Here is a 57150-nt window from a genome sequence, read left to right as displayed (position 1 = left end):
AGATGACAATAACAAGCGCTTGACCACCAGCGATAAGCAGTTACTCGGCCTGCTGTTTAGCGGCAGTCGCAAAAATATCAACCTCGGCCTGGCCTATCAGCGACCAATGCAAAATGCTCGTAAATGGTTGGAAAAACGCAGTGAGGACCAGCGTGAGACATTATTCAACAAATGGGGTAAACCGGTGCGCCGCGCGGTCTATATCATGCTGCTGATCCCGGTGATCTGCGGGGCGTTGTTTAATCTCGGCGCGGCAGTAATCACCATTCCTGCCCTGATTTTCCTGCTGTTCGGGATCTTGCTGCTCTCTTTACCGTTGAGATTTTTATTGAGCCCGAGAAAAACCTGGAATACTTTTGGGTTCATCCCCTTGGTTATTGCTTTTCTATTTGGCCCGTTAACCACCTTTGGCGGTGGCGCTTTCTTATTTGGCATGTTGCCCCTGACGCAGTTTCCAGCCGGGTATATTGGCGCGCTGCTGGCCGCCATTCTGCTATGCATAGCTTTTGGCTGGATGATCCCGCGATACACCCAACGGGGGCTGAATGATTTGGCCACTGCGCAAGGGCTGAAACTGTATCTGGGTACGGCCGAGAGAAATCGCTATCAGGCACTTTACCCACCCGATCAATTGGTTGCCCATTTTGAAAGCCTGTTACCGGCGGCGCTAGCGCTCGGCGTGGGCAAGACCTGGGCCAATACCTTTGCCGAATATCTCAGTAAATCCGGGGCTATGTCGGAAGCCTTTGTCGATGCAGACTGGCAGCGCGTGAATCGCTTTAGTCGTTCCTGTACCGCATCGTCTATGGCGACACCCAGCAGCAGTTCAAGCTCCGGTTCAAGTTCATCAGGCTCCAGCTCCAGCGGTTCTGGATCGTCCGGCGGTGGCTCATCGGGTGGGGGTTCCGGCGGCGGCGGCGGTGGAGGCTGGTAAATAGTAACGCAGCGCCGGGCAAACCGGCGCAATAATGCGTTAACAGCCCCTGCCTAACTGCCGGTGGGTAAGGAGCAGCAGGACCAAAGCAACCAGCATCGCCAACAGGTTATAGCCCATAGCACCAGCAAAGGCTCTGGCATAGTGCTGTGGCTCTGCCCCCCCGGCCAGCAGCGGAACAAAGAACATGCCGCTGGCCGCTATCCCCAGAGCACCGCCTACCTGCTGCACTGTAGACACCAAGCCTGCTGCCATACCTGCCTGATGCTCCTTCGCCAGGCCAAGCACCCAATTAAGCAATGGCGTCATACTCAATGCCTGACCAAAACCCAAAATCATCAGGCCGGGTAACAGTTGTAACGGATGGCTGAACGCACGTCCCCATAGCACCTGCACCACCAGCAATATCATGCCACTGGCGTAGACCACCACCCCACCAGCCAACACAATATTCCCCCAGCGTTGCACCCAGCCCGGAGCCAAAAAGGAGGCCAGCATAAAGGCGGCGCTGGCCGGAGCGAACAGGCAACCCGCCTGGAACGGCGTCAGCCCTATTCCGGCCTGTAACAGTAGGGCAAAACAGAGGAAGAATGAGGATGCGGTGGAGTAAATCGCCAGCACAATTACCGTGCCACGGGCAAAGTGACCTTGGCGAAATAGGGCCAGATCGAGAACCGCATCACCGGAGTGACGGGCAAGTTGCCGTTCCCAACGCACAAACCAAGCTAACAGCCCCACTGCCAGCACCATCGTCGGCGCAATCCACCAAGGCCAGTGACGCGATGGGCCTTCCAGTAACGGGAACAGTAACAGCAGCAAACCGCCAGCGGCCAGCAGCAGACCTTTAGCATCGAGTCGCTGGGCCTGCGCCAGTCTGGACTCAGGAATGCGTCGCGCCGCCAACGCCGCCAGCACGCCAATCGGCAGGTTGATCAGAAAGATCATGCGCCAACTGCTGCCCAGAATATTGGCCTCGATAATCAAACCGCCCAACACCTGGCCACAAATCGCCGCCAACCCAAGCGTCATCCCCAAACGAGCAAAGGCTCGCCGCCGCTGCTCTTCGCCATATAGCACACGCAATAAGGCATAAATTTGCGGAAACAGCAGCGCTGCCGCTGCACCTTGCAAAAACCGGGCAACAATCAGGACCCACAGCGACCCCGCCAGACCGCAAAGCATCGAGGTCAACGCAAAAGCCAACATACCGTAGCTAAACATACGCCGCCGACCGAAACGATCCCCCAATCGCCCACCGGCAATCAGTAAAATACCAAAAGCCAGTTCATAACCGGCGATAATCAACCCAACCCCGGCAAAGCTGGCGTTGAACTGCTGCTGGATCACCGGCACCGCCACGTTAACCACAAACAAATCGAACATGGTGACGAACCCACCAAGTAGCAACACCGGCAGCCCTGGTAATCCAGCCTTACTGTCAGACAAACTCTGTTCCATAACGCCCCCTGATATCATGATGGCGGCAGTATGGAACATGCTTTAAAGTGTTACTATATAGCCAGTTATACTATTACTGAAAGTAACAGGACCCACGATGCCACCACGTACCCTTAACCGAACCCGCCAAGAGTTGGCAGACTTTCTGCGTATGAAGCGTGAAAAACTCTCCCCCCAGGCCGTTGGACTTCCGAGCGGTACGCGGCGGCGCACGCCAGGGTTAAGGCGTGAAGAAGTTGCCGCATTAGCTGGCGTAGGCCTGACTTGGTACACCTGGCTGGAACAGGGGCGGGAAATCAACGCTTCGGTAGAGTTTCTTGAGGATCTGGCGCGGGTTCTGAAGCTGGATGTGACCGAACGCTATCATCTGTTTTTACTGGCGCATCAGCGGCCACCGGTGGTAGCAGGCCATCAATGGTGCCAGGTTACTCCCTTGGTACGCCGCTTGCTGGACGATCTCACCCTACGCCCGGCCTATGTAATGAACCTGAGTTGGGATATTATCGCTTGGAACTCGGCGGCAGACCGCCTGTTTACTATCGCTGAGCGTCAGCCAGAACAGCGCAATATGCTGTGGATGTTGTTTGCCGATCCCGAACTCAATCAGCGGCTGATGGGATGGCTGGAGCAGGCCCCACAAATTCTGGCCAGCTTTCGCCGTGATTACGCCCGCGCCCCGCAAGATGCCGCCATGTTGCAACGCATTCAGGCTCTGAGCGATGTGTCCCCCCAATTTCGCCAGCTGTGGCAACGGCACGATATTCATGGCCGCTGCCAGGGGCAACGCACTTTCCTGGTTGCAGGAGCAGGCGAAGTGACGTTTGAACACGCCTCGTTTATTGTCGATGAAGACAACCACCTGCGGTTGGTCATGTACAGTGCACAGCCTGATTGCCCAGCCAGTGCCGCCTTTGAGGCAATGCTCTGAAGCTTATTTCCGACTGTCGAAAATAAGCTTGCAAGCCAACCCGGCAAATACCCCTGCCAACAAATAATTCGGCCAACGAGCGCTGAATTGGCGGCCAGTAAAGCGGCTTTTTAAACGGTTTACCACCAGGATCACGGCACCGTTAATCACCAGACCAATAGCATTCAAGATAGTGGCCAGAATCAGCATCTGAGCCACCACGGAACCACTCTGCGGATTGATAAACTGCGGGAATAGCGCCAACACAAACAGCGCCATTTTCGGATTGAGAATATTGGTCAACAAGCCCGGCTGAAAAATTCGCCTTACTGAAACGGCCTGTAACCCGGCGGAGGCCTGCAAACTACTGCCTGAACGCAGCGTTTTCCATGCCAGATACAGTAAATAAGCCGCCCCTAACAAACGTACTGCATCATAGGCCAGCGGCAGCGCGACAAACAGCTGTGAAAGGCCCAGCGCCGCCGCCAAGGCGTGGCAATAGGTTCCCAGCTGTATCCCGGCCAACGAAGCGAAGCCAGCACTTTTCCCCTGGCTTAGGCTTCGGGAAGCTATCAACAACATGTCCGGGCCAGGAGTCACCGTCAGTGCCAGACAGGCACCAGCGAATAACAACAACGTAGATATTTCCACCATAATTCACCTGAGCAACGGGGTTGAAGAGCAAGCCTCAATAGTAGTTAGAAAGTTGTTTTTTGCCAGAATACATTTGTTAGCGGGTACGGCGGCGAGCAAACGGATTCTTGCGCTTTTTCTCTTTCTTGGTGGCCTCTGCCGCAGATTTTAACGCCGCCTTATGGGCTTTGTCCGCTTCCGGCACCTCGCGCTGTTCGATCGGGAACACCGGTAGCGCTGCCAACAGGCGTGAACCATAGCTCTTGGTCAACAGGCGGCGGTCATAAATCACAATTTCACCGTGACACTCGTTGCTACGGATCAGACGACCTACCTGTTGGATCAGGTTAAACGACGCGCTTGGCAAACTCTGCACCTCAAACGGGTAACGATTGAGGGATTTAAGCCATTCGCCCTCGGTGAGGATCACCGGGCTGTCGATCGGCGGGAAGGCAATCTTGTGGATATGCACCTGGGTCAGCAGTTCACCTTTCAGATCCAAGCCTTCGGCAAATGACTGTAACCCAACCAACACGCTGGCAGTGCCCTTCTCTACCCGCTTACGGTGCTCTTCCACCAGCCGGTAACGCGGCTGATCGCCTTGCACCAGCAACATCAGACGCAGATCGGTGACATAGCTGAGGAAGGTCTGCATCGCACGGTGGCTGCTGAACAGGATCAGCATCCCTTTATGCTGACCGCTAGCCTGCTCGCCACGGAAAAAGCGCGCCATCTCTTCCAGATGCTCGGCCTCGTTGGCCATCGCCGGTTCAAAACGCATCTTGGGAATGACTATTTTACCTTGTTCGACGTGATTAAACGGCGAAGACAGCGTTTCGAAGCGATCGCCCGCCTTTTCGCTCAGCCCGCTCATCTCTTGCAGCCGTGAAAAGCTATTCAATGAACGTAACGTTGCCGAGGTGATCACCACGTGCGGCACCTTGCGCCACAGCAGTTTTTCCAACTGATCGCTGACGCGGATGCCCACGCAATGCAGGTAAAGATGGGTAACGTTATCGCGTAGCTCACGCGCAATCCATTTGGAGATCGGCGCATTGGAGGATTTGTCCATCGCCGCCAGCCGCCACAGCTTGCTCATCGCCTCCAGATAGCCCAGCGTGCGGCTCATCTGGATGATGGAACGATGCAGCCGTACAATATCGTGCTTGCCGGTCTGCTCTGTGAGATCGTTAAGAATAAATTCGGCCAGGCCGCGCAGGCCGTCCGTCAGTTTGAACAGACGCGCGCAGATCTCGACCATCTCCGCAGGCAGTTCGCCCATTTCGAAGCGATATTCGGCGTTGCCGCTGTCTGGCGGCAGATAGGCGTTAGCCTGGTGCTCAAAAATCTGGATCAGCTCACGCAATTCTTCACAGTGGTTTTTTAGCCGTTCGCTATTGGCCAACCCCGGCGGGTTCTTTGGCCGGTACTGCGTCATGCACTGTTCTACCTGGCGCACGATCATATCGAGCTGGAGGTTGGTTGACAGCGCGGTGATCTCACCGTCAATCTCCAGCGCATCTCGTGCCACTTCAGGTAGATGATGGCCTTCGTCCAGCACCAGCAACAGCTCTTTCGGGTTCGGCAATACCGACTCGGTTTCCAGCGCCGCCATCACCAACGCATGGTTGGCTACCACCACATCGGCGGTTTCAATTTCTTTGCGGGCGATATAGAACGGGCATTCACGAATATAGTGGCAGTTGCGCCCCAGGCAGTTGGCCTTGTCGGTACTCAGCTTGCCCCATAAGGGGTCATCAATCGATAGCTGGTAGTGATCGCGCAGGCCATCCCATTCATGGCGCGCCAGGGCTTTCGCCAGCTTTTGGCACAGCGCCTGCTCTTCACCGCTGGACGGCGCTAGCTCGTCTTCGTCCAGGTACAGCATCAGATCGCCCTGCTCGACCACGTCGGTGCTCATCGCCGCCAGATTGCGCGGACAAACATAGCGCCCACGGCCAAACGCACCGGTGAATTTCAGATCGGGAATGATCTTTTTCAACAGCGGTAAATCTTTGCTGTAGATCTGATCCTGCAGCGCCACGTTGGCGGTACTGACCACCAGCGGTTTGCTTTCGGCACGGCCAACGGCAATACCCGGTATCAGGTACGAGAGCGTTTTACCCACGCCGGTGGGCGCTTCGATCGCCAGATGGCGAGGGTAATCTCCGGCCAGGGTCTTCGCCACTTCGGCAATCATCTGCCGCTGAGGGGCACGCGAAATAAAATCCGGTATTTGCTGCTGCAGGGCTTTGTACCACTGGCCGATCTGATCTTTAACTGCGGGGGAAAGCGCCATTCAACTCTTATCTAAACGAAATGATGGCGCTATTGTCCCACAGACCGCCCGCGGCGTCAGCCCGAGTTACGGTTGGCTTGCCAACATTGCGAAACACACCGCAATGCAAGCCCGCTCTTGCTTGCTACGGTGTCATCATAGCGATCGGCATCGCATCCTTCAGGCTGGTTAACCCATTTTGGCTTGTGCATTACCGTTGCCCCATAACACCAAAATAAACACGATTAATGTGTGTCTCTATTTTTCATAGAAAAAGACCGGAGCCAGAATGATACTCCCCTGCTCTTCCTCTATTTTCATGCCTAAAGTTATTATCGTGATCGACTATTCATACGTCTCATTGCACTTGTGCTATTGTCCTATCATCGCATGAGGAGTGAATAATGGATCTGACTAATCTTTTTCGTGACGTGCAGTTAAGCAAAACAGAAGTTACCGTACTCCAATACATTCAAACCAATCCGGAGTTATGTCTTAGTCAGGGCATCCGCAACGTGGCTGAACAATGTTACAGCAATCCGTCATCACTGGTACGGCTGGCGAAAAAATTGAAATTCAGCGGTTGGCTAGAGTTGGTTTACTTTATTAAATTTAATATTACCCTGCCTAAGCTGGATGTTACCAATGACATCGACTTTATGAATATTCAACCACCAGAACGACTTGAGCCTTTATTACACCGCTTGCAAAATGAGCGAATACTGATCCATGGCAGTGGTTTTTCACAGCTGATTGCGCAATATATTTATAATAAATTCCTGGTGATTGGCATCAATGCCAGCCTGGCTTTGTGGCCAGACTATGAAATTCTTGAACAAAAAAATGCTGCCAAGTTTGATTCGATCTGGATCATCTCCAAATCTGGCCGTAGCTCCTCTGCACTGAGTTGGTTAAATGCGCTGAAAGACAAGGATACCGAACTTATCTGCTTCACCGGAGATTACCAAAGTCCATTGGCCCAAGCAGCCAATACTGCTTTCATCATTCATGATCCACAAAAATATGACGATGATATTTACTGGTCTAATCCTTTTTTCGGTTACTGTATTCTTGGCTTTGAGCACCTGCTTAAACTCTGGTTCCACCAAAAACAAATCCCGTAATAAGATTGATGACGACACTGCTGAATGGGTACCCTCTACACTACGGGCCGGTTGTGATGTCTCGGCGATCTGAATAGTCAAGGCGGGCAGTTTTCACCCGCCATAACCAGAGTTATTGCCAGGAAGTAAACTGCGGTCCGCTGAGATAAGCGGTGACCAGCTTATCGGCCAGTGACCATGAACCAACCAATGGATGCGCCATTAATGCCCGTACGGCAAGGGATCTGTCCTGCTTCAGAATGGCCTCAACGGCAAGGCGCTCATACTCTTTCACACAGGAAATCATATTCTTTTGCGCGGTGGGAACATGGATTGGTGTCACCGGCTTCATCCCCTCTTTGCTCAAGTCACAGCTGATTTCAATCACGTCGTCGTCACGTAAAAAATCAAGCGTGCCATTATTGGTCAGCGATACGACGATCCGCTTGGTGGCATCGCTATTAACTGCCTCAAGAATATCCAGTGCCACACCGGCATAGCCACCACTGTCTGGTTGTTCAATAAACTGCTGGAGGGTTAATGGTTCCCTGGTGTTGAATTTTTCCTGCTGTGACTCATTTTGCATATAGCTGTTTTCACGGCGCAAATAGTGCTTCATCCAGATATCAAACGCCTGAACCGGCCTGGCTTTAACATCAATAGACTGGAGTTCCTCGCGCATTTCCCAGTTGATATGGGCAATTTGCTCACCACGTGTCTCGCCCGACGCCTGAATAGCTTGCAGAGCCTCTTCTTTATAGTAGTAATAATAGAGATATTCGTTCAGCAATTGCTTATCGCACAGGCGCACCAACTCCGGTGAGAAATACTGCATTGCCGTTTTGCTGTACAGTTCCGGCTTGTTGATCAGGATATCGGTGACGTCTTTGCCCTGCACGGTAAAGTGAGTGAACCATGAAAAATGGTTTAACCCATAACATTCCACCTGCAAATCGCTCTCTGCGCACCCCAGAATTGCCGGTAGCTCGCGGATCAACTCCGAGGGTGCATCGCAAATACCATACACGCGGCGTTTAAACCCAGATTTGATTATCGCTTCGGTCACCAGCCCTGACGGATTGGTAAAGTTGAAGAGGATCGCGTCGCTGGCAGCGTGCTCTTCAATTAACCGACAATAGTCAAGAATGGCGGGTATGGAACGCATCGCCATGGCAAACCCGCCTGCACCGGTGGTTTCCTGGCCCAGCGTATTATGGTCTAGCGCGATACGCTCATCACGAATACGGCTCCCATCACCGCCAACGCGTAGCGTGGTGATCACATAGTTAGCCCCCTGCAAAGCGGTTTTTGGTTCGGTCGATAGGCTAAAATCGATATCCGGACGGATGGTTTTAAAAATATAGCTGGCGATCTGGCCAAATAACGCCAAGTTTTCTTCTGAATTATCTAAAAAAACCACCTCTTTTAGTCCGATACGATGCGCATTATACGCCAATGATTTAGCAAGAAATGCCGAACGAACGCCACCACCACCCAAAACTGTCAATTTCATATAAACTCCCAATTAATTATCAGCCAGCCAGGTATCTACTTTTGATCGTACCTGCCCAACCTTGACACCATAAATAACCTGTATTTCATTTCGATTTCGTACCACCGCATTGGCTCCGGTGGATTTCAAGACATTATCATCAACCAGAGTGATGTCATGAATAACCACCCGAAGCCGGGTAAAACAGTTATCTACTGAAACAATATTATCCTTGCCACCCAACCCGTTAATAATATCGCCAGTTTGCTGTTCAGACGACGGTTTGTTTTTCTGTATTTTTTCCTGGTAGTCTTTTTTGCTGTATAGCTTTACGTCATCATCATCTTCACGCCCTGGGGTTTTAAGATTTAATTTCACCACGATGGTACGGAAAACTACGTAATAAACAAAGAACTGACCAATGCCAATCAAGATATATATCGGCCAACGGGTTAACGATGCCGGTAAAGGCAGGTTATAAATAACGAATTCGATTAAACCAGAAGCCCCCCAGGGGCGTACGCTAAACATATCGCACAGTGCCTGTGAGGCGGCCGTCAACGTTGCATGGACCACCCATAATAATGGGGAGATAAACAGAAAGGTGAACTCAATGGGTTCAGTGATCCCGGTGAGAATAGAGGTGATAATCGCTGGCAACAGGATGGCTTTCGCCATTAATTTTTTCTCCGGCTTGGCGGTATGATAAAAGGCCAGCGCCGCACCGGACAAACCGAAGATCGTTGTCATACCTTGCTGCGAGAAGCGCAACCCCTCGTTCATCATCGGGGTTAGATCAGGGTGACGCATGTAAGCTAAAAAGATGGCTTGGGTACCGGATACCGTTTGCCCATCGACGGTTATCGTGCCGCCAATTTGCGTGAGCTGGAATGGCGACCAGACGAAATGGTGCAGACCGGTAGGGATCAGGAATTTTTCAAAGAATCCGTAAACAAATACCCCGGCAACCCCGGCATTTTTCATAAAACCGGTCAGGGTAGTAATGCCATGCGTCATAAATGGCCAGATCCAGGTAAAAGCGATGGCATAGACGATAACGACCGGAGTCATAACGATCAACGTCAGTTTTGCACCACCGTACATCGATAATGCACCGGGTAATTCGATTTGCGTAACCTTGTTATGAACCCATGCAATGGTACAACCCAAAATAATACCGAGGAATACCCCCATATCGACCACAATAAAGCCCAGCAGCTGCGTTTGCCCGGTGCCGTAATACTCGCCATTGATTTTTTCTGCTACGCCGTGGGTGAACTCCAGCCAAGAGTGGTTAGCACCGAGAAACATGATAAAACACATGACGGAAACCAATGCGACTTCGGTTTTTTTATCTTTTGCCAAGCCATAGCTTATACCGACACAGAATAGTAACCCTAAATTACCAAATAATGGCCAGAAGGTATCCCCCAGTAACACACCAAGGTGATGAAGAAAGCTGGTATCAGAAAAAATATTGGGATTGGTAAGCACTGAGCTTAATGCCAGAATTAAACCTATTACTGGCAAAAATAATACAGCGCCAATCATGGCTCTAGAGAACTTTTGCATATTCTCCAGAGTACGTTGCCGTAGTCCAGACATAGTCGTTCCTTTAGTGATAGGGTGTTTTATAATTATATCGAACTGACTTCCAGTACATTCGTTATAACAAGTGCGTCTGACAATTGGAACCTGTTGCAGCAAATAGGTACAGATAGCCACAAAATGAACACCTGTTTCATCGGGGCCGGGAGTCCGACGGGGTATACCAGGGAGAGGTGCGTGCCGTTAGAGAACCCATGCCAGTGGCCTGTACTACAGATGAAGACCATGCGACATGCCGCATACCCGGCTATGGTAGCGAGGAGACAGAAAACAGAAAAACGCCTATCTTGCGTTAATTTTCGTCATTCGATACAGATTTGAATGTTCTGTCATAAATACATCACACAACTGCGGTAAAAAATCTGCGCTGCGCTAACTCTGGCAGCAAAGTAAAACAGTGATACAACTGATGATAAGCGTCTTTCAATCGAATCGTATACCCGTCATCTTTCAAACTGCCGCGTCGTTACCGGCACTATCTCACCCCGGTTACTTACTATAAGTAAGCTCCTGGAGATGAAGATAGTTTGGCGCCTAGCCGCAGCTTGAAATCTATAGGGTATATTTAATAAGGGAACACCATGAAACCTAATCTTCTTGCCGTTATTGCGGCACTTTTCATTGCCCAGACCGCACAGGCAGCAGAGATCTACAATAAAGACGGCAACAAGCTTGATTTCTATGGTCGGGTAAAAGCACTGCACTATTTCTCTGACGATAGTAGCAATGATGGCGATAAAACCTACGTGCGTATCGGCTTTAAAGGGGCTACCCAGATTAACGATATGCTGACCGGCTACGGCCAGTGGGAATATCAGATCGCCGCCAACCACAGCGAAGCGGATGGCACTAAAGACACCAAAACGCGTCTGGGTTTTGCTGGCCTGAAAGTGAAAAACTTTGGTTCATTCGACTATGGCCGTAACTACGGCGTTATCTACGACGTTGGCGCCTGGACGGATATGCTGCCGGAATTCGGCGATGATACCTATATCAAAACCGACAACTTTATGACCGGGCGTGCCAACGGCGTGGCTACCTACCGTAACAACGACTTCTTTGGCTTGGTCGACGGCCTGAAGTTTGCGTTGCAGTACCAGGGCAAGAACGAAAACGATGGCCGTGCTGGCAGCAAAGCTAACGGCGACGGCTTCGGCCTGTCTTCCAGCTACGAAATCATCGATGGCGTCAGCGTTACGGCCGCCTATGCCTCTTCTAACCGGACTACCGGCCAAAAACAGAGCAGCTATGGCAAGGGCGATAAAGCCGACGTGTGGGCAACCGGCCTGAAATACGACGCCAACAGCGTGTATCTGGCAGCCACCTATGCCGAAACCCATAACCTGACACCAATTTCCGGCACCGCGACCATTAATAATGCCTCTACCTCCGTAAGCGGGTTTGCCAATAAAACTCAGAACGTGGAAGTGGTTGCGCAATATCAGTTCGACTTTGGCCTACGCCCGTCACTGGCTTATGTCCAGTCTAAGGCTAAAGACATTGAAAATATTGGTGACACCGACCTGGTGAAATATATTGACGTGGGCACCTACTATTACTTCAACAAAAACATGTCCACCTATGTGGATTATAAAATCAACCAGCTCGACGACAACAACAAACTGGGTCTGAAAACCGACAACGTGGTTGCCGTAGCCCTGACCTACCAATTCTGATTTACGCTGTGACACATAACCACTACTGCAATTTATAGCTACGGCTATTTCTGAAGTGACTTCACCGGGCGAATTCGCCCGGTTTTTTCATCACGATCCTTGCGCTCGAACAACTCAAAAAACCCGGTAAAAACAGCTTAATACTTGCCTGATTGACCGATCGCAGCTAAATATAAAGGCCCCATCGCTGCCTTTGGAACCGTCATGCTTATCGATAGCCAGTTCGAGTTTCACACCGCCTTGCCCTACAGCAGCATGCAGTTGGCGCAAATACTCAGCCACTGCTTTGAGAACTATATTGTTCCCTTTGTGATCGACGGTGAAACCTTTAGCAGCCGCTTTGCCGCCGAAGACCTCAGCCTGAATCACAGCATTATCGTCACTCACCAGCAGCACCCGGTGGCGCTGGCCCTGATCGCACGCCGGGGCCAACATAGCCGTGTAGCGGCCTTATCTATCCGCCCGGAAATGCGTGGCAGAGGGCTAGGCAGGACGTTAATGCAGCGCATTATTGCGGATACCCATACGCGAGGCGATCGCCAGCTTTCGCTGGAGGTGATCGCCGGTAATCAAGCAGCCCTGGCGCTGTATCAACAGGCGGGCTTAGCCATCACCCGCACGCTATTGGGATTTCACGCCCCGTTGGCAACCCCGGAACCCTCGGCAGCCTTGCAACAGATCGACCCGTTGGCACTTGCCCAGCGGATGACCGCCGACGGCCAATATGGCTTGCCGTGGTTGATCGCTCCAGAATCGCTGTACAAGCTGCCCGGCACCCCGTGCGCCTTCACTCTGGACCAGCAGGCTTTTGCTTTGGTGATACCGGGCGCACAGCAGTGTCATCTGCGCATGATTTATGTGCCGCCAGCGCTTCGCGGCCAAGGCCAGGCGCGCCGTCTGTTGCAAGCGCTGCAAGCACAGTTTGCCCCACTGGCGCTGTCGGCCAACGTGTTTGTTCCAGACGATGTCGCGCCCTTCTTCCAGCACCTTGGTTGGCGTGAAGATCCGTTGCGTCAGTTTGAAATGACAATGGCGATGTGACGCTCTCCCCCTGAATAATTCAGGGGGAATATTGTGGGTCGCGGGTTACAGCAGTGTGCGTAGCAGAATAAACATCAGCATACTCAACACCACGACCGCCAGCGTATTGCGCAGGAAAACGGCCAGAACAATAGCGAACACGGCTCCCCATAGATAAGGGTTTTCGGGCAGTGCGCGCCACTCATCCCCGTTAAAGGCGATGATTGGTCCGCAGATGGCGGTCAGTACTGCAGGTACCGAGAAGCTCAACAAGGTCCTCATCCGTTGCGATAAGCGCACCGGCAGGCCCGGTGCCAGGAAACAGTAGCGGTTGAAGAAGACGATCACGCCCATCAACACAATGGTCAGCCAGATCATTCTTTCCCCCTGCTGCACAGCAGTCCAACCAGCATCGCCACCAGGGTGGTAATAATCAAAGCGCCCGGCACCTGATAATGGTGCAAACCAATCGACAGCACCAATGATGTCAACACGCATGCCAGCACCGGCAGGTTGCGTACCAACGGCACAATGATGGCGATAAAAGTCGCCGCGATCGAGAAATCAAGCCCGTAGCTATCCAGATCAATGCTGCTGGCCGCCACTACGCCGAGCAAGGTGGCAAAGAACCAGCTCAAATAAAACGCCAGCCCTGCTCCCAGTGCATACCAACGGTTAAAGCGCGCCGGACCATGATCCCCCGTCAGGGCAAACAGCTCATCGGTCAGCAAAAACGCCAGCGCGACACGCCACCTCAGCGGTAGCGGAGCAATACATTCCCGCAGGCGCAGGCCGTAGAGGAAGTGCTGGGCGGTGACAAAAAAGGTGGAGATCAGGATCGCCAGCATACCCGCACCGGTCTTGATCATCCCCATCGCCACCAGTTGGGAGGCCCCGGCAAAAACAATCGCCGACATCCCCAGCCCCTCTGCCGCCGTCAGGCCACTCTGGATCGCCATTGACCCTGCCAGGATCCCCCAGGGCAATACCGCCAGGCACAGCGGCAGGATCGCCACCGCACCTTGCAGGGCCGGGCGAAGGCGCAACGTTGGCGGCTCCGTGAGTGTTGATTGGTAAGTCATTATTTTCTCCTTCGAACGAAGGAGTAGAATAGCGCAGGAAAGAGGGCGAGTATTGTATCCGCTTGCGTATTTATCTCAACGATTTGACGTAGTCACCGGGCGTCACTCCGATGGACTTGCGGAAATGACGGTGGAAATGGCTCTGATCGTGAAAACCGCAGGCCAGTGCCGTCTCCAACACGCCATTGCCCGCCTTTAACAGCTGACGCCCTTTCCTGCTCACGCTCTCTGCCATACCTACCTTCCACGCGGATCGAAACTCATTCTAGCACTCGGTGAGATCGGGCGTTTGTACAAAATTGCCCATATCCCCCTCAGCTAAATAGCTTTACGTAATGGTGTGACAGGTAGGAAGCATGTAGAACACCGACACGCCGTGGAACCGTTCATACGCATCCATGCGCTCAACGGTCCTCTAACCTGCCCGCTCCCCACCTGTTGCACACTTGAATGAGTATTAAACGGCTAAATGATAAAATTAAAATATTTATTTTAGGCCATTCAGTTAAATTTACGATTAATATTAACAACCTTATCGGTAGCCTAATAGCCGCTGAGATTACCCACGGGAATTAAAAACATATTACATTTTGAACTTACGATAATCATTACAAATAAAAAATACCACGCTTATTTTTTAAAAAAACCATTGATATACGATTACGAATGAGTTAATAATAAATTGCATTTAAAGCAACACACTTTAAAAAACCTCATAAAAGGAGTTTCCTATGGAACTTATTGACTTATCGTTATTAGGTTATGTGTCTGGTGGCCGTGGTAATAATGGGGGCGATCGCACAGATAACGGCGGCAGAAACAACAAAGGCAAAGGGAATAATAGTTCCGGGAATAACTCTGGCGGTTTCTATGACAAGTATGGCAATGCCGACTGTATCAATGGCATGTTGGCCAACACGGGGAAAGGCGTTATTGGCGGGCCTGCGGGTATGGCTGCTGGCCTGGCTTATGGCGCTGCGACCGGCGGCTGTTTCAAAGATAGTGGACGAGGAGGTGGGAATGTCGGCACGGGCCCTGGCGGAAATAAAAGCTCAGGCAGCTGCAGTGGTAAAAATGGCAGCGGCGGTTGTAGCTGGTAAGAAAAAAGCATGAATAAACTCTATTGGATCGTCTCTGTCGTCATCGGGCTGATTTTATCCTCAATTTTTTTGTCCGGCGCCGGAATTGAAGCTAATCATTTCTACTCGGCCCCAGAGAGAATATCCAAATTTGTCGTCTCAATGGTTTTTTCAATTTACTTTATCATGGTACTCCATAAAGTTATTTGTGCCATCTTTAAAAAAACCAAATCCTAAAACCCTCCATCCATCGGCAACCGTATGGATGGAGATTAAACCCAATAGCGGCGATGCATACTGTACCACTTAAGCCAGAAGCCGTTGCCAAGGAAAACATGAAAAAACCCTATTGGACGCTTTCCGTCATCATCGGCTTGGTTTTGTCTTCATTTTTTACGGCCGGTGCCGGGATCGGCGCTAACTCTCTCTACTCTGCACCCGCGGGAATATCCAAGCTTATCGTCTCGGTATTTTTTTCAATTGCCGTGATCATCGTTATACATAAGTTTCTTTGCGCCATCTTGAAAAAACCGCCATCCATGGATGGCGGCTGATTTATTTAGTTCGCTCACCGCTTCGTTATCAGGAAGTCGATGTGCTCGGAGAATGGCCAGACTCCTCGGCTGGCTGGCTAATGGCCGCACTGCGCCAGGCACTGTAGATCGCCAATAGCGGGGCCAAGGCGAACAGCAGGAACAGCCAATGGGCAGCGGAGGCCGCGCCCTCGATGCCACCCGGCGTGGTAAATCCGGCCAGGTTGGTGACCATCCCCGCCAACGCTGCGCCAACGCTGCGCCAAACGCCGTGGCGAACAGTTGCACCGTGGTAATGGAAGCCCCGGCGATATCTTTATCGGCCTGAGGAGCCACCTGCAAAATGCGCGTCAGCAAGTGCGGCCAACCAAAACCGATCCCGAAACCGACCAGCGTCAAAGCCAGCACGATCGGCGCCAGTGCCTGCCAGTGGCCATTAGAGGGAATAGGCATCAGCACCGCCAACCCCAGCAAACCAAGCAGCACCAAAATCGGCCCGCTGATGATCGCCAAACGGATCCCTACCCCACGCCAACCGGAGCTGAGGATTTCCGACAGGGTCCAACCGGCCGCCATAGTGGCCGCAATATAGCCGGAAATCAGCGGTGACTGACCATGCAGAGTTTGCAGGAAGTAAGGCACAAAGATCTCGCTGGTCATGCCGATCACCAACAGGGTTACCGTAGCGTACAGCGAAGCCAGCGCCGAACCACGACGCAGTGCCTGATGTGGCAGCAGGCGGGCGCGTGAATGTCCCTCGCGCCGGATTAACCCAATCAACAACAGCAACGCCAGCACGATGCCGCCCACGTTTAGCCAACCGCTATCTGCCAGGCTGCCAGCCGACACCACCAATACTGCTCCAGCCAGCAGCAGCAACTGCATCAGCGGTAACGGTGTTGGCCGCTGCTGTGGTTTACCTTTGGGCAGGATACGGAACGTAAAGGCGGCGTACAGCACCATGATCGGCAACAGAATACCGAACGCCCAGCGCCAGGCGTTCAACTCGGCAAAAATCCCGCCGACGGCAGGCCCCACCAACGTAGCAATCCCCCACATTGCTGAGATCAACGCCATGGCGCGTGGCCAAAGTTTCTGTTCAAACACCAGGTTAATCATCGCGTACGACAGTGCAAAGATCAGGCCACCACCAAACCCCTGTACCGTACGACCAATCAGCATCACCGGCATGGAAGGGGCCAGCGCACACAGCATCGCGCCCACGATGAAGAACAGCGACGCCACCAGATAGGCGCTACGTGCCCCGTAGCCACTCAGCAAACGTGCCGACAACGCCGAGCCTAATATCGAGGCCACCACAAACAGGGTGGTGTTCCAGGCATAGAGATCCAACCCACCGATGTCCTGCACCACCGAAGGCAAAATGGTGGTCGCTACCAGAATATTGATCGCATGCAAAGCGACGCCGAGCGACAGTGCGATGGCACTGGCGGCATTTTTGCCGGAAAAGAGATCGCTCCAACGGCTGTTATCATCGGTTATCACGGTTATCGTCCTGTTTTCAGAGGAATGGCATTGAGTTGATCTTGCTATTAGGCTAAATTTAACAAGCAATATCTTGGAATAATTAAGGGCGAGGCGCTGTAATATGTCAAGAATTAACTTGGAAAATGGCGAATGCACCGCACATTCGGTCAGTGACCGCTTGCTGAAGCTGTTGAAAACCCACGGTCCGCAGCAAGCCTCAGAAGCAGGAAAAGTACTCGGCACCACCGGTGAAGCGGCTCGTCAGCAATTCGTCAAGCTGGCAAAAGAAGGTCTGGTAGAAGCCAAAGCTGAAACACGCGGCGTTGGCCGCCCGGTACAGCTCTGGCAGTTGACCGCCGCAGGTAACGCCCATTTCCCCGACGCCCATGCCGAATTAACTGCCCAACTGTTGCGCACGGTACGTGACAAACTGGGGGAGCAGGCGATGGACCTGCTGATCGACAGCCGAGAGCAGGAGACCCGAATTAATTACCAAAAGGCGATGATCGGTGCAACCGATCTGCGTGAACGCGTCGCTCGTCTGGCGGCCATCCGTTGCCGTGAAGGGTATATGGCCGAGTGGAGCGAAGGGAAAGACGGCAAGTTTCTGCTGGTGGAAAATCACTGTCCCATTTGCAGCGCAGCGACGGTTTGCCAAGGATTTTGCCGCGCCGAGCTGAACGTATTTACCGAGGTGCTGCAAGCCAAGGTTGAGCGCAGCGAACATATTCTTACCGGTGCCCGCCGCTGCGCCTACGAGATCTCCCAATCATAATCTCTTGATTTAGGCCAGGTACTGGCGGCCTCCCCCAGTACCACGACACCACTCAACGGGCAAAAAAGCATTGCTTATCGGCCATGCCTTAAGGTTTACTGAGTGTCCTAACGATTTTTCACCCTACCGAATAATAACCCATGCTGAGCCAACAAAATCGTCATCTCCTGCCGTTAATCGGGGCGCTGTTTACGTTATATATTGTCTGGGGATCGACCTACTTCGCCATCCGAGTGGGGGTGGCAAGCTGGCCTCCCTTGATGATGGCGGGCATTCGTTTTCTGATTGCCGGTATCATCCTGTTCGTTTTCCTGTTGCTGCGGGGCCATGCCCTGCCCACCTTGAAACAGTGGGTCGCCGCTGGCACCATTGGCATTCTGTTGCTGGCCGTGGGTAACGGTCTGGTCACGGTAGCCGAGCATCAGGATGTGCCTTCCGGCATTGCCGCGGTGATGGTCGCTACGGTTCCGCTGTTCACCCTATGCTTCAGTATGTTTTGGGGGATCCGCAATACCAAACTGGAATGGACAGGCATCGCCCTTGGCCTGGTGGGCATTGTGTTGCTCAATACTGGCAATAACCTGGTGGGTAACCCGACCGGCGCGCTATTGATCCTGTTGGCCTCCGCCAGTTGGGCCTTTGGTTCGGTACTCGGCTCACGTATTTCGCTCCCTGCCGGGCCGATGGCCGGTGCCGCAGAAATGCTGGTGGCCGGCGTGGTGCTGACCATCGCCAGCCAACTGAGCGGTGAGCATTTGGATAAAATGCCCACCTTCAGCGGCTTTATGGCGCTCGGTTATCTGATTGTTTTTGGTTCAATGCTGGCGATCAGCGCCTATATGTTCCTGCTGAAAAACGTACGCCCGGCGGTAGCGACCAGCTATGCCTACGTCAATCCGGTGGTGGCAGTGCTGCTCGGTGTCGGTTTTGCTGGTGAATCCCTGGGCCCGCGCGAGTGGCTGGCGTTGGTGATTATCGTCTCGGCGGTGGTGCTGGTGACGCTAGGTAAATATCTGTTTGCCCGCCCGGCCAAGGTGCAACCGGCCGTGAAGTAAGGCATTTGTACCACACAAGGAAAGGGAAGCAGGCATTTGTACCACACAAGGAAAGGGAAGCAGGCATTTGTACCACACAAGGAAAGGGAAGCAGGCATTCTTCCCTTAGCCTGTCTGCTGGGGAATAAAAAACTGGTGTCACTATGTCACCAGCCCGGCCGTCAATGTGAGTGGTGAATTTGTGCCAAATCGTTTTCCGAAAGACCGGTCAACTTCATCACCATGGCACGTTCAAAGCCTTCAGCCAGCATAGAACTCGCTATTTCCAACACGGTTTCCCGCCCTTTTTCCATGCCTTGCTTTATCCCTTTCTCGAAACCTTTTTGCTCAAGATATTCTGCAATAGTCATCAATTCCTCCTCATGCCGCGGCGCGCGCCTGGCCAACTCACGGAGCAACGTCTCCGGTTCGGTTGCCTTCCCCACCAACAGCATATAGTTCACCAATGATATGAGTTGCTCTTTGGTAGTGTATCCGGCCAACAACAATGTGATCAGTTGTTCTAACAGCTCAACCAGGTCACGCTGGCGTACATGCTTTTGCAACAACTCAAGAATGGCCATGCGGCGATGCTGCATGATTTCATCGTTCGGAATGACGGTAACGTCAACCAACGGGAAATGCCCCGCATAGAGCTGCCTGGCTAGTTCAGGCTCACTGAATTCCTCTACCCAACTCATTGAGTAGGGATAATTTAGCGTGTTCAGATCGCAATACTGCAGTAGGGCAGGCGGCACATGTAATTCCAGGAAATCACGGGCCGTGTCTGGATGGGTGAGGAACTGCTTAAATACCGCATCATGCGGGGTGGAGGTGGCTTTTTTCATGTCGGTCATCCTTGGACTTAACATAAAAAAACCTACCATAGGCTGTCATCGGCGCACATTATGAACGAATGGGTTCTGAATCCGCCTCGCAAAACCTTTGAACATCAGTTGCGAACCCGATCCCGCCCAAAAAGACGAGAGGATCGGTGCAGCCCGCATACCCCCAATTAAACGAGTGTTGTTTCACCCGGTGAAGGGGCTATAATTCCCGCTGTTCTGGACAACCTGCGAAATCATCATTATGCGGAAAAAAGCGTTCCTCATCGTCATCGCCTTATGCGCCTTCGGCTCTCTGAGCGGCGTCTTTCTGGCCGGGCTGAATATGTACACCCGTTCCACCACGCCACAGGAAGAGACCACAACCACCAACGATGCCGCAGCCGATAGCGCCCCAACGGCCACTATCCAAGCGAAATAACCTGCTTTATAACGCCGTAACGCCAGCGTTGGCCGCCAGCCTTTCAAGCTCGGCCACCCGCTGATAAGCGGCACGCGGCACCAGACTAAAATCGCCGATCAGCAGGCTTTCACTGGCCGTATGGTTGACCATTGCACTGGCCGCAGTGCGCAGGATTGCCAATTGTGAGTCTGGGGTTCCGGCCGCCGTGATCAACGGCAAGCCCGGTACCGCTGCGGTACGGCCAATAATCTTCAGCCCAGCAACGGCTTGTGGCTGTGCCCGTTTCAATAGGGCAAAACTGATACAGTCAATGGCCGCAATATCCGCCTGCCCCTCCAGGATCATCTCCAGTGATTGATAGTGGCTGCCAGAGGCGATCGCCTGGCGGAAAAAACGTCCTTCTCGCGCCAACGGGGCAATCAAGGCTCGCAGGCTGTTATACCCCGACTGTGAATCCCGGCTGTTATACGCCACCACGCGATCGCGAAAATCTTCCAGACGCTCAGCCGATTCATCCTCACGCACTACCAGCCAACTGCTGTAGTTCGCTCCGCTGCAACCTTCCACGCGGTAATGGTAAGTGCCCACCAGCTGTACCTGTGGTAGCACCGTCACCAATGGATAACCGCAGGTTTGGCTTAGTAGCAGATCCGGCCGCTGCCAGTGTTGCGGCAAATCCTGCGGCCAACTCAGCGTCTGGGGAACCTCCGCCATACCCAGTTGCCGCAGCTTATCGCGTAGCGCCTGCCAGAACGGTTCCACCTGTTGGTGGCTAACGCCGTACATCGGTAAAGAGACTATCGCCATGGAAGTTACCCCGCAGAAGATGAGACAGTCAGCCGTTGCTGACGCCAGGCGGTGAGGTAGCTTACCCAGCGTTCGAACAGCATGTCGGTAATGATCGCCAACAACGCCACTACCACCGCTCCCTGGATCACATACGCAGTATTGAAGCCGCTCAGGCCAATAATGATCGGCGTTCCCAGCGTTTTGGTGCCCACCGTCGAGGCTATCGCCGCCGTGCCGATATTGATAATCACCGAAGTACGGATCCCCGCGACGATCACCGGGGCCGCCAGCGGCAACTCAACGCGCCACAAAACTTGCCAGCGGTTCATCCCAACCCCTTGAGCTACTTCACGTGTCACCGCCGGAACCGACTCTATCCCGGTCAAGGTGCCTTGCAGGATCGGTAATAACCCATACAGCACCAGCGCAATAATCGCTGGCTGCTCACTAAAGCCCATTACCGGTACCGCCACCGCCAATACCGCGACCGGTGGAAAAGTCTGCCCAACGGCAACCACGGTCTCCACCAATGAGCGAAACTCCCGCCCGGCACCGCGCGTCACCGCAATGCCAGCGGTTACGCCAATCATTACCGCAATCAGGCTCGATACGGCTACTAGCGATAAATGCGCAACAACCAGCGAGAAGAAGCTGTCCTGCTGATACACCGGCCTATCCAACTGTGGGAACCAAGCAGCAAACAGGCCGTGCAGATGGTTCATGCCGAAGACCAACGCCACTAGCAGAGTAAATGTCCACGGCAGCGGATCGCGCCACCAGCGCGTGATATTCATGATAGCGCCTTGTGTGTAATCAAATCGCTGAAATGCAAAACGCCAAGCGCTTGCCCCTGTTCGTCAACCACCGGCAAACGTTCGCTGCCTCGGGCAACAAACACCGACAGCGCCTCACGCAGACTCATCATGGCCTGAATGGGTTCCCCTTCCGCCTCGCCTGGCCGCACCCTTTCGGCTACCGTGCCCAACGCCAACAGTTTGATCCCCCGATCGCTGCGGCCAAAGAAGTCACGCACAAAATCATTCACCGGGTTGGTCAACAGCTCCAGCGGAGTACCCTGCTGCACCACTCGCCCCTGATCGAGCAGCACGATCCGATCGGCCAGCCCCAGCGCCTCATCGATATCGTGTGTCACCAGAACGATGGTGCGGCCAGAAAGTTGATGAATGCGGGCAATCTCAGCCTGCAACGAGGCCCGGGTCACCGGATCGAGCGCACCAAAGGGTTCGTCCATCAGCAACACCTCAGGATCGGCGGCCAGCGCCCGTGCCACCCCAACCCGCTGTTGCTGTCCACCGGAAAGCTGATGCGGATAGCGGCGGCGGAACTGTTCCGGCTCCAGTTGCAGCAGCTCCATCAACTCAGTCACCCGATCGCGGATCCGTGCCCGTGGCCACTTCAGCAACTGCGGCACCGTGGCGATATTCTCTTCTACCGTCCAATGGGGAAACAGGCCGATCGACTGGATGGCGTAGCCCATTCGGCGGCGCAAATCCTGCGGCTTGAACTTATGGATCTCCTCACCGGCAAACCTGATCTTGCCTTTATCATGCTCGATCAGGCGGTTGATCATCTTCAACGTGGTGGACTTACCAGAACCGGAAGTGCCGATCAGCACGGTAAACTCCCCTTCCGCCATGCTCAACGAGAGATCGTCCACCGCCGGTTTCCCCTGAAAAATCTTGCTTACCCGGTCAAAGTTAATCATCTGGCAGTCACTTCCAACATTGAAATTATGAATTTAAACAGCGAATCGACGATCACTGCCATGGCGATCACCGGGATCACTCCGAGCAACACCAGATCCAGCGCACTGCTGAGTAATCCTTGAAACACGATTGCGCCAAAACCCCCGGCACCGATCAGCGCGGCCACCACCGCCATTCCCACGGTTTGCACCGCCAGGATCCGCATGCCGGTCAGGAACAGTGGCAATGCCAGTGGCAGCTGTACGCCAAGGAATATCTGCCCGCGCGTCATTCCCATGCCGCTGGCGGACTCAATCACGCTGGCAGGCACGCTTTGCAAACCGGCGACCACGCTGCGCACCAATGGCAACAGAGCATAGAGCACCAATGCCACAATCGCCGGGGCCATGCCGATACCGCTGATGCCCAGGTTCGCCAGCCAAGGTAGCGCCGCCGCCAGCCCGGCCAACGGGGCAATCAACAGACCAAACAGCGCAATGGAAGGGATGGTCTGGATGATATTCAGCGTAGAGAAGATCGGGGCCTGCCAGCGGGTTGAACGAAAACACAGCACGCCCAACGGCACGCCAATCAGCAGAGCCGGTATCATGGTAGCCAGCAAGAGGGTCAAGTGCTGTAGTAACGCAGCATCAAATACCTCTTGCCGGTTGTGGTACTCCTTCAGCAGGGAAAGCTGGTCCAGCTGATGGGTAAACAACAGCAGCACGGCAGGTAGCAGCACCAAGACGTTACCCAGAATGCGCCACAGGTGCGAGGGGGTGATCCGCGTCATGGCATCTGCGGCGATCAGGCCGCTCAATGCTGCCATTAGCGCACAGCCGCTGCTCCAGGAAGTGCGTGCCAACGGCGAGCCCTGCAATGCCAGTTGCTGCGCGGTATAGCCGCTTAACCAAAAGGTCATCGCCAATAGAACAGCGGCAACGCAGGCGGTCAGCCGCGCCCGATTGCGCGTGGGGGTCAACAGGCTGAGCACGGCCAACGCCAGTAATGGCAATAGCAGCCACAGAGCTGGGCCATGTAACAGTGAAATCAGAGAGATACTCTTGCCAGACAGCAGGCGATTAGGGGCATAGCTGAGGAACGGCAGGCCAAAGGCCGCAAGCAGCAGCAAAATAAACAAGGTCAGTAATACGCGGTTTTTCAAGACAATAATCAAAATCACTCCCAGGGTCTAATCAGCCAGTTAAGCGCAGAATGCATAGCTACGCGTAAGCTGACGTCCCCTCACCCTAACCCTCTCCCACAGGGAGAGGGGACCGAACGTGCCACAAATGGGCTCCTGCACCTACCCTCAATGCCGCATCCGTTCCATCTCCTGCGGGGAGGGGATTAAACGTTCTAAAGATTGAATCCTGCCCTTAATGGCTGCTCCGTATCAGCTCCCTCTCTCTGTGGAAGAGGGGACTGAACGTGCCACAAGTGGGCTCCTGCACCTAACCCTCAATGCCGCATCTGTTCCATCTCCTGCGGGGAGGGGATTAAAGGTTCTAAAGATTGAATCCTGCCCTTAATGGCTGCTCCGTACCAGCTCCCTCTCCCTGTGGGAGAGGGTTGGGGTGAGGGGCAATATCAGATTCAGTCGTCGAATCAAGGTTACTTAATCAACCCTTTCTGTTTCAGATAATTGACCGCAACCTGTTTGGCATCCTGGCCTTCTACGGCAATCTGCGCATTCAGCTGCTGCAAGGTTGGGCCGTCGAGCGTAGCGAATACCGGCTTGAGCAGTTCGGCGATATTGGCGTGCTGCTGCAGCGTTGCTTCACGAATAATCGGAGCCGGGGCATAGATCGGCTGTACGCCCTGTGGGTCTTCCAACGTTTGCAGCCCCAGCGCAGCTACCGGGCCATCGGTCCCATACGCCATCGCCGCATTCACCCCAGAGGTTTGTTCCGCCGCTGCCTTGATGGTCACCGCCGTATCGCCGCCAGCCAGTGACAGCAACTGATCCTGATTAAGCTTGAAGCCATAAGCATTCTGGAAGGCCGGTAGCGCGTCCGGGCGTTCGATAAACTCCGCCGATGCCGCCAGTTTGAACTTACCGCCGTCGTTGATCCACTTGGCCAGGTCTGCCAGGGTTTTCAGATGGTTGGCCTGCGCCACGTCCTGGCGAACGGCGATCGTCCAGGTGTTGTTTGCCGGGGCGGCATCCAGCCAGACGATTTTGTTCTGGTCATAGTCGAGCTTTTTCACCTTCTCGAACCCGGCCTGAGCGTTTTTCCACGCCGGATCTTTTTCATCGGAGAAGAAGAAGGCACCGTTACCGGTGTATTCCGGGTAGATATCAATCTCGCCGGAGGTGATCGCACCACGCAGTACCTTGGTGGTGCCTAGCTGCAGTTTGTTGGTGGTTTTGATGCCGTTGGCTTCCAGCACCTGCACAATGATGTTGCCAAGCAACGAACCTTCGGTATCAATTTTAGAACCCACGCGTACCGTATCGGCCGCCTGTGCAACACCGCTGGCTCCCGCCAGAACGGTCAAAGCCAATGCCAAAAAACGTGCGCGTAATGGGGTAATAGCCATGCTTTATCCTCTTTGATGATGCCTTCCGGCTATTTCGCCAGATCGATTGGAAAATCCTGCGCGGTATGGGTCCAGCGTATCACATGCTGTTTCCCGACACTCTCCTGTTCAAACGGGTGTACTTCAACAGCAATTGGCGTTACGGCATGGTCGACAAACCAGTTGCCATAGCCCTGCACCACAAATCCCTGGCTGCGTTGCCGGTAGGCTTGTTGCTCTGCCAGATAGACTTTTCGCAGGCCATACCAAGGCAAACCGGGTAAATCATGATGCACTAAATGATAGTTCAAATTGAGAAACAGCAGCCGCCACGGCCAAGAGGCCTCATTAATAATAGAACGTGCCTGCGGAGCGTCCACCGCACGATGCTCATAAAACGAGCGGATTTTGGTCAACCCCAGCGCCGGGTAGCTCACCGCCAGCAGATAAAAGGCGGCAGAAATGCCCTGTGTTTGCAGCCAGGCGAGCAGAGCCATCAACAGAATGCCGTGTACCAGCCACATCACCAAGGTACGCAATTCCCCTGCCAATATGGCTTTCAGGGCATTCGCCAGCGTGGCGGCAATATCCCATGCAGGGCCAAGCGTGACTCGCCCAATCAGGGTGTTGCGCACCTTGGCCAACAGAGGCAGCAAAACAGGAAACCGTTGCCACTGCGCCCGGCTGAAATAGTAACTTTCCGGATCTTCGGCAGGTTGGGTCAGATGATCGTCACGGTGATGCTGAACATGGCTGTCGCGGTACAGCCCGTAGGGATACCACACCGCCAGGGGAAGCAGGCCGAACAGTTGGTTGAGCCGTGGCCAGCGGGTAGGATGGCCGTGGATCAGCTCATGCTGCAACGAGAGATACCAGGTAGTCGCCAGCGTCAGCAGCGGTGCGCCCAGCCAGGGGCCAAGCTGCTGCCAGTAATGCACCACACCGAACCAACTGCCGTAAACCAGCAGCATAATGCCCCAGGTCGGCAGCTCCAGCCGCCAGACCCATTGCCGGTTAAGCTGTTGGATCCAGGCACGTTGTTCGTCATGCAGATAGTGGCTATGGGGTTTGGCTGAGGGCATTTTCCGGCTCGCTGAGGCTATTTTTCTCAGTATCAGCGAAGCGGATCGGCGCTCAAAATAACAAAAGTGGTATAGCAAAGTTAAAAACCAGCATCATGACGTTTCGCTCATGGATGCCGCCCCTGGAAGGCGAGAGCAGACCACGTGTTAGCCTGCTCTGCTAACCTTACAGAGTCATTCCCCCATCACGGCATAAGCTTGCAAGCGCTCACGCCACCAGAGGCTGGCCAAGCCGGTAGCACTTTCTCGCCAGCCGAAGTAGGCAGTGTCGCTATCACGCTCTGCTTCCACGCTTTTCGCTACCAACTGGCCGGTTTTCAGATAAGGTTCTGCCAGATAATGAGGCAGATAGCCGCAGCCCAACCCGGCCAGCTGCGCCTGCAATTTGGCCTCAAAACTGAATACCGTCAGTTGATCCTGCTCATCCAGCACGTGCAGACTTTGCGGTGAACTCACCCGCGATGAGTCATGAACCACCACTGCGCGATGCTGGCGGATGGTGCTTTTCTGCAACGGTTCCGGCTGATCTGCCAACGGATGGTGCGGGGCGACGGCAAACACATACTCCAACTGCCCTAGCGGGCTAAAAGCATAGCCAGCGCGCGAAGGGGGCTCACAAATCGCACCGATAATAATATCGGCACAGCCGTGTATCAGCGCCTCCCAGGAGCCAGCCAGCACTTCATGGCTGAAACGCAGTCGGGTGTGGTGGTGATTACGGTAAAACTCATCAATCAGCGGTAACAGCCGGGCAAAAGGGAACGATGCATCCACTGCCAGAGTGAGATCGCTCTCCCAGCCACTTTCTACATAGCGCGCCTGCTGCTCCAGATCTTGCGCAGCACGCAGCAATATCCGTCCCTTTTCCAGCATCAGCTTGCCGGTAGCGGTAAATTTTGCCCGGTGGCCGGAGCGATCGAGCAGCGTGATCGCCAGATCGCTCTCCAGTTTCTGCACCATGTAGCTCAGGGCAGAAGGCGTTTTAAACAGCGCGGCGGCCGCTGCGGCAAATGATCCATGACGATCCAGTGCGTCCAGGATCAATAGCGCTTCCAGGTTTAGTCTCACCCCTTTCTCCCATTGATAAAAAAACTTAACAAGAAGGTAAAAATTCTACGCTATCTTTGAAAACGGCACCTACCTACCATTCATTCCATTGATACAGCGCATCCGTCTTATTCACGGTAATACAATTGGAAGGTACATTATGTCGAAGTTTGAACTGCTTGATCCAAAAAATTCCGCACTCATCTTTATCGATCATCAACCACAAATGGCTTTTGGCGTGGCAAATATCGATCGCCAACAGCTGAAAAACAACGTGGTAGCGCTGGCCAAAGCCGGAAAAATTTTTAATGTTCCCACTATTTTTACCTCGGTCGAAAGTGAAAGTTTCAGCGGCTATATCTGGCCGGAACTGCTGGCAGTGCATCCAGAACTCACCCCGATTGAACGTACTTCGATGAATTCCTGGGAAGATGCGGCATTCGTTAAAGCCGTGGAGGCCACCGGCCGTAAAAAACTGGTGATCTCTGCCCTGTGGACCGAGGTCTGCCTGACCTTTCCGGCATTGATGGCACTGGAAGCCGGGTATGAGGTTTATGTGGTCACAGACACCTCTGGCGGCACCTCGGTGGATGCCCATGAGCGCGCTATCGATCGCATGGTGCAGGCTGGGGCCATTCCGGTGACCTGGCAACAGGTGCTGCTCGAGTACCAACGCGATTGGGCACGCAAAGAAACCTACGATGCGGTGATGGATCTGGTACGTGAACACAGCGGTGCCTACGGGATGGGCGTTGACTATGCTTACACTCTGGTGCATCACGCCCCGGCTCGCAGCGGCAAGTAAAACCGCGCAGGGCTCACCTTGACTGACCGCATTACCCTCCCGGCCGCGCGCCGGGATTTTTCAGGAGCTGGATCCATGTCCCATCAGCAACACGTTACGCTGGTGATCACTCACCATCTGGCTCCCGGCCAGGAACCAGCCTATGAAGCCTGGTTAAAACGCATCATGCCCGATGCCGCCCAGTTTGACGGCCATCTAGGCGTTAACGTCATTCGCCCCTCCGGTGATCAGCTGGCTTATACGGTGCTGGTACGCTTCGATAATCTCGACAATTTATACCGCTGGATCCACTCGCCACAGCGACTGAAATATATCGAAGAAGTCACACCACTGCTGCAGGGGAGCGATCATATTGAGATCCGCCCCGGAGCCGAGTTTTGGTTCACACCTGCCAGCGCCAACGTGCGGCCACCGGCCAAGTGGAAACAGTTTTTAATCACCCTGCTGGTGATTTTCCCTTCGACCAATCTGGTGCCTTGGTTTTGGGGCAAGCTGCTGCCGGAACTGAGCGGCACACTGGCTGGGCATTTACTCAATGATGCCAGCGTTGTCGCCCTGGTGGTATTCCTGTGGATGCCGTTGGTTACCCGTCTGTTTCATCAATGGCTCACCCGCCATTAAAGGAAAACGTTATGAGTCACACCGCTTCATTGATCATCAGCAACGGTAAATTCCATACCGTCGATCGCGAAAATCCCACCGCTCAGGCCGTGGCGATCAAGGACGGTAAGTTTCTGGCCGTCGGTAGTGAGAGCGACGTCATGCAACACGCCGGGCCGGAAACCCAGATCATCGACCTGCACGGCCATACGGCGGTGCCCGGCCTGAATGATTCACACCTGCACCTGATCCGGGGTGGTTTGAATTACAACCTGGAACTACGCTGGGAAGGCGTGCCTTCGCTGGCCGACGCCTTACGTATGCTCAAGGAACAGGCACTGCGTACTCCCAGCCCACAGTGGGTCAGAGTGATCGGTGGTTGGACCGAGTTCCAGTTCGCCGAGCGCCGTATGCCTACGTTGGATGAAATCAACGCCGCCGCCCCAGACACGCCGGTATTTATTTTACATCTGTACGATCGCGCCCTGCTTAACCGCGCTGCGCTGAAAGTGGTGGGCTACACCAAGGACACACCAAACCCGCCAGGAGGCGAAATCCAGCGCGACGGCAACGGCAACCCAACCGGAATGTTGATCGCCAAGCCCAATGCCATGATCCTCTACGCCACCTTAGCCAAAGGGCCAAAGCTGCCGCTGGAACAGCAGGTGAACTCCACCCGCCAGTTTATGCGCGAACTCAACCGCCTGGGCCTGACCAGCGCGATTGACGCAGGCGGCGGTTTCCAGAACTATCCCGAGGACTATCAGGTCATCGCGGAACTGCACGAAAAACAACAGCTGACCCTGCGTATCGCCTACAACCTGTTTACCCAACGGCCAAAGCAGGAGTTGGAAGACTTCCAGCTGTGGACGGATATGCTCAAACCCGGCCAGGGAACGGACTTTTACCGCCATAACGGCGCGGGTGAAATGCTGGTGTTCTCGGCAGCCGACTTCGAGGACTTCCTGCAACCTCGCCCGGATTTGCCTGAAGGTACCGAGGATGAGCTGGAACGCGTGGTACGCCATCTGGTGGAACACCGCTGGCCGTTCCGTCTGCATGCCACTTACGATGAATCTATCAGCCGGATGCTGAACGTGTTTGAGAAGGTCAACCGCGAAATCCCCTTTGCTGGTCTGCACTGGATTTTTGACCATGCGGAAACCATTTCTGAGCGTAATATCGAGCGAGTGAAAGCCCTCGGTGGCGGTATTGCCGTACAGCACCGAATGGCGTTTCAAGGGGAATACTTTGCCGAACGCTATGGCATCGAAGCTACCAGGCAGACTCCACCGGTCGCCAAAATGTTGGCGGCAGAACTGCCGGTTGGACTAGGCACCGACGCCACCCGCGTCGCCAGTTACAACCCTTGGACAGCGCTGTACTGGCTGGTTTCTGGCCGTACGGTCGGCGGTATGGCAATGTATGACGATCAGGCTCGTTTGGATCGTGAAACAGCATTAATGCTTTGGACACAGGGCAGTGCCTGGTTCTCTACCGAACAAGGGAAAAAGGGCCAGATCAAGGTGGGACAGCTGGCGGATATAGCCGTGCTGTCACAGGATTACTTCAGCGTACCGGAAGAGCAGATCAAGGGAATTGAGTCGGTCATGACCGTGGTGGATGGCAAAGTTGTCTATGCTGCGGGCAGTTTCTCGCCGTTCTCTCCGCCGCCGTTACCGGTACTGCCTGAATGGTCACCAGTGGTCAATGTACCGGGGCATTATCGCTCAGCACCGCCCGCAACCACCAGCAAGGTAGGTGCATTAAGCCAGGCACACCAGTGTTGCGGTCCTTGTGGCGTTCATGCTCACCAGCATGATATTGCCCGCCGCTCCAGCATTCCCATCGCTAACGAGAATGCGTTCTGGGGCGCATTCGGCTGTTCTTGCTTTGCATTTTAAGCGTCCAAGTGCCTTGCATGCTGCCAAATGGGCGCTGCATGCAAGGCCCTGCGGGATAGCACCGTTAGCCGCCTCCACAAGTCACCAGAGTCAATCGCGGTTGATATCCAACCAGCGGCGCTGTTCGGCAGAGGCGGCAATCGCATCCAGTACACAGGATACCTTCCAGCCCTCCTCAAAATCAGGCCACATCCGATCGCCCGCGGCAATGCCATTGACCAGATCGCGGATCTCCACCGTTTTCTGATCGTTAAAGCCAATGCCATGCCCGGCGCTGATGCAAAACGCGGCGTAATCCGGGTGCTTTGGCCCTACCATGATGGTTTTGAAGCCCTGCCGCTCTGCCGGTTCATCATGGCGATACAGTTTCAGTTCGGCCATGCGTTCCTGAGTGAAACTCAAGGTGCCCTTGGTGCCGGTCACTACATAAGTCAGGCCCATTTTGCGCCCGCAGGCAATGCGTGAGGTTTCGATGGTGCCCATCGCGCCATTGGCAAAGCGCACCAGCGCGCTGGCCTGATCTTCGTTTTCAACTTGGCACACCTTGGCCGGGTTGTTCGGATCGGGCCGCTGTTTGATCAGGGTTTGCATATCACCCGACACCGCGACGATATCCCCCACCAGATAATGCGCCATATTCACGATGTGCGCCGCCAGATCGCCCAACGCCCCAAGCCCGGCGCTGGCTTTGCGGCAGTGCCAGTCGATCGGCGTACGCGGGTCGGCCAGATAATCTTCATTATGCGTACCGTAAAAATGCACCACCTCGCCAATTTCACCGTTGGCAATGATTTCCCGCGCCAGCTGGCTGGTCGGGTTTTTCATATAGTTGAATCCCACCAGGGTTTTGACCCCTTTGGCCCGCGCAGCCTGCACCATCTCGGCGGCGTCTTGCGCATTCAGCGCCAGCGGCTTCTCGGAATAAACATGCTTGCCCTGTGCAATAGCCGCCAGGGCCATCTCTTTATGCAGGAAGTTCGGGGCACAGATATCCACCACGTCTATGGCGGGATCGGCCACCAGTTCGCGCCAGTCACCGGTTGAACGTACGAAGCCAAACTCCGCCGCACGCTGGGCTGCCAGCTCGGGTGTGACTTCCGCCAGCATCTCCAACACCAGCTCCCCTTTCAGCGGGAACACCGTGCTGGCCTGAGCATAAGCGATAGCATGACAGCGGCCAATATAGCCAGTACCGATCAATCCAACGCGCACCTGTTTCATCGTTTTCTCCCTTGCCTATTTTTGGAAAATAAAAATCATTATATATTTATATGAAATTTAAATTTCATTAACAAGCCGATAATCAACTTTGCCCCGGATCCGTGACTGCCCTCATAAAATGCGGTGGATAAAGAACATGAGTAATCAAAATAGTGGGAAGGTACGGCTGGCATTAAGCTAAACCGCACTGCTATTATAAAACCGCGCGTGTGGCCTTGCTGCCACACTTTCGCCCCTTCAACAGAAGACATCTCATGCCGCCGAAAATCTTGCTCAGTGCCTGCCTGGCCGGTTTCAACGTACGTTATAACGCCTCCAGCAAAACCATTATCGATACCACCTTACAGCAGTGGCAAAAAGAGGGTCGATTGGTGGTGTGCTGCCCCGAATTGGCCGCCGGTTTCTCCACGCCGCGCCCACCGGCAGAGATTGCTGCCGCTGCCGATGGCGCTGAAGTAATAGCCAACCGGGCCAGAGTGCTCGACGCGCAAGGGAACGACGTCACCGACCAGTATCTGTTGGGTGCCCATCTGGCGCTGGATACCGCTCGTCTGCATGGCTGCCGCTTTGCCCTGCTGAGCGATCGCAGCCCTTCCTGCGGGAGTCAGACCATTTACAACGGCGCATTCAACGGCCAAACCCAACCCGGCAGCGGCGTCACTGCAGAGCTGCTGCGCCAACATGGCATCGAAGTATTTTCCGAGCACCAGCTCGACGTGTTGATCGAGCGTGTCCGGCTAGTCGAGTTGGGCCAGGCGATCCGCTAGCCGCTGACGCAGATGGGCAATGCCCTGCGGGTGCCGCACAAATTCATCCGCAGGCATCATTTGCCAGCACTGCCCTTCATTACCGAAACGGATCGCCGCAATCTGTGCCAAGGTGATTTCCCCCACCATAAACCAGGTGTGCGGCGAGCCAGGCGTGATCCCGGCGTAACGCTGCTGCCAGACAATTTGCCGTGCAGGCAATAGAATACCAAACTCCTCCTCGGTTTCCCGTTGCACACATTGCACCGGAGTTTCGTCCCCTTCACGTCCGCCGCCGGGCAAGTCCCAGCAGCCGGGCCAGGGGATCGCCGGGTTGTCATCACGCAGGTAAACCAGCACCTGGCCACCGTACAGCAAGGCGATTTTCGCCCCGCCAAAGTCTTGGTCAATCATCTGCCCTGCCCCTTTCAAACCGCAGCATACCAATATGCAAGATCGTTGAGGTATAGTGAAAACCTTCTTTGTCCTGACAGGCGAACAATAACCATGAACTCTGCTTTTTTAGTGACCGCGCAATGGCTTGAGCAACATATCAACGATGAAAATCTGACGCTGGTTGATGTGCGTATGGCACCTGTCGGCCAGGTGCCGAAGCAAGACATGTTGGCCGAATTTGAGCGGGGCCATATACCCGGTGCGGTGTATTTCGATATTGACGACGTCGCGGATAAAAATACGACGCTGCCGCATATGCTGCCCACGGCAGAAGCCTTTGCCGCCGCCGCAGGTAAACTGGGCATCAATGACCAACAGACCATTGTTTTCTATGATGGAGGCAATCAGTTCTCTGCCCCACGCGGTTGGTGGACGTTCCGTAATTTCGGCGCACAGCACGTATTCGTGCTCGATGAAGGTTTGCAGGGTTGGACATCGCGCGGTAACGCCTTGGAAACCGGCCCCGCACAGCCTACCCCCGCGACCTTCCGCGCGCACTTTAATGCCGAAGCGGTGGTGGATATGCAGCAGGTTGAACAGGCGATGAACGACCAGCGGCAAATCCTCGACGCCCGTGCCGCACCACGATTCTATGCCCAAGCCCCGGAACCGCGCCCAGGCCTGCACCGTGGCCATATTCCTGGCAGCATCAATATTCCGTATGGCGATTTGCTGGAGAACGGACGTTTCAAATCACTCGAGGCGCTGAAAAGAACCTTCGAAGAAAAAGGGGTCGATATCGACGCGCCCACCATCGTCAGCTGTGGCTCTGGCGTCACCGCCGCGGTGCTGGCCTTTGGCCTGCAATCACTGGGTGCCAAGCAGGTGAAGCTCTATGACGGTGCCTGGAGCGAATGGGGTGCACTGAGCGGCAAGCAGCCGATCGCTCAGGACTAGTGACTCACGATGCTGCGCCTCTCCATATAATCAATGGATTAGATAGGGCCGAACATGTTCGGCCCCTACCAATCCCTCCACTGCACCATTTAAATCATAGTGCAGTGTCTGGGGTTAAAAATAGAGTCACCTTAGCCCTTTCAATTACTCCCATAAGAAGTATTTATTGGAAGCCAAGCAAAGATTCACACAGCCAAAATAAAAAATTCAAGAAGATCATAAAAACCTGTTTTTTATTAGAGATTTTTATTTGTAGCACGTTATCGCCAGCGCGAAATTACCCTACTCACGTTGACTTATCATCAACTTGTACTAAACCTTTAATGGTTACAGAAAGTCAGTTCAATACCCTACTCATCATTTCACAAATAAGGATATAAAATGAAGCGTATCATATCAATACTGGCTGTTTCCATTCTGTTCTCTGCCTCCTCTTTTGCTGCCAAGCAGATCACACGTGAAGAGTCTTCTGGCTATACCAAGATAGGTGAGCTGTCCGTTAAGCAGTCAGGTACGCCGACTGTCGGTCATAAAGCACTGTCGCATAAAGTCGATAAGAAATGCCAGGAACTTGGCGATGTCAAAGCAAGTGATTGTTATTATCTCATTATTGATAAAACCGGTAATGAGACCAACCATGAAAACATCGACCTTGAGATTTTCAAAAAATAATATTCAGGCCTCCTCCGCCCCGCCTCGGGAAAATATAACTCCGGGCGGAGGAACAAGGCATCCTCCTCTGGGGAACATTATTTCCTGGTAATAAATATAAGGATATCATGTCAGAACATAAGAAATTTCGGCTTTATCGCCCCTTAAATGGTTTGACCCATACTTTTGGCGATGAGTGGTTTGCACTAAAAGCCGAAGCGTTTGCCCGCTTCTTTGGGACACCGACTTTCCTGATAGGGCAAACCGTGGTGGTTGCCGTGTGGATTTACCTCAGTCTGGCAGGCATGACCAAGTTCGACCCCTATCCCTTTATTCTGCTTAATCTGGCGTTCAGTTTGCAGGCAGCCTATGCGGCTCCTTTGATATTACTTGCGCAAACTCGCCAGGCGGAGCGTGACAACGCTCATGCACTGACAGACGCACAGCATCGGGAAGATCTGGCTGAAGCCATGGCTCAGCGGCAAACGCTTGCCGAACAGCACACCGAGCAACTCTTCATTTTGCTGCAACAAAATACCGAGCTAACCACGCTGACGAAACAAATGGCGGAGCGCATCGAAGCCTTAACCACGCAATTGGCAAGCTGCGTTAGTGATGACAAAAAGTCATTAAAATCCGATAGCAGGTATAATTAGCGTTTTCCCGCTAACCAAGAGGTTGCCGTGTTCACCATTCGTCAGGCATTACCCGCAGATGTAGCTACTGTACGAGAGATAGGTATCACTAGCTATGTCGCTCACTTTGCTGAGCTTTGGCAGAACCCGCAGGAGTTGCAGGCGTTTCTGGCCAAGGATTTTAGTGTTGACACGCTGGAACAATCACTGCAAAACCACCAGGTTTGCTGGTTACTGGCTTACCAAGCCGGTACGCCAATCGGCTTCGCGCGGTTGAATTTTGACAGCCTGCTGGCGGCAACCGCAACCAGTGGGGCCGAGCTGCAAAAGATCTATTTCCTGCCGCAGTTTGCCGGACGCGGCTATGGGGAACGGCTCTATGCCGAAGTACAGCGACGTGCCATTGAGAGACAGCAACCAATCCTGTGGCTGGACGTGCTGAAAAGCAACGTGGCTGGCCAACGCTTTTATCAGCGCCAAGGTATGGCGATCGTGGGCGAGGAGAGCTATACCAGCGTCAGCCAATCCGTGGCCATGTGGGTGATGGCAAAAAACCTATAATCACTTGGCGTTGTGGGTAACGTCCTCTCCCCACTCTATTTCGATCGAAATCACCCAGCCAACGAGGATCTCTGCATGAGTATGATGAAAGCCGCCGCTTTGATTGAAAAAGGACGTATTGAGCTTGTTGATAAGAAAATCCCCTCTCCCGGCCCTAATGATGCGCTGTTAAAAGTCACTACCACCACTATCTGCGGAACGGATATTCATATCCTGAAGGGAGAATATGCCGTTCCCCGCATGCTGACCATTGGCCACGAGCCGGTCGGCATTATCGAAAAACTGGGTGGCAACGTCAGGGGCTACCGGGAAGGTCAGCGTGTAGTGGCTGGCGCCATCTGTCCTTCGTTTACCTCTTATCCCTGCCAGGACGGCTTCCCCGCTCAGGACGGTGCCCATATACCGGGCTGCGGTTGCCACGGTTATAAAGCAACGGCTGGCTGGCGCTTTGGCAATGTGATCGACGGCGCCCAGGCAGAATACCTGCTGGTGCCGGATGCTGAGGCCAATTTGGCCCCGATCCCCGACGACCTCACTGATGAACAGGTGCTGATGTGTCCCGATGTGATGTCCACCGGCTTTAAAGGGGCGGAAAATGCCGATATTAAGATTGGCGATGTCGTTGCTGTGTTTGCGCAAGGGCCGATCGGCCTGTGCGCCACCGCCGGAGCACGGCTACGGGGCGCCAGCCTGGTGATCGCTATTAGCAGTGCGCCGGAGAGGCTGGCAATGGCCGGACGCCTGGGCGCTAACGTGCTGTTGAACTATAAGAAAGTCGACGTCGTCGACGAAATCATGAAAATCACCGGCGGCCGCGGAGTGGACGCCAGCATTGAGTGCCTCGGCACCCAGACGACCTTCAGCCAGGCTCTGCGGGTACTTAAACCCGGCGGCACTTTATCTAGCCTAGGCGTATACAGCGACGATCTGCAATTACCGGTCAGCGCCATTGCCAGCGGGCTGGGGGATCACACTATCCGCACGGCGTTGTGCCCCGGCGGTAAAGAGCGAATGCGTAGAATGATGAACGTCTTACAGCACAGCGCTCTGGATCTGACGCCGTTGGTCACCCACCGCTTCTCGCTCGATAATATCGTTGAAGCCTACCGGCTGTTTGCACAAAAGCAGGACGGCGTTATCAAAATAGCCATCACACCGTAACGCTCAATCGGCCTGATATTTAGCGTCCTCCACAGGCCAGCAAGGCATGGCAATAGTGGATGAGGAGAGCCAGACCACTCCGAAGGCATGTGGGTGATGGCGAAAAATCTATAGCCACTTGGCGTTATGGGTAAAGGAGATGGTCAGCCAGCGGTGCGGGCTATCTTCACCAATGGCGTCGGCTATCTGGTCACGGATTTTATCCAGCTTGTGGACGCCGCTGTGTTCCATCTCAGGCGGGATCACGATGTGGATCTCAATAAACAGCCCACGGCCAACGCGGGTGGCGTAATTGGAATAATCCAGGAAGCCATACTCCAGCGTCAGCTGCGCCATAATGGCTTCCACCTTGGCATCCAGGCTGTCCGGCGTCATCTGCAGCACTTCCTGAATAGCAGATTTTACCGTTTTGATCGGCACCGGGATCAAGACCAGCGTCAACAGTGCCAGCGCGACAGGGTCGGCATAGACGTTGAGGTATTCATAACGGGTTCCTTCCATTAGCCAGGAAAGAATAAAGGCCACCAATAACGCCGAACTGATACAGGCCGACATCAGCCAGCTTTTGTTATCCAGCGCGATCAGTTCCGATTTAACCTGCTTATTCAGCCGGCTTTGCTTAACGTAGAGGGTAAAGCAGAAAAGGCTGACGGTAACGGCATAGACAATCGCCCAGCCCAGCTCGAGTTCACGCCCTCCATCGGCAATGCCTTTGACGGCGTTCACAAAGGCATACAGACACAGCAACGTCAGTAAACTGCCGTTAAATGCCAGCACCATTGGTTCGACATGCCAAAAACCATACTGAAAACGGCGGCTATGGGGTTGCCCCAGCAGGCGGGACACCAGCAGGGATAATGAACACATGCCTGCATCCAACGCCGAGAACATGCCGTCAAACACGATCGACATGGAACCGCAGACAATCCCAAACACGATCCCGGCACTGGCAATAAACAGCGTGCAGAATATCGACCTGCGCAGGATTTTTTGTTCTATTGCCGTGCTGGTTAACACCGGTGGCAACGTGGTGGGTGCTGTCGTCATAATTCCCTTATTTCAGTCGGAAAGTTCGGACATGTTCTACCGTCGGGCGGCATCGTACTGAGTATGATCGACAAATGCAGGGTGCACAAAAAAAAAGCGCCCTCGATGAGGACGCCTGATGTCGTGATACGCAGGATTAGGCGCCGCGTATGCGCTGGGTCAGCCCTTTCAGGAAGTAGCGCAACATCTGATCGCCACATGGGCGGTAGTTTTTGGTGCCTTCTTTGCGGAACAGCGCGCTCAGCTCAGGCTTGGAGATACGGAATTCCACCGCGGTAAAAATCTGGTGCAGATCGACATCTTTCAGTTCAAACGCCACACGCAGCTTTTTCAGCACCAGGTTGTTGGTGATCGGCAGCTCAACCGCCGGTGCCGGGAATTTATCGTCTTTGCCACGCTTGAAGAACACCAGACCATTGAGGAAATGGGCCATCACTTCATCGGGGCAGTTGACAAAACCCGGCTCGCCTTCCTTGATCATGTAGGTCCCCATGGCTGCGACATCGACGTCAAAACCGTCCAGCTTGACGATCTCTACCATCTTCGCGTCATTAATAGCCAGCATGTAGCGCACGCTGCGCAGCACATCATTGTTAATCATGGAATAGCCTTTCGCTTGTCAATCAGGAGAGGCGTGCAGCGCTGCACACCTTGCATGGCGGCAGTATAGGGATCCGGCGGGGGTTTCTCAATGGAATTTCCACGGGCAAACCAGGGTTTACCCGCAGAGGTTAATGATTTTTCGGGTAAAGCGGAATTTCTTCGCCAACGATATATTTGTTACGCAGGATGGCGGAGATCTTGTCCATCAACATCACGATCACCACCAGGATCAAGGTGATAAACATCACCACGTCCCAGTTCCACAGCCGCATGTTCTCGGCATAGACCAGGCCGATCCCCCCTGCCCCGACAAAACCAAGCACCGCCGCCGAACGGGTATTGGACTCAATCTGGTACAGGCTCAGCGCCAGGAAGGTCGGGAAAGATTGGGTGAAAATGCCATAACGGTGTTTTTGCAATCCGTTAGCACCCACCGCCGTCAGCCCACGGCTGGGGGATTTATCCACCGCTTCGTGGCCTTCGGCATACAGTTTGCCAAGCAGACCGATATCCTGCATCACGATGGCCAACACCCCCGCCAGCGGCCCCATGCCCACGGCACGTACGAAAATCAGGCCCCAAATGGCCATATCAATCCCCCGCAGAATATCCAGCAGGCGGCGTACCAGCGTCGCCACCGGCCGAAGCACTGGTGAGGACATCACGTTACGCGCGGCAAAAAACGACAGCGGCAAGGCGATCAACGATGCCGTAATGGTGCCGGCAAACACGATCGCCAGGGTGATAAAGATCTGTTGGAAATAATAGCCAAACGGCCAGTTGGCAAAATCATGCCAGACAAACATCCGCATAAAGTAGCGGCTAATCTGTTGGCAACCGTTGGCAAATTGCGGCCAGGAAATGCCAAACACCAGGAAGAAGAAGACGTAATACAACACAATCGCCACGGTAATCATGCCGAGGGTACGCAGATAGCGCCCTTGGCGTGAGAAGATTTCCGGGTTCTGCTGCTTGAGTTGCTGCAGATTGGTGGCAGAGATCGGCTGAACGGACATTAGGCTTTCCCCTCGACAACGCGTTTACGTAATTCACCGGAGGCGTAATCCAGCAGCGAAACCACCACGATAATCAGCAGCAGCGTCATGCTGACCTGATCGTAACGGTCAAGTTTGATATTGGTCATCAGCTCCTGACCAATTCCGCCTGCACCTACCAGGCCGAGGATGGTCGACTGGCGGAAATTGATTTCCAGCCGCATAAAGCTGTAGGACAGGAAGATCGGTTTGACCTGAGGCCACAGGCCGAAACGCATACGCTGTAACGGCGTGGCCCCACAGGCGGCCAGCCCGCGCACCGGCTTGTTGGAGGCGGTTTCGATCGATTCATAGAACAGCTTGGTCAGGCTGCCGATGGTGTGCAGCGCCAGCGCCATAAAACCGGGAATGGCACCGATGCCAAACGCCATCACAAACATCACCGCCCAGGCCAGCTCCGGCATGGTGCGCAGGAACGCCACCAGCGTGCGGATGGCAAAGCGCAGCGTCGCCGGGCTGTGGGTGTTATTGGCCGCCAAAAAGGCCAGCCCGCCAGCCACCAGCACGGAAAGGATGGTCGCCGCCAGCGCCAGCTGTAAGGTTTCCCAAATCAGCGGTAACTGGATATGCAGCCGGTAGCCCCAATAGGCGAAGGAGCCTTCGGTATGGCCGTCGGCGAACAGCAGCGGCCAGTGCAGTACCGGGATGGTTTCTGCCAGATAGTCAAAGAAATGGGGGATCGACACCCAGACGGTATGCAGGTTGAACTCGGCGATATTGCCTGCGCCAAGATAAAGCACCACCAGCCCGAGCGACCAGAGCAAGGTTTCACGCTTTTGCTTACTGCGGATCCGTTGGTAGTAGTGTGCGAAGTCTGTATTCAAAATCGCTTCCAATATTTTGTGGCTGGATAAATAGGCCCCTCACCCCAACCCTCTCCCGCAGGGAGAGGGAGCCAGATCGGTGCCATCATCAGGTACAGAGCTCAATCTTGGGCTCATAGCCTAAGGTTCAGACATGCCAATACCCCTCCAACAGAGAGAGGGGGCCAGATCGGTGCCGTCATCAGGTTCAGAGCTCGGTCTATGGCCCACTCCCCCATGGTGAAGGCGCGGGTTCAGTGCTACTGTCAGTTACAAGGGTCAATTTATGACTCGGTCGGTCCCCTCTCCCTGTGGGAGAGGGTTAGGGTGAGGGGCCGGGAACCAAGCCGCCTTAGCGATCGCCCTTGGTCAGCTCACGCTTCATATCGATAATGGTCTGGTATTCCGCCAGCTTGACGTCGCCAATGTGCTGCTTGCCGCCCATCGCCTTGATAAAGCACTGATGGTTGTCGGTATCCAGCTTCTTGATGGCGGTAACCACCTTGGCTTTGAAATCCGCAGGCAGGGAGTTGCTCACCAGGATCGGCCCATTCGGGATCAGCGGCGACTGCCAGATAATGCGGATCTGCTTCATCAAATCCGGATGATCCATACGGATCATGCGGTTGAAGGCTCCGCTGGTATAGCCGGTGTTGTAATCACCAATCATCGAGGCCCAGGTGACCGCACCCTCAAACTGGCCGTTCAATACGCCGAGTACGTCCTGCTCATGACCACCAGAGAAGGTGACGCTGGAGAAGAAGTTGTTATATTTGTTATCCGGCGTGCCGCCAAACTGCTTCTTGAACACCTGGTTTGGCACCAGGAAACCGGAGGTCGAATCCGGATCCGCAAAGCCGAAGGATTTGCCTTTCAGGTCTTCCAGCTTTTTGTAAGGGCTGTCGGCTTTCACCACCACCACCGAGTGATAGCCGCGCGACTGATCGGTATCATCCACCGCGATCCCCACCAGATCGACCGCCTTGGGATCCTTGATATACACCGAAGCAAATGACGAAGGCGACATGCTCAATACCAGATCGATCTTGCCCCCGAGCAGGCCCTGGATCACGCCAGAGTAGTCGGAAGAGTTACGCAGCTTGGTGTCTACGTTCAGCTCTTTATCGAGAAAATCTTTCACACACTGGTTATCGCCAATCTGTTGGGTGGCGTTCTGCCCCCCCAGGATCCCCAGGTTCAACTCTTTCGGCGCTTCCGCTGCACCTGCATTAAATACCATCATTACGCCGGCCATCATGGTGGTCAGTGTGAATACTTTTTTCATTGCGCATGCCCTGTGTGAAAAGGTAGAGGTGACGTTCAAGTGATTAATGGATCTGATTGGCTTCTTCGCCATACAGTTGCTGCAAAATACGTTCGTTAAGCTGCGACGGGTGGCCGTCGAAAATGATTTTGCCCTGGGCGATGCCAATCACCCGGGTGCAGTATTCCCTCACCAGTTCGACCGAGTGCAAGTTCACCATCACCGCGATATCGTTCTCGCTGACTTTCTGTAGCGCATCCATTATGCGGCGGGTGTTTTTCGGATCGAGCGAGGCAACCGGCTCATCGGCCAGCAGAATTTTGGGGTTTTGCATCAGCGCGCGGCAGATAGCGACGCGCTGCATTTGGCCGCCAGACAGGTTCTCTGCACGTTGCAGTGCATGCGGCAGCATATTCAACCACTGCAGCAGCTCGATGGCCCGCGCACGGTCAGCATCGTCGAATACTTTGAAGAAGGATTTCAGCGTCGAGGTGTGGCTGAGGCGGCCAAGCAGCACGTTGGTGATCACATCCAACCGGGGAACCAGGCAAAAATCCTGGAAGATCATGCCACAGCGGGCTCGCCACTGGCGCATCTGGCGGGCCGAGAGCTGCGCGATGTCCTGTGCAACTCCGTCGTCCTCAAAATGCAGCATTTCACCACAGCTGGAAGGAATGGTGCCGTTCAGCGTATGCAGCAGGGTTGATTTACCAGCCCCGGAGCGGCCGATCACCGCCACAAACTCCCCGGCGTGCAGATCAAAATTGATGTCGTCGAGGACGCGTTGCTGAGATTGATACGCCTTACCTAGCCCTTTTACCGCTAATACCTTGCGTAACGGGATCGGTTGCTGCCCTGGATAGTCGGTCGGTGCCAGTTTTAACAGTGCCTGCGCCATATGATTTCTCTGATTTCAGTGGCTAATCTTATGGGCACCTATTAACGAATAACTGTATGACACGCAGATGATGGTTTTATGGCCGGGAAATGACGTTCAACGCCATTTCCCGTGATTGGCAGGATTAAAATATGCGGGTGGAGGTTTTATCGGCGTTCCATTTCACTCAATGCCGCACGCATTCCGTGGTCAAGAATAGCTTGCAGATCGGTGGTCACGGCAGCGGTAAGCCCAGGAACGGCATTGAGATCTTGCCCCCAATGCGCCTCATCGGCCAGCACGCTTTCTACCAGCGCCGCGAGCGTCAGGTCACGATGTTCCACTCCGGCCCACAACGTTGCAAACCTCGTCAGCCAATGAGCATCATCCTGTAACGCATAGCTACCCGCCTGCCGTTCGCCATGATAGAAGGCCAGCAACGCCGCCAAAGCAAAGGTCAGCCGTTTCGGCAGCGCGGCATTTTTCTGTTGGCCTGCCAGTAACTGCGGCAAAATACGCGTGCGGAATTTGGTCATGCCGTTCAGCGCAATCGACAGCAGCTGGTGCTGAATAAACGGGTTACGGAAACGGTTCTGAACCGCTTCGGCAAATGGCCGTAACTCTTCCTGCGGCAGATCGAGCACCGGCATAATCTCTTCGGCAATGGTACGTGCCACATAGCCGCCGATCTGCTCGTCGCTCATGGCCTCGCCCACGGTATTCAAACCGGCCAGGAACGCCACCGGCACCAGCGCTGTATGCGCCCCGTTGAGGATCGCTACCTTGCGTTCTTTATAAGGTTTGATGTCATCGACGATGTGGACGTTCAGATCCAACTTATCCAGATGCAGCTCTTTCGCCAGCCACTGCGGGCCCTGGATCACAAACAGATAGAAATGTTCCGCCGTGTCGAGGAAGCTATCTTGATACCCCAACTGCTGTTGCCACTGCTCTACTTCATCGCGTGGGTAGCCAGTGACGATACGATCGACCAGCGTTGAGCAGAAGGTGTTGCAATCGTTCAGCCAATCGGTGAACGCCTGCGGTAACTGCCACTGCTGCGCATAGCGCAACACGTACTCTTTCAGCGCTTCGCCGTTGTAATCGATCAGCTCGCACGGCAGCAGCACCCAGCCCTTGTCTGCAGCACCGTCAAAATGGCTGAAACGCTCAAACAGCAGCCGCGTCAGCTTGGCCGGGAAGCTGGCCGCCGGAGCGTCGGTGAACTTATCGTCCGGTAAATAACTGATCCCCGCTTCGGTGGTGTTGGAGAACACGAAGCGGATCGCCGGATCACGTGCCAAGGCCAGATAGCTGTCGTATTGGTGATAAACGTTGATTTCCCGGTTGACCGAACGGATCAGGCGTGGCTCGCAAACCGCTTCCCCTTGCTCATTCAGCCCACGGATAATGGTAGTGTACAAGCCATCCTGAGTATTGAGTGAAGGCGGCTGCTGGCTGTCAATTGGCCGCACCACCACCACACCGGCATTCAGCCCGGTATGCTGGTTTAGCAGGTCGATTTGCCAATCAACAAAGGCGCGCAAGAAATTACCTTCACCGAATTGGATAATGCGATCGGGATATTGCGCGCCAGGAAATTCACTACGATTAAGTTGTTTCATTATTGCTCCTTGCATCCGGTGATCCCCCAGGTCGTAAATTACTCTCGGCAAGACCTGGGGAGTAATCAAGTTAGTTAAAATGAATCACGCCTTTAATCAGCTGTTTATTATTAATCACTTCTGCTTCATAAATATCTGCCAGCGTGGAAAATTCGAATTGATGGGAAAGCATCATCCCGGCAGTTATTTTTCCGGCGGCCATTAATCGCCCTACCTTGATAAAGTCTTCTTTGGTCGCATTGCGGCTCCCCATCATGGTGGTTTCCTTTTTATGGAATTCCGGATCGGAGAATTGCAGATCGCCCTTGAACAGGCCGACAAACGTAATGCTGCCACCATGGCGGATCAGGTTGACGCTATGGTTCATCGCATGCTGATTGCCGGTGGCATCAATGATTTTTGCCGCCAGCATGCCGGAGAATTGGGCTCTTAAGGCCGCGTCAAAACCGGCGTCCGATGGATCTAGCGTGATCAGCCCAAGCATTTTTTCTACATGGGCACGGCGCTCTGCGCTGGTATCGGCCACGATCACGGTTGCCCCGTCCGCCTTGGCGATAGCCGCAACCCCCAGACCAATCGGCCCTGCCCCTACCACCAATAGATGATCGCCCTGCTCGATGGCCGCTCGGCGTACGGCGTGGGCACTGATAGAGAATGGTTCAATCAGCGCCGCCGCTTGGGGCTCCACATCATCCACAGCCAGCAGGTTGCTCACCGGCACGCTTAAAAACTCGCTAAAACCGCCGTCTTGATGCACGCCAATCACCGAGATATTTTCACAGCAATTGGGCCTGCCGCTGGTGCATGCTCCACAGTGATGACAGGATACATAAGGGATCACCGCCACACGCTGCCCGACGCGCAATTCACTCACCTGGCCACCGACGCTGACAATCTCGCCGCATATTTCATGCCCCAGCACCCGCGGGTAGCTGAAGAACGGTTGCTGACCAGACCAGGCGTGGATATCGGTCCCGCAAATTCCTACTGTCAGTATTTTTAGCACCGCTTCGTCCGGCGCAGGCTGCGGTACCGGCCTTTGTTGGTAAACCAGCCGGGTCGGCTCCAGACAAACTAGCGTATTCATTGTGGTCATGATCCCTCCTCCTGTGATGTGGCGCTGTTATCCCGCAAAAAGAACAGGCGTATTGTGCTGATGAGGAGAATTTGTGAGTCAGCACAAATTAAACCGATTTAAATGGGTTTTAAATGTTTAAAAAACACCTTAGCCCACAGAGGGATCTCATGAGCAGAACGCAAAACCTCCGCCAGAACGTGGTTAATCAGATGATCGACGGCATCATCAAGGGCCATATCCGCTCACCGCTGCCTTCCCAGGCGGGGCTGGCAGAAATGTATAACATCAGCCGCACCACGGTGCGTCACACGCTCACGCACCTGCATCAACGCGGGGTTCTGGAGAAGGTCAAGGATGATTATGTGATCCTGCGCATGCCGCTGGCAGAAGACGGCTTTGAATGCATGAGCCACTCGCTGGACGAGCAAGGCAAGCTGTTTGAGAAAGCGTTCTATCAGATGATTAACCAAAAGCAGCTGCGCGCGGGGGATTCATTCACCGAATTGCAGCTTTCACGCGCGGTTAACGTCAGCCCGGTAGTGGTGAGGGAATTCCTGCTGCGCTTCAGCCGCTTTGACCTTATTGACAACGTACGCCGCGGCCAATGGAGCATGAAAAAATTTGATCAGAACTATGCCGAGCAGCTGTTTGAACTCCGTCAAATGCTGGAAACCCACGCGCTATCACGCTTTATCAACCTGCCCGCACAGGATAGCCGCTGGTTGCAGGCCAAAGAGTTGTTGAACCGCCATCGCGAGTTGCGCGACACCATCAGCGACAATTATCGGCTGTTCTCTCAGCTGGATCGTGACTTCCACACCCTGATCCTGTCAGCAGCCAACAATCCGTTTTTCAATCAGTCGCTGGAAATCATTTCGGTGATTTTTCACTTCCATTATCAATGGGATGAAACCGACCTGAAGCAAAGAAATATTATTGCGATTGAAGAGCATATGGCCATTTTAAGCGCCCTGATCTGCCGCAGCGACCAGGAGGCCGCCCGTGAGCTTCACCGCCATCTTGATACTGCCAAACAGTCGATGATCCGTTCCATCAAACAGGATGCCTGCTGATTTTTATTGATAAAAAACCGAGTGAAACGGGATTTAAAACCGATTAAAAACAGCAAAATCGTAACCGCCGCACGGAACCGGTTAAAAAAAGCACCATGAAACATTTTCGCCGCCTAGGCTCACTGCCGAAAGACATACCGTTGTTAACACCGAACCAGGGCCATGCCCCGGCAGAATAACTATTATTAATACGGAATATAGAGGCGAGTGATGGAAAAGATAACCACCGTGAGCACTGGAAAAGAACCGGCGGACAGTTATTCAGATAGCATTAATCCCATACCCAAAGGCGGCATAGCAGAGCGCTCTGCAAAAATTAAAAAAATCCAGACTACGGCAATGATCCTGTTATTTTTTGCTGCCGTGATTAATTTTCTCGATCGCAGTTCGCTGTCCGTCGCCAACTCCACCATTCGTGAAGAAATGGGGTTGAGCGGTACCGAGATCGGCCTGCTACTTTCCGCCTTTTCACTGGCCTATGGGATTGCCCAATTACCCTGTGGACCGCTGCTGGATCGCAAAGGCCCGCGCATCATGCTCGGTCTGGGGATGTTTGTCTGGTCTGCGTTCCAGACGATGTCTGGCATGATCCACAACTTTACCCAGTTTATCTGGGTGCGTATCGGCCTGGGGATCGGCGAAGCCCCCATGAACCCTTGCGGCGTGAAAGTCATCAACGATTGGTTCAACATCAAAGATCGCGGTATGCCGATGGGGATCTTTAACTCGGCCTCCACCATCGGGTTAGCCATCAGTCCACCAATCCTCACCGCCATGATGCTGCTGTTAGGCTGGCGCGGGATGTTCATCACCATTGGTTTACTGGGCATTGCGTTATCCATTGGTTGGTACATGCTGTATCGCAACCGTGAAGACATCAAACTCACCGAGCAGGAGCAAAGCTACCTCAACGCCGGTAGCGTGAGCGCACGCCGTGAGCCGATGAACTTCAAGGAATGGCGATCGCTGTTCAAAAACCGCACCATGTGGGGGATGATGATCGGCTTTAGCGGCATCAACTACACCGCCTGGCTGTATCTGGCCTGGCTGCCGGGCTACCTGCAGACCACCTACCATCTGGATTTGAAAAGTACCGGTATGTTGGCGGCAATCCCGTTCCTGTTTGGTGCGGCGGGCATGCTGTCAAACGGCTTTGTCACCGACTTCCTGGTGCGCCGGGGCATGGCTCCGCTCAAGAGCCGTAAAATCTGTATCGTCGCCGGTATGCTGCTTTCCGCTGGTTTTACCTCCGTCGTGGCACAGGCCACCACCACCACCAGCGCGGTGGCATTAATCAGTATGGCGCTGTTCTGTATCCACTTTGCCGGTACTTCCTGCTGGGGGCTGATCCACGTGGCGGTCACGTCCCGTATGACCGCCTCGGTGGGCAGCATTCAAAACTTTGCCAGCTTTGTGTTCGCTTCGTTTGCCCCGGTGATCACCGGCTGGATCCTGGATACCACCAACTCATTCAGCCTGGCACTGACCATTTGTTCCTGCGTTACCCTGATCGGGGCGCTGTCCTACGTGTTTATCGTCAAACACCCGATCACCGACAGCGCGGCCTGATCGCCAGATTTTCCCTCTCCAACCGGAGAGGGATCCTCAATCCAAGGCAAAAAAATCCAGACCCAGCGCGGACTTGACCTGTGCCAAGGTACCCTGAGTCACCTGATTGGCCCGCTGGCTGCCCTCTCTCAGGATGCGCATCAGCTCGCCCTTATCGGCGCTGTACTCGGCCCGCCGGGTGCGGATAGGCTCCAGCAGGGTTTGCAGGCAATCCTCCAACAACCGTTTAATCTTCACGTCACCCAAACCGCCCTGACGATAGTGATCCTTCAACTGTGCCACCAGCGCTGCGTCCTCGCAAAACGCGTCCAGATAGGTGAATACCATATTGCCTTCCACCTGGCCGGGATCGCTGACGTTCAGGTGGTTGGGATCGGTAAACATGCTCATCACCGCCTTATGCACTTCGTCGGCGCTGGCCCCCAGCATGATGGTATTGCCGCGTGATTTCGACATCTTGCCCTGCCCGTCCAGCCCCGGCAGCCGACCAACGCGGCTCAGCAACGGCTGGCACTCCACCAGCACCTCGCGATCGACGATGCGGTTAAAGCGCCGGACAATTTCGTTGGTTTGCTCCAGCATTGGTAACTGATCTTCCCCAACCGGCACATGAGTCGCCCCAAAAGCGGTGATATCCGCCGCCTGGCTGACCGGGTAAATCAGGAATCCGGCAGGCAGGCTACGTGAAAAGTCTTTCTCGATGATTTCGCTTTTCACCGTGGGGTTACGTTCCAGGCGGGCGACGGTGACCAGGTTGAGGTAATACATCGTCAGTTCTGCCAGCGCCGGAAGCGCCGATTGCAGACACAGCGTGGTCTTGGCAGGGTCGATCCCCACCGCCAGATAGTCGGCCACCACGTTTAGCACGTTGGCACTGATTTTTTGCGGATTGCTGCCGTTATCGGTCAGCCCTTGCAGGTCGGCCACCATTACCGTTTGCTGATGATGATGCTGTAGCTCAACGCGCTGGCGCAGTGAACCGACGTAATGACCCAAATGCAGTGAACCGGTGGCGCGATCGCCAGTCAGAATGGTGTAACTCATAGCCTTGCTCCTGGAAGTAAACAGACCGCCGGATCAACGCTATAAAAATGCCGCCAAAACCGGCGGCATTAAAAAAAGAGGGATGAATACCCGTGCCGCCCTTAGAAAAGGCGCCACCAGCTGAAACAAGATGTGAACTGCGGGAAGATATTCATTCGGCTACGTTACACCCCGCCCAGAACCGCGTCAAGGGCGACATCCGGCTCAGAAACTCACTTCGGCTGTAGGCACGGCACGGATCGCCACGCCAAAACTCTCGATACTCGACAAGGTCGCATTATGGTGAATACGGATTTGCAACCCGCTGGCATGGGGCTTGTCGTGGCTGGTATGTGCATCTGCCGCCAGCACCACCGGATAACCCAGGCCAGCAGCTCGACGGGTGGTGGTATCGACGCAGTATTCCGTGGAATAGCCGCAGATCACCAGCTGTGTCACCCCTTCGGCAATCAGCAGTTTGCCGAGATTGGTACGTAAAAAGGAATCCGGCGTGGTTTTGTCTATTCGATGATCGCCGTTTTTCACCTGTAACGCAGCATGAATTTGCCACGCTTCGCTGCCGTGCGGTAGTTCCTCATGAGCCGTCTGATGCTGAATAAAAATTACCGGCGCACCAGCCTGCCGGGCACGTTCACTCAGTTGATTAATCCGCGTGAGAACCTGCTCGGCCTCTGCTGGCGGGGGATTAAACAAACCCTGCTGCACATCGATAACTAACAACGCTGACTTCATTGCAAACCCCGTTGGTGGAATGAGTTGCCCTTGATACTAAGCCAATTAACGGCTTTTAAACATGCTCTAACGCGTTCGTTTTGGCCAAGTGGATGTCTTTAACAACTACGCCGAGGTCCTGGCGGCCAAGGACTTTACCAGCCTGTGGGGAGTGGGGATTGAATCTGCCATCTATGCGGAAAAAAATGCCATCGGTCTGGCCAACGGCATCCCGGCCAGCAAAATCATCAAACGTTATGTAGGCGAGCACATTTTCACCAGCGATAACCTGGTCAACGGCACGCCCACCGATCTGCTGGCGGTGTATAACGCCTCGGTTTCCACGGCAGATCAGCTTACGGATAACGTAGGTTGGGTTCCTACGCTGCGGCTGCATGTTGACGAAGTAAGCGAAGTCAAAGCCATTGTCACCAGCCAGGCTGGTGCCGGTATTATTGACAGTACCCTGCCCTGATTAGGCTGCTGGCAGGTATCCCCTACCTGCCAGCGTCTCAACGCGACGAGGGATTGTCGGATTGTACGGTCAGGCGAGTCTACGTTGCCCTAGCGCATCAGCAGTGCGCAGAGCCGCCACCAGCCCCTGAGGAGTGATCGAATGCGGTTCGTTGTTCATAGTCTCTCCAGGCTGACAACTGGCTTGAGCTACCAGCAGCAGTTCCTCATCGGTCACCTCAGCCAAGCCGATCTGGGCCAGCGTTGTAGGTAGCCCCACTTCTTCGCAAAAACGGTACACCCTATCAATAATCTCCGGCTCCCGATCGGTCAACATCAACATGGCAAGAGTACCAAACGCCACCTTTTCACCATGCCAATAACCACGAGTCTGTGGTAACACAGTCAAACCGTTATGGATCGCGTGCGCAGCAGCCAAACCACCACTTTCAAAGCCTAAACCTGAGAGCAGGGTGTTAGCCTCAATCACATGCTCAAGTGCTGGCGTCACCTGATTCTTTTCACAGGCACTTTTGGCCAGCACGCCATATTTCAGCAAGGTGTCGTAGCATAATTTCGCCAACCCGAAAGCAGACATCGGCCCTGGACGCGTAGTCATATTACCCGCGCCTTTTATCCGGCAATCTTCCGCCTCAAACCAGGTAGCCAGCGCATCCCCCATTCCTGAAACCAAAAAGCGCACTGGCGCTTCAGCGATGACCTGAGAATCCACCAGCACCAAATCGGGATTTTGCGGGATCATCAGATAGCGTTTAAACTGACCTCCCAGGGTATAAATCACCACTAACGAACTGCATGGGGCATCCGTAGAGGCCAACGTTGGAACAATGGCAATAGGTTTTTTCATCGCCGCGCCGGTGGCTTTCGCCGTATCCAATGTTTTTCCGCCGCCAATACCGACAATAACATCAGCCTGATAGGATTCGGCCAAAGCAGAAATGCGGCTAATCTCTTCGTCAGAACATTCGCTATTAAAAACTTCGACAACAAATTCAACCTTTCCTTCTAATGCCAAGCTTATCTGAGCTCCTAATTTCTGATGGACAACGGGATCTTGTAACACCAGAGCCCGTTGCCCCAGACGGAATAATTCCTCACCCAGAAGGCAGGAAATAGCTCCAGCCCCCTGTACATAGCGCCCAGGGAAAACTGCTGTCGTGATCATATTACGTCCTTACGATTTTTAAATAACAGAGAGAAGTATTGAGGTTAATTAATTCATGCTAACTCTCTAACTCCATTTTTTTGTCAAAATTAATGAGCAACGAGCAAATCAAGTAACCTATGGCAGCGGCCGCGAAGAACATCATGGCAATATAATAATTACCAGTGAACTGTACGATGAAACCAATTAATATTGGAATGATAGCGGCAAATAAGTTACTGCTAAAATTCATAGTACCACAAATAGTGCCTGCCACTTTTTGTGCCCCGAGCAATGAAGGGATAGACCAATAGACACTTGCCCAGCGAAGAGGGAACATGGCGATCCCTAACAACACCACCGCGGCAACGGGATGATTGATATTGGCACAGATGAAAATCCCCACGCCCGCAGTGACCGCTGAAATACCCAGCATAGTGTGCATGACCTTGTTGGTATCAGCGCCAGAGTTTCTCCAGCGGTCAATGATATATCCCCCCGTGAGTTGGCCTACAAAACAAAGCAGGAAGATAAAGGCCATGGCACCGCCCATCGACTTGATATCAAACCCATAGGTCTTTTGAAAATATAAGGGCAGCCAGGTCATTAAGCCATAGAAAACAGTGCTATAACAAACCCATCCACCGATCAACGCCAAGACATTACGCTGTTTCAAATAAGGGATAACGTCTTTGATTTTGTATTTTTCAGATTTTTTAGTAGCAAACTCATTATCTTTTGTAATATGTTCGAGTTCGGCCTGATTGATTTTTGGATGTTCATGAGGATAGGTTCGAATATACCACCAGGCCAGAACACCGGCCAGCATGGTGCCTATACCGGCAATAATGAATGCCATGCGCCATGAGCCAAAGAAAGCGATCAACCAGGTCAGAATCACCGCGCCCAAGGCCGTGCCTAACGCCGCCCCACCATCCAGTAGCATAGATCCGCGCCCACGTTCCGTCGGTGTCAGCCAGGTCCCCATCAGTTTGGCACCAGCAGGCATAATGGGCGCTTCAGACAGGCCTAGCCCCACGCGAGACAATGCCAATAAACTGGTGGTATGGCACAAGGCTGCAATCGCCTGGAACGCTCCCCATAAAATGGTCGCCCAGGCAATAATGGTACGAGTTTTGAATTTATCGGCCAATACCCCACTGGGTACCTGCATTAAGGCATAGGCCCAAAAGAAGGTACTGTGTAATAAACCAACCACTATCGTATCCTGGATATTAAACTCCTCGACGATATATGGCATTGCAATAGCCAGAGAAGTTCGATCAATGTAATTTATTGCACCTAACAGCAATAGTATTAAAAATATATTCCACCTAACATGGGTTGGTGAGGCGTTATAAGAAACCTCACTCTTTATTATAGACATGGTTTTCTCCTGGCTATGTGCGACACATAGAATAGTTGATACACTATCAATCAAAGGGATTGAGCCCGAAATTTAATCGGGCACAATTGAAAAAAATCACATAATTGAACCTATATTCCATGGCACGAACTCCAGGCTGCCATAGCCGAACTGTTCACTTTTGGTTTTTCTTCCCGAGGCCATTTCAAGGATCATGATATAAAGCCTTTCACCCGCCTCGGCTATGGTTTCCTTGCCTTCCACAACATCGCCACAATTCATATCCATATCTTCCCGCTGACGGTTCCACAACGTGTTGTTGGTGGCCATTTTCAGGCAAGGAGTGGGTTTGCTGCCAAAAGCCGACCCGCGACCGGTGGTAAAACAAAGCAGATTTGCCCCGCCGGCTATTTGCCCGGTAACGGCGATTGGGTCATAACCGGGAGTATCCATAAAGACCAATCCTTTGGCCGTAACGGGCTCGGCATATTCATACACTTCAACCAGGTTTGAGGTGCCCCCTTTAGCGATACCGCCCAAAGATTTTTCCAACACCGTGGTCAGTCCCCCAGCTTTATTACCGGCCGAAGGATTATTGTTCATTTCACTCTTGGTACGCTTACAGTAATCTTCCCACCAATCAAAACGGGCAATAAGCTTTTTACCAACCTCCTCAGAAATCGCCCGCCGGGTTAACAGATGCTCTGCGCCATAAATCTCTGATGTCTCAGACAGAATCGCTGTTCCCCCCTGCTGCACAATTTTGTCAGCGGCATAGCCCAGTACCGGATTGGCAGAAATACCGGAGTAACTATCCGAACCACCACATTCGAGGGCAAGAATGATTTCTGAAACCGGTACCGCTTCACGTTTGACCTTATTGGCCTGCATGAGCATACCGTCGATAACGGCAATACCCTTACTAATGGTTTTCTGAGTACCACCGGTTTCCTGAATCGTCAGGGTATGCAGCGAGGAGCTCTCCTCAAGCCCTTCTACCTGCATGAGATCTTTTATCTGGTTTGATTCACAACCCAATCCGATGATCAGCACACCGGCAAAATTGACGTGGCGGGCGTAGCCACTTAATGTCCGACGCATCACAATCATGGCTTCACTATCAAAACCAATGGCGCAACCAAAACTTTGTGGCAGTGCCACAATGCCATCCACGTTTGGGTAATCTTCCAACCCGACTTTTTTATAGTGATCCTCGATGGCCCTTGCCACCGTGGCACTACAGTTGACCGTGGTCAGAATGCCTATGAAGTTACGGGTTGCTACCCGACCATCTTGCCGTTTGATGCCCATGAAAGTATCGATTCTTTCGGGCTTAGGCAGGGTTACGGTATCCTCCCCGAAAGCGTAATTACGGGTAAAATCCCCCATCCCCAGGTTGTGCATGTGAATATGCTCACCGGCTCTGATCGGCCGTGTGGCAAAACCGATAATCTGGCCGTAACGTTTCACTGGCGCACCCACTGCAATATCGTACAAAGCAACTTTATGCCCTTCCGGCACATCGTTCAGGACTGTAATTTCCTCGATGGGGAGAAGGGTGCCAGCCTCAATGTGTGTCCGCGCGATCACGACATCATCATTAGGATTAATTTTGATAACAGGATAGACATTGCTCATTTCAGTTATCCTCTTGGTTACCTAATCACACTAAGAATTTCTTTCATCTGTGCAATTTTTTCAGCAGAAAGTTTCCTGGTAGGTGCAACCACTTCCGTTGAGATATCAATACCACTGGCTTTAATGGCTTCTTTGATAACCCCAAAGAAAGGAGTCTCCAAGGCATACAGCGATGAAAGCCTGGCAAGACGACGTTGTAAGGCAAAAGCTTTTTCATAATCCTTGTTGATGAAGGCCTCATAGATGCCGCCGGTCACTTCAGGAGCAAAATTGAAGGTGGCAGGAATACCGCCATGCCCGCCAAGGATCAAGGTATCAAGCATATATTCGTCGTAACCAGAAAAGATAATAAAGTTTGGTCTAAAAGCGTGAACTCGATTGATAATTTCGCGCGTGTGGCTGATGTTATCAATCGTATCTTTAATGCCAACAATATTGGGCACGTCCCTGGCAAGGCGTGTGATGACGTCGAGACCAATGTCCTGTCCGGTTAGGGCTGGGAAGTTGTACAGAAATACCGGTAACGTGAGCACTTCTGCAATTGTGCGATAGTGCTGATAAATATACTCTTCATTTAACTGAGCATAATAAGGGTTAACCACTAATACCGCATCGGCGCCGATGGCCGCCGCATGCCTGCCATAATCAATGGTTTCCGCCGTACCCGACGCCGCAATACCCAGCAGCACCGTCACCCGCCCTTCTACGTATTGAACACAGAATTCTGCTACTTCAAGACGTGTCTCATGTGACAGATGGCAAAACTCACCTCCACTACCGAGGATCAATACGCCTTGAGCCCCGGCAGCAATGACATGATCAAGCAGCATCCCCATGCCCTTTCTATCAAGCTTACCGTTTTCATCCACCACAGTAGGAACCGGGGGAAATACACCTCTGAATCTATTCACCGTTACCACCTCATTTTGTTCTGTATATGGAACAACTGTTCCGCATAAAGAAAATGATGCGCGAAATGAAGCATTGAGTCAATCCGCTCAAAGAGTGAACTGTGATCGTTCTCTGATTTATCGCATTACTACAAGATTAGGTGGGGGGCAGGCCAGGATATTACCTGGCTCAGGCTTGGATCAAAGTACTCAGGAGGGAACAGGTATGTTGCACCTGATTGGCAATCTCTTGCCATTTTTCTTCGGGAAGTTGGAAAAGCACCCCAGAAACGCTGATTGCAGCGATAACGTCTCCCTGAGCATTACGTACCGGAGCGGAAATACAGCGCACGCCGATGCAATCCTCCTCATCATCACAAGCCCAGCCACGCTGACGAATTTCAGCCAATTGTTGTTTGTAGATGGCTCGTCTGGTGATGGTTTTTTCCGTATAGGCAGTGAAAGGTTCGCTTTCTGGCAACAAATCGTCGATCTCTTGCTCTTCCTGCCAGGCCAATAGCACCTTTCCCAATCCGGAACTGTATAGAGATAACCTTTTTCCCTCCCAGCTGCGCACCACAACAGCCTGCGGGCTTTCCATTTTAAGCAGGTAGATGGCCGCACCACCTTCTAGAACACCCAGATGGCAGGTTAGATTGGTGCTGTCACGCAGCTCTGCCAACAACGGAGTTGCAACGGTTTTGATATCAAAGTGTTGGATAGCCTTATTGCCCAGTTCAAACAACAACAAGCCCAATGAGTATTTATCCCGCTCCTGGCGCAGCATTCCATGAGCCACCATTGCATTTAGCAACGTGGAGGTACTGCTTTTGGGCAAATCTACCCCCAGATAGATTTGGCTGAAGGTCGCGTTCCCTTTTTCAGCCAAAAAATTACAGACGCGAATTGCTTTATCAAGAGCCGGGACTGGTGTTGTTATCGTCTTCATTCGATTGCCAGTTTGCAAGAGAACTTCATGAAAGATCAGCGGTAATGGTAACGTTTTTAGCAGGATAAGTATTCATTAAATGTCCAATATCGCATTAGCCTCCCGTTCGGAGAGTGAGGCGCAAACACTGACGCCTCACTTTCTTCCTGATTTACCCGGTTAACATAATGGCTGACGTGGGCGGAAGATATGATCCACACCCTGCTCACGCATATTCTTCACCAAATCGTGGCCACCGTTGGGCGTGGCCTGCGCCAATTCCCGCTCGGTGGCGAACACCGGGCTGGCCCAGAAAATATTCACCGTATCACCGTATTGTTTAGGCAATACCAGGTGCTCACTGTAGGGATAAAATGACGAAGAGAGCACATAGCCTTCATAGCCCTGCGGAGCCACCGCCGACGCCAGCGTATGGCCTTCGCCAAACCAGGTGATGTTCGCCCAGGGCACATGGGCAAATCCAGCTAGCGCGCTGGCCATCTGCACCGCATTCTCTTCGGTCATATACTGCCCATCGATGGCTATCGCCATCTCCATCCGGCGGAATCTGGCAGCATCGTCGTTGAACAGAATCTCTACCCACGGCATCGGCCGAATGCTGACACCCATGGTCAGAAAATAGTAAACCCCGTCGCGCTCATGCTGGGTGATGGCCATCGGCGGCCATTTGCCCTGATCGATAGCGTAATACTTCACCGAAGGGCCAAAGTGTTGTTCGTATTGAGCCAGGTAATCACTCTGCATTTTTGGCCAAGGATTCCCCTTGTATGTTTAAAGACACTTTAATTACCCGCCCAAAGGCGGGTAG

The 57150-nt window shown here is 53.4% G+C and carries 55 protein-coding genes and 2 pseudogenes (1 of these 57 only partly in view); 22 read left to right on the top strand and 35 right to left on the bottom strand.

Going from position 1 to position 57150, the window contains the following annotated elements:
* Positions 1–934: the end of a DUF2207 domain-containing protein gene (locus ACKWMY_RS22675; protein ID WP_409487080.1), read on the top strand. 1151 nt of this gene lie to the left of the window's left edge; only the last 934 of its 2085 coding nucleotides appear in the window; its start codon lies off the left edge, out of view; it ends in the stop codon at positions 932–934.
* A gap of 39 nt (positions 935–973) precedes the next feature.
* Here the strand turns inward: ACKWMY_RS22675 and ACKWMY_RS22670 are convergent, their stop codons facing one another.
* A complete protein-coding gene (locus ACKWMY_RS22670) occupies positions 974–2392 on the bottom strand; it encodes an MFS transporter (RefSeq protein ID WP_409487079.1) in 1419 nt (472 codons plus the stop codon).
* A 97-nt stretch (positions 2393–2489) separates the two neighbouring features.
* Between ACKWMY_RS22670 and ACKWMY_RS22665 the strand changes: the two genes are divergently transcribed.
* The gene (locus ACKWMY_RS22665; RefSeq protein ID WP_409487078.1) at positions 2490–3320 is read left to right on the top strand and encodes a helix-turn-helix transcriptional regulator; all 831 of its coding nucleotides are present in this window, start codon (positions 2490–2492) and stop codon (positions 3318–3320) included.
* A 3-nt stretch (positions 3321–3323) separates the two neighbouring features.
* On the opposite strand, the gene ACKWMY_RS22660 is transcribed toward ACKWMY_RS22665, so the two are convergent.
* On the bottom strand, positions 3324–3953 hold the full coding sequence (locus ACKWMY_RS22660) for a LysE family translocator (RefSeq protein ID WP_409487077.1): 630 nt from the start codon (positions 3951–3953) through the stop codon (positions 3324–3326).
* A gap of 76 nt (positions 3954–4029) precedes the next feature.
* Positions 4030–6231 carry an ATP-dependent DNA helicase DinG gene (dinG, locus tag ACKWMY_RS22655; RefSeq protein WP_024527491.1) on the bottom strand — a complete coding sequence of 734 codons (2202 nt, stop codon included), beginning with the start codon at positions 6229–6231 and terminating at the stop codon, positions 4030–4032.
* Between the two features lie 383 nt (positions 6232–6614).
* Between dinG and ACKWMY_RS22650 the strand changes: the two genes are divergently transcribed.
* On the top strand, positions 6615–7334 hold the full coding sequence (locus ACKWMY_RS22650) for a MurR/RpiR family transcriptional regulator (protein WP_074028033.1): 720 nt from the start codon (positions 6615–6617) through the stop codon (positions 7332–7334).
* A 112-nt stretch (positions 7335–7446) separates the two neighbouring features.
* Here the strand turns inward: ACKWMY_RS22650 and ACKWMY_RS22645 are convergent, their stop codons facing one another.
* Both ACKWMY_RS22645 and ACKWMY_RS22640 read right to left on the bottom strand, forming a co-directional pair.
* Positions 7447–8826: a glycoside hydrolase gene (locus tag ACKWMY_RS22645; RefSeq protein WP_409487076.1), complete on the bottom strand. Its 1380-nt coding sequence runs from the start codon at positions 8824–8826 to the stop codon at positions 7447–7449.
* A gap of 12 nt (positions 8827–8838) precedes the next feature.
* The gene (locus tag ACKWMY_RS22640) at positions 8839–10410 is read right to left on the bottom strand and encodes a PTS transporter subunit EIIC (RefSeq protein ID WP_409487075.1); all 1572 of its coding nucleotides are present in this window, start codon (positions 10408–10410) and stop codon (positions 8839–8841) included.
* 584 nt (positions 10411–10994) lie between these two features.
* Here ACKWMY_RS22640 and ompC point away from each other — a divergent pair.
* On the top strand, positions 10995–12089 hold the full coding sequence (gene ompC, locus ACKWMY_RS22635) for a porin OmpC (RefSeq protein ID WP_409487074.1): 1095 nt from the start codon (positions 10995–10997) through the stop codon (positions 12087–12089).
* Positions 12090–12293: 204 nt separating this feature from the next.
* Positions 12294–13130 carry a GNAT family N-acetyltransferase gene (locus ACKWMY_RS22630; RefSeq protein ID WP_409487073.1) on the top strand — a complete coding sequence of 279 codons (837 nt, stop codon included), beginning with the start codon at positions 12294–12296 and terminating at the stop codon, positions 13128–13130.
* 45 nt (positions 13131–13175) lie between these two features.
* On the opposite strand, the gene ACKWMY_RS22625 is transcribed toward ACKWMY_RS22630, so the two are convergent.
* The 3 genes from ACKWMY_RS22625 to ACKWMY_RS22615 all read right to left on the bottom strand — a co-directional run bounded on the left by ACKWMY_RS22625 (position 13176) and on the right by ACKWMY_RS22615 (position 14426).
* Positions 13176–13487, bottom strand: coding sequence for an AzlD domain-containing protein (locus tag ACKWMY_RS22625; RefSeq protein ID WP_021805142.1), 312 nt, complete (start codon positions 13485–13487; stop codon positions 13176–13178).
* Positions 13484–14191, bottom strand: coding sequence for an AzlC family ABC transporter permease (locus ACKWMY_RS22620; protein ID WP_409487072.1), 708 nt, complete (start codon positions 14189–14191; stop codon positions 13484–13486). The genes ACKWMY_RS22625 and ACKWMY_RS22620 overlap by 4 nt, the downstream gene beginning before the upstream one ends.
* A 70-nt stretch (positions 14192–14261) precedes the next feature.
* Positions 14262–14426 (bottom strand): helix-turn-helix domain-containing protein, encoded by a 165-nt coding sequence (locus ACKWMY_RS22615; protein WP_409487071.1) that lies wholly within the window; start codon positions 14424–14426, stop codon positions 14262–14264.
* A 496-nt stretch (positions 14427–14922) separates the two neighbouring features.
* Between ACKWMY_RS22615 and ACKWMY_RS22610 the strand changes: the two genes are divergently transcribed.
* Positions 14923–15291, top strand: coding sequence for a hypothetical protein (locus ACKWMY_RS22610; RefSeq protein WP_024527483.1), 369 nt, complete (start codon positions 14923–14925; stop codon positions 15289–15291).
* Positions 15292–15605: 314 nt separating this feature from the next.
* On the top strand, positions 15606–15824 hold the full coding sequence (locus tag ACKWMY_RS22605) for a hypothetical protein (protein WP_211136948.1): 219 nt from the start codon (positions 15606–15608) through the stop codon (positions 15822–15824).
* 28 nt (positions 15825–15852) lie between these two features.
* On the opposite strand, the pseudogene ACKWMY_RS22600 reads toward ACKWMY_RS22605, so the two are convergent.
* Positions 15853–17309, bottom strand: a pseudogene (locus ACKWMY_RS22600) (MFS transporter).
* A 103-nt stretch (positions 17310–17412) separates the two neighbouring features.
* Between ACKWMY_RS22600 and ACKWMY_RS22595 the strand changes: the two are divergent.
* Positions 17413–18066 carry a helix-turn-helix transcriptional regulator gene (locus tag ACKWMY_RS22595; protein WP_024527479.1) on the top strand — a complete coding sequence of 218 codons (654 nt, stop codon included), beginning with the start codon at positions 17413–17415 and terminating at the stop codon, positions 18064–18066.
* Between the two features lie 140 nt (positions 18067–18206).
* Positions 18207–19121, top strand: a complete 915-nt coding sequence (yedA, locus tag ACKWMY_RS22590; RefSeq protein WP_024527478.1) for a drug/metabolite exporter YedA — start codon at positions 18207–18209, stop codon at positions 19119–19121.
* Positions 19122–19282: 161 nt separating this feature from the next.
* Here the strand turns inward: yedA and ACKWMY_RS22585 are convergent, their stop codons facing one another.
* Positions 19283–19948, bottom strand: a complete 666-nt coding sequence (locus ACKWMY_RS22585) for an Rpn family recombination-promoting nuclease/putative transposase (RefSeq protein ID WP_409487070.1) — start codon at positions 19946–19948, stop codon at positions 19283–19285.
* A 241-nt stretch (positions 19949–20189) separates the two neighbouring features.
* Between ACKWMY_RS22585 and ACKWMY_RS22580 the strand changes: the two genes are divergently transcribed.
* A complete protein-coding gene (locus ACKWMY_RS22580; RefSeq protein ID WP_173409588.1) occupies positions 20190–20366 on the top strand; it encodes a hypothetical protein in 177 nt (58 codons plus the stop codon).
* Between the two features lie 6 nt (positions 20367–20372).
* Here the strand turns inward: ACKWMY_RS22580 and ACKWMY_RS22575 are convergent, their stop codons facing one another.
* The 7 genes from ACKWMY_RS22575 to ACKWMY_RS22545 form a co-directional block, all read right to left on the bottom strand.
* On the bottom strand, positions 20373–21155 hold the full coding sequence (locus tag ACKWMY_RS22575) for a phosphate/phosphite/phosphonate ABC transporter substrate-binding protein (RefSeq protein WP_409487069.1): 783 nt from the start codon (positions 21153–21155) through the stop codon (positions 20373–20375).
* Between the two features lie 5 nt (positions 21156–21160).
* On the bottom strand, positions 21161–21931 hold the full coding sequence (locus ACKWMY_RS22570) for an ABC transporter permease (RefSeq protein WP_409487068.1): 771 nt from the start codon (positions 21929–21931) through the stop codon (positions 21161–21163).
* Positions 21928–22863 carry an ABC transporter ATP-binding protein gene (locus tag ACKWMY_RS22565; protein ID WP_074028024.1) on the bottom strand — a complete coding sequence of 312 codons (936 nt, stop codon included), beginning with the start codon at positions 22861–22863 and terminating at the stop codon, positions 21928–21930. The genes ACKWMY_RS22570 and ACKWMY_RS22565 overlap by 4 nt, the downstream gene beginning before the upstream one ends.
* Positions 22860–24014 (bottom strand): ABC transporter permease, encoded by a 1155-nt coding sequence (locus tag ACKWMY_RS22560; protein WP_409487087.1) that lies wholly within the window; start codon positions 24012–24014, stop codon positions 22860–22862. Before ACKWMY_RS22560 ends, ACKWMY_RS22565 begins: the two co-directional genes overlap by 4 nt.
* Positions 24015–24457: 443 nt before the next feature.
* Positions 24458–25387 carry an ABC transporter substrate-binding protein gene (locus tag ACKWMY_RS22555; RefSeq protein WP_024486419.1) on the bottom strand — a complete coding sequence of 310 codons (930 nt, stop codon included), beginning with the start codon at positions 25385–25387 and terminating at the stop codon, positions 24458–24460.
* Positions 25388–25416: 29 nt separating this feature from the next.
* The gene (locus tag ACKWMY_RS22550; RefSeq protein WP_261160292.1) at positions 25417–26448 is read right to left on the bottom strand and encodes a fatty acid desaturase; all 1032 of its coding nucleotides are present in this window, start codon (positions 26446–26448) and stop codon (positions 25417–25419) included.
* Positions 26449–26622: 174 nt separating this feature from the next.
* A complete protein-coding gene (locus tag ACKWMY_RS22545) occupies positions 26623–27516 on the bottom strand; it encodes a LysR substrate-binding domain-containing protein (protein WP_024527471.1) in 894 nt (297 codons plus the stop codon).
* Positions 27517–27655: 139 nt separating this feature from the next.
* Between ACKWMY_RS22545 and ACKWMY_RS22540 the strand changes: the two genes are divergently transcribed.
* The 3 genes from ACKWMY_RS22540 (at position 27656) to ACKWMY_RS22530 (ending at position 30804) form a co-directional block, all read left to right on the top strand.
* Complete coding sequence (locus ACKWMY_RS22540) at positions 27656–28300, top strand: hydrolase (protein WP_173409591.1); 645 nt, start codon at positions 27656–27658, stop codon at positions 28298–28300.
* Positions 28301–28375: 75 nt separating this feature from the next.
* Complete coding sequence (locus ACKWMY_RS22535) at positions 28376–28921, top strand: antibiotic biosynthesis monooxygenase (RefSeq protein WP_024527469.1); 546 nt, start codon at positions 28376–28378, stop codon at positions 28919–28921.
* A gap of 11 nt (positions 28922–28932) precedes the next feature.
* Positions 28933–30804, top strand: a complete 1872-nt coding sequence (locus ACKWMY_RS22530; protein WP_409487067.1) for an amidohydrolase — start codon at positions 28933–28935, stop codon at positions 30802–30804.
* A gap of 90 nt (positions 30805–30894) precedes the next feature.
* On the opposite strand, the gene ACKWMY_RS22525 is transcribed toward ACKWMY_RS22530, so the two are convergent.
* A complete protein-coding gene (locus ACKWMY_RS22525; protein WP_409487066.1) occupies positions 30895–32025 on the bottom strand; it encodes a Gfo/Idh/MocA family protein in 1131 nt (376 codons plus the stop codon).
* Between the two features lie 254 nt (positions 32026–32279).
* Here ACKWMY_RS22525 and ACKWMY_RS22520 point away from each other — a divergent pair, with 254 nt between their 5' ends.
* Positions 32280–32792: a DUF523 domain-containing protein gene (locus tag ACKWMY_RS22520; RefSeq protein WP_024527466.1), complete on the top strand. Its 513-nt coding sequence runs from the start codon at positions 32280–32282 to the stop codon at positions 32790–32792.
* On the opposite strand, the gene ACKWMY_RS22515 is transcribed toward ACKWMY_RS22520, so the two are convergent.
* Positions 32763–33185: an NUDIX hydrolase gene (locus ACKWMY_RS22515; RefSeq protein WP_261160295.1), complete on the bottom strand. Its 423-nt coding sequence runs from the start codon at positions 33183–33185 to the stop codon at positions 32763–32765. The two genes, ACKWMY_RS22520 and ACKWMY_RS22515, sit on opposite strands and share 30 nt — an antisense overlap.
* A gap of 93 nt (positions 33186–33278) precedes the next feature.
* Here ACKWMY_RS22515 and sseA point away from each other — a divergent pair, with 93 nt between their 5' ends.
* From sseA to ACKWMY_RS22490, 5 genes are all read left to right on the top strand, one after another.
* The gene (sseA, locus tag ACKWMY_RS22510) at positions 33279–34124 is read left to right on the top strand and encodes a 3-mercaptopyruvate sulfurtransferase (protein ID WP_308871120.1); all 846 of its coding nucleotides are present in this window, start codon (positions 33279–33281) and stop codon (positions 34122–34124) included.
* A gap of 381 nt (positions 34125–34505) precedes the next feature.
* Positions 34506–34796 (top strand): hypothetical protein, encoded by a 291-nt coding sequence (locus ACKWMY_RS22505; protein WP_308871121.1) that lies wholly within the window; start codon positions 34506–34508, stop codon positions 34794–34796.
* A 107-nt stretch (positions 34797–34903) separates the two neighbouring features.
* Positions 34904–35431: a DUF1003 domain-containing protein gene (locus ACKWMY_RS22500; protein ID WP_308871122.1), complete on the top strand. Its 528-nt coding sequence runs from the start codon at positions 34904–34906 to the stop codon at positions 35429–35431.
* 27 nt (positions 35432–35458) lie between these two features.
* Positions 35459–35971: a GNAT family N-acetyltransferase gene (locus tag ACKWMY_RS22495; protein ID WP_308871123.1), complete on the top strand. Its 513-nt coding sequence runs from the start codon at positions 35459–35461 to the stop codon at positions 35969–35971.
* A 75-nt stretch (positions 35972–36046) separates the two neighbouring features.
* Positions 36047–37132 (top strand): NAD(P)-dependent alcohol dehydrogenase, encoded by a 1086-nt coding sequence (locus ACKWMY_RS22490; protein WP_409487065.1) that lies wholly within the window; start codon positions 36047–36049, stop codon positions 37130–37132.
* 108 nt (positions 37133–37240) lie between these two features.
* Here the strand turns inward: ACKWMY_RS22490 and ACKWMY_RS22485 are convergent, their stop codons facing one another.
* The 8 genes from ACKWMY_RS22485 to ACKWMY_RS22450 all read right to left on the bottom strand — a co-directional run bounded on the left by ACKWMY_RS22485 (position 37241) and on the right by ACKWMY_RS22450 (position 45502).
* Positions 37241–38179 (bottom strand): cation diffusion facilitator family transporter, encoded by a 939-nt coding sequence (locus tag ACKWMY_RS22485; protein ID WP_074028013.1) that lies wholly within the window; start codon positions 38177–38179, stop codon positions 37241–37243.
* 136 nt (positions 38180–38315) lie between these two features.
* Positions 38316–38780 (bottom strand): DUF1456 family protein, encoded by a 465-nt coding sequence (locus tag ACKWMY_RS22480; protein ID WP_409487064.1) that lies wholly within the window; start codon positions 38778–38780, stop codon positions 38316–38318.
* A gap of 130 nt (positions 38781–38910) precedes the next feature.
* A complete protein-coding gene (phnE, locus tag ACKWMY_RS22475; RefSeq protein ID WP_024527461.1) occupies positions 38911–39798 on the bottom strand; it encodes a phosphonate ABC transporter, permease protein PhnE in 888 nt (295 codons plus the stop codon).
* Positions 39798–40661 (bottom strand): phosphonate ABC transporter, permease protein PhnE, encoded by an 864-nt coding sequence (phnE, locus tag ACKWMY_RS22470; RefSeq protein WP_024527460.1) that lies wholly within the window; start codon positions 40659–40661, stop codon positions 39798–39800. Before phnE (ACKWMY_RS22470) ends, phnE (ACKWMY_RS22475) begins: the two co-directional genes overlap by 1 nt.
* A 331-nt stretch (positions 40662–40992) precedes the next feature.
* A complete protein-coding gene (gene phnD, locus ACKWMY_RS22465; RefSeq protein ID WP_024527459.1) occupies positions 40993–41925 on the bottom strand; it encodes a phosphonate ABC transporter substrate-binding protein in 933 nt (310 codons plus the stop codon).
* A gap of 43 nt (positions 41926–41968) precedes the next feature.
* The gene (gene phnC / locus ACKWMY_RS22460; RefSeq protein ID WP_021805168.1) at positions 41969–42802 is read right to left on the bottom strand and encodes a phosphonate ABC transporter ATP-binding protein; all 834 of its coding nucleotides are present in this window, start codon (positions 42800–42802) and stop codon (positions 41969–41971) included.
* Positions 42803–42948: 146 nt separating this feature from the next.
* The gene (locus ACKWMY_RS22455; protein ID WP_409487063.1) at positions 42949–44406 is read right to left on the bottom strand and encodes a tagaturonate reductase; all 1458 of its coding nucleotides are present in this window, start codon (positions 44404–44406) and stop codon (positions 42949–42951) included.
* A 70-nt stretch (positions 44407–44476) separates the two neighbouring features.
* The gene (locus ACKWMY_RS22450; protein ID WP_024527457.1) at positions 44477–45502 is read right to left on the bottom strand and encodes a zinc-binding alcohol dehydrogenase family protein; all 1026 of its coding nucleotides are present in this window, start codon (positions 45500–45502) and stop codon (positions 44477–44479) included.
* A 149-nt stretch (positions 45503–45651) separates the two neighbouring features.
* On the opposite strand from ACKWMY_RS22450, the gene ACKWMY_RS22445 reads away from it, so the two are divergent.
* The gene (locus tag ACKWMY_RS22445) at positions 45652–46557 is read left to right on the top strand and encodes a GntR family transcriptional regulator (protein ID WP_021805171.1); all 906 of its coding nucleotides are present in this window, start codon (positions 45652–45654) and stop codon (positions 46555–46557) included.
* Between the two features lie 210 nt (positions 46558–46767).
* Entirely contained in the window at positions 46768–48126 is a 1359-nt protein-coding gene (locus tag ACKWMY_RS22440) for an MFS transporter (RefSeq protein ID WP_024527456.1), read from the top strand.
* Between the two features lie 36 nt (positions 48127–48162).
* Here ACKWMY_RS22440 and trpS read toward each other — a convergent pair whose 3' ends face one another.
* Both trpS and ACKWMY_RS22430 read right to left on the bottom strand, forming a co-directional pair.
* Positions 48163–49170, bottom strand: a complete 1008-nt coding sequence (trpS, locus tag ACKWMY_RS22435; protein WP_046808111.1) for a tryptophan--tRNA ligase — start codon at positions 49168–49170, stop codon at positions 48163–48165.
* Between the two features lie 204 nt (positions 49171–49374).
* On the bottom strand, positions 49375–49902 hold the full coding sequence (locus ACKWMY_RS22430) for a cysteine hydrolase family protein (protein WP_024527454.1): 528 nt from the start codon (positions 49900–49902) through the stop codon (positions 49375–49377).
* Positions 49903–49990: 88 nt separating this feature from the next.
* Between ACKWMY_RS22430 and ACKWMY_RS22425 the strand changes: the two genes are divergently transcribed.
* On the top strand, positions 49991–50356 hold the full coding sequence (locus ACKWMY_RS22425; protein ID WP_409487062.1) for a hypothetical protein: 366 nt from the start codon (positions 49991–49993) through the stop codon (positions 50354–50356).
* 69 nt (positions 50357–50425) lie between these two features.
* Here the strand turns inward: ACKWMY_RS22425 and ACKWMY_RS22420 are convergent, their stop codons facing one another.
* The 6 genes and pseudogenes from ACKWMY_RS22420 to ACKWMY_RS22395 all read right to left on the bottom strand — a co-directional run.
* Entirely contained in the window at positions 50426–51520 is a 1095-nt protein-coding gene (locus tag ACKWMY_RS22420; protein WP_409487061.1) for a glycerol dehydrogenase, read from the bottom strand.
* A 58-nt stretch (positions 51521–51578) separates the two neighbouring features.
* Positions 51579–52886, bottom strand: a complete 1308-nt coding sequence (locus tag ACKWMY_RS22415; RefSeq protein WP_409487060.1) for an MFS transporter — start codon at positions 52884–52886, stop codon at positions 51579–51581.
* Positions 52887–52982: 96 nt separating this feature from the next.
* The gene (locus tag ACKWMY_RS22410; RefSeq protein ID WP_024527450.1) at positions 52983–54503 is read right to left on the bottom strand and encodes a UxaA family hydrolase; all 1521 of its coding nucleotides are present in this window, start codon (positions 54501–54503) and stop codon (positions 52983–52985) included.
* A 17-nt stretch (positions 54504–54520) separates the two neighbouring features.
* On the bottom strand, positions 54521–55423 hold the full coding sequence (locus ACKWMY_RS22405; RefSeq protein WP_409487059.1) for a dihydrodipicolinate synthase family protein: 903 nt from the start codon (positions 55421–55423) through the stop codon (positions 54521–54523).
* A gap of 160 nt (positions 55424–55583) precedes the next feature.
* Complete coding sequence (locus tag ACKWMY_RS22400; RefSeq protein WP_024527448.1) at positions 55584–56342, bottom strand: IclR family transcriptional regulator; 759 nt, start codon at positions 56340–56342, stop codon at positions 55584–55586.
* Between the two features lie 159 nt (positions 56343–56501).
* Positions 56502–57107, bottom strand: a pseudogene (locus ACKWMY_RS22395) (suppressor of fused domain protein); the annotation flags it as partial.
* Positions 57108–57150 lie beyond the last annotated feature (43 nt).

Origin of the sequence: Serratia sp. J2 (genome assembly GCF_046269175.1) — a bacterium.
GTDB classification, from domain to species: Bacteria; Pseudomonadota; Gammaproteobacteria; order Enterobacterales; family Enterobacteriaceae; genus Chania; species Chania fonticola_C.
Note: the sequence above shows the minus strand (reverse complement) of the source record. Positions and strands in the feature narration are given on the sequence as shown.

Bases quoted from the DNA above. Each gene is read 5' to 3' on its own strand.
- ACKWMY_RS22570 (WP_409487068.1), bottom strand. From the start codon at position 21,931: ATGAATATCACGCGCTGGTGGCGCGATCCGCTGCCGTGGACATTTACT.
- ACKWMY_RS22605 (WP_211136948.1), top strand. From the start codon at position 15,606: ATGAAAAAACCCTATTGGACGCTTTCCGTCATCATCGGCTTGGTTTTG.
- ACKWMY_RS22650 (WP_074028033.1), top strand. From the start codon at position 6,615: ATGGATCTGACTAATCTTTTTCGTGACGTGCAGTTAAGCAAAACAGAA.
- ACKWMY_RS22660 (WP_409487077.1), bottom strand. From the start codon at position 3,953: ATGGTGGAAATATCTACGTTGTTGTTATTCGCTGGTGCCTGTCTGGCA.
- ACKWMY_RS22430 (WP_024527454.1), bottom strand. From the start codon at position 49,902: ATGAAGTCAGCGTTGTTAGTTATCGATGTGCAGCAGGGTTTGTTTAAT.
- ACKWMY_RS22450 (WP_024527457.1), bottom strand. From the start codon at position 45,502: ATGACCACAATGAATACGCTAGTTTGTCTGGAGCCGACCCGGCTGGTT.
- ACKWMY_RS22420 (WP_409487061.1), bottom strand. From the start codon at position 51,520: ATGATCACGACAGCAGTTTTCCCTGGGCGCTATGTACAGGGGGCTGGA.
- ACKWMY_RS22440 (WP_024527456.1), top strand. From the start codon at position 46,768: ATGGAAAAGATAACCACCGTGAGCACTGGAAAAGAACCGGCGGACAGT.
- ompC (WP_409487074.1), top strand. From the start codon at position 10,995: ATGAAACCTAATCTTCTTGCCGTTATTGCGGCACTTTTCATTGCCCAG.
- ACKWMY_RS22550 (WP_261160292.1), bottom strand. From the start codon at position 26,448: ATGCCCTCAGCCAAACCCCATAGCCACTATCTGCATGACGAACAACGT.
- ACKWMY_RS22525 (WP_409487066.1), bottom strand. From the start codon at position 32,025: ATGAAACAGGTGCGCGTTGGATTGATCGGTACTGGCTATATTGGCCGC.
- dinG (WP_024527491.1), bottom strand. From the start codon at position 6,231: ATGGCGCTTTCCCCCGCAGTTAAAGATCAGATCGGCCAGTGGTACAAA.
- ACKWMY_RS22515 (WP_261160295.1), bottom strand. From the start codon at position 33,185: ATGATTGACCAAGACTTTGGCGGGGCGAAAATCGCCTTGCTGTACGGT.
- ACKWMY_RS22410 (WP_024527450.1), bottom strand. From the start codon at position 54,503: ATGAGCAATGTCTATCCTGTTATCAAAATTAATCCTAATGATGATGTC.
- ACKWMY_RS22505 (WP_308871121.1), top strand. From the start codon at position 34,506: ATGAAGCGTATCATATCAATACTGGCTGTTTCCATTCTGTTCTCTGCC.
- ACKWMY_RS22595 (WP_024527479.1), top strand. From the start codon at position 17,413: ATGTCAAGAATTAACTTGGAAAATGGCGAATGCACCGCACATTCGGTC.
- ACKWMY_RS22500 (WP_308871122.1), top strand. From the start codon at position 34,904: ATGTCAGAACATAAGAAATTTCGGCTTTATCGCCCCTTAAATGGTTTG.
- ACKWMY_RS22575 (WP_409487069.1), bottom strand. From the start codon at position 21,155: ATGGCGATAGTCTCTTTACCGATGTACGGCGTTAGCCACCAACAGGTG.
- ACKWMY_RS22565 (WP_074028024.1), bottom strand. From the start codon at position 22,863: ATGATTAACTTTGACCGGGTAAGCAAGATTTTTCAGGGGAAACCGGCG.
- yedA (WP_024527478.1), top strand. From the start codon at position 18,207: ATGCTGAGCCAACAAAATCGTCATCTCCTGCCGTTAATCGGGGCGCTG.
- ACKWMY_RS22480 (WP_409487064.1), bottom strand. From the start codon at position 38,780: ATGATTAACAATGATGTGCTGCGCAGCGTGCGCTACATGCTGGCTATT.
- ACKWMY_RS22555 (WP_024486419.1), bottom strand. From the start codon at position 25,387: ATGGCTATTACCCCATTACGCGCACGTTTTTTGGCATTGGCTTTGACC.
- ACKWMY_RS22645 (WP_409487076.1), bottom strand. From the start codon at position 8,826: ATGAAATTGACAGTTTTGGGTGGTGGTGGCGTTCGTTCGGCATTTCTT.
- ACKWMY_RS22640 (WP_409487075.1), bottom strand. From the start codon at position 10,410: ATGTCTGGACTACGGCAACGTACTCTGGAGAATATGCAAAAGTTCTCT.
- ACKWMY_RS22455 (WP_409487063.1), bottom strand. From the start codon at position 44,406: ATGAAACAACTTAATCGTAGTGAATTTCCTGGCGCGCAATATCCCGAT.
- ACKWMY_RS22670 (WP_409487079.1), bottom strand. From the start codon at position 2,392: ATGGAACAGAGTTTGTCTGACAGTAAGGCTGGATTACCAGGGCTGCCG.
- ACKWMY_RS22620 (WP_409487072.1), bottom strand. From the start codon at position 14,191: ATGACTTACCAATCAACACTCACGGAGCCGCCAACGTTGCGCCTTCGC.
- ACKWMY_RS22625 (WP_021805142.1), bottom strand. From the start codon at position 13,487: ATGATCTGGCTGACCATTGTGTTGATGGGCGTGATCGTCTTCTTCAAC.
- sseA (WP_308871120.1), top strand. From the start codon at position 33,279: ATGAACTCTGCTTTTTTAGTGACCGCGCAATGGCTTGAGCAACATATC.
- ACKWMY_RS22580 (WP_173409588.1), top strand. From the start codon at position 20,190: ATGCGGAAAAAAGCGTTCCTCATCGTCATCGCCTTATGCGCCTTCGGC.
- ACKWMY_RS22520 (WP_024527466.1), top strand. From the start codon at position 32,280: ATGCCGCCGAAAATCTTGCTCAGTGCCTGCCTGGCCGGTTTCAACGTA.
- ACKWMY_RS22585 (WP_409487070.1), bottom strand. From the start codon at position 19,948: ATGAAAAAAGCCACCTCCACCCCGCATGATGCGGTATTTAAGCAGTTC.
- ACKWMY_RS22610 (WP_024527483.1), top strand. From the start codon at position 14,923: ATGGAACTTATTGACTTATCGTTATTAGGTTATGTGTCTGGTGGCCGT.
- ACKWMY_RS22615 (WP_409487071.1), bottom strand. From the start codon at position 14,426: ATGGCAGAGAGCGTGAGCAGGAAAGGGCGTCAGCTGTTAAAGGCGGGC.
- ACKWMY_RS22400 (WP_024527448.1), bottom strand. From the start codon at position 56,342: ATGAAGACGATAACAACACCAGTCCCGGCTCTTGATAAAGCAATTCGC.
- phnE (WP_024527461.1), bottom strand. From the start codon at position 39,798: ATGTCCGTTCAGCCGATCTCTGCCACCAATCTGCAGCAACTCAAGCAG.
- ACKWMY_RS22415 (WP_409487060.1), bottom strand. From the start codon at position 52,886: ATGTCTATAATAAAGAGTGAGGTTTCTTATAACGCCTCACCAACCCAT.
- ACKWMY_RS22630 (WP_409487073.1), top strand. From the start codon at position 12,294: ATGCTTATCGATAGCCAGTTCGAGTTTCACACCGCCTTGCCCTACAGC.
- ACKWMY_RS22490 (WP_409487065.1), top strand. From the start codon at position 36,047: ATGAGTATGATGAAAGCCGCCGCTTTGATTGAAAAAGGACGTATTGAG.
- ACKWMY_RS22485 (WP_074028013.1), bottom strand. From the start codon at position 38,179: ATGACGACAGCACCCACCACGTTGCCACCGGTGTTAACCAGCACGGCA.
- phnD (WP_024527459.1), bottom strand. From the start codon at position 41,925: ATGAAAAAAGTATTCACACTGACCACCATGATGGCCGGCGTAATGATG.
- ACKWMY_RS22530 (WP_409487067.1), top strand. From the start codon at position 28,933: ATGAGTCACACCGCTTCATTGATCATCAGCAACGGTAAATTCCATACC.
- ACKWMY_RS22665 (WP_409487078.1), top strand. From the start codon at position 2,490: ATGCCACCACGTACCCTTAACCGAACCCGCCAAGAGTTGGCAGACTTT.
- trpS (WP_046808111.1), bottom strand. From the start codon at position 49,170: ATGAGTTACACCATTCTGACTGGCGATCGCGCCACCGGTTCACTGCAT.
- phnC (WP_021805168.1), bottom strand. From the start codon at position 42,802: ATGGCGCAGGCACTGTTAAAACTGGCACCGACCGACTATCCAGGGCAG.
- ACKWMY_RS22540 (WP_173409591.1), top strand. From the start codon at position 27,656: ATGTCGAAGTTTGAACTGCTTGATCCAAAAAATTCCGCACTCATCTTT.
- ACKWMY_RS22535 (WP_024527469.1), top strand. From the start codon at position 28,376: ATGTCCCATCAGCAACACGTTACGCTGGTGATCACTCACCATCTGGCT.
- ACKWMY_RS22445 (WP_021805171.1), top strand. From the start codon at position 45,652: ATGAGCAGAACGCAAAACCTCCGCCAGAACGTGGTTAATCAGATGATC.